46 protein-coding genes (1 of these 46 running past the window's edge) are annotated in these 57,671 nt (G+C 62.7%); 21 read left to right on the forward strand and 25 right to left on the reverse strand.

Annotation, left to right across the window (positions count from 1 at the left end; translation table 11 throughout):
- Nucleotides 1-180 precede the first annotated feature (180 nt).
- The 7 genes from V7787_RS28275 to bioB form a co-directional block, all read right to left on the reverse strand.
- Nucleotides 181-1,986, reverse strand: coding sequence for a phenylacyl-CoA dehydrogenase (locus V7787_RS28275; protein ID WP_010951720.1), 1,806 nt, complete (start codon nt 1,984-1,986; stop codon nt 181-183).
- A gap of 287 nt (nt 1,987-2,273) precedes the next feature.
- Nucleotides 2,274-2,570 (reverse strand): hypothetical protein, encoded by a 297-nt coding sequence (locus V7787_RS28280; protein ID WP_003255603.1) that lies wholly within the window; start codon nt 2,568-2,570, stop codon nt 2,274-2,276.
- A 212-nt stretch (nt 2,571-2,782) separates the two neighbouring features.
- Nucleotides 2,783-3,463: a dethiobiotin synthase gene (bioD, locus tag V7787_RS28285; protein WP_003255605.1), complete on the reverse strand. Its 681-nt coding sequence runs from the start codon at nt 3,461-3,463 to the stop codon at nt 2,783-2,785.
- Between the two features lie 10 nt (nt 3,464-3,473).
- Nucleotides 3,474-4,292, reverse strand: coding sequence for a malonyl-ACP O-methyltransferase BioC (gene bioC / locus V7787_RS28290; RefSeq protein WP_064490770.1), 819 nt, complete (start codon nt 4,290-4,292; stop codon nt 3,474-3,476).
- Nucleotides 4,285-5,016 (reverse strand): alpha/beta fold hydrolase, encoded by a 732-nt coding sequence (locus tag V7787_RS28295; RefSeq protein ID WP_020192749.1) that lies wholly within the window; start codon nt 5,014-5,016, stop codon nt 4,285-4,287. The genes bioC and V7787_RS28295 overlap by 8 nt, the downstream gene beginning before the upstream one ends.
- A complete protein-coding gene (bioF, locus tag V7787_RS28300; protein WP_104886790.1) occupies nt 5,009-6,181 on the reverse strand; it encodes an 8-amino-7-oxononanoate synthase in 1,173 nt (390 codons plus the stop codon). The genes V7787_RS28295 and bioF overlap by 8 nt, the downstream gene beginning before the upstream one ends.
- Before the next feature lies 1 nt (nt 6,182).
- Nucleotides 6,183-7,241, reverse strand: a complete 1,059-nt coding sequence (bioB, locus tag V7787_RS28305; protein WP_014589423.1) for a biotin synthase BioB — start codon at nt 7,239-7,241, stop codon at nt 6,183-6,185.
- Between the two features lie 89 nt (nt 7,242-7,330).
- On the opposite strand from bioB, the gene V7787_RS28310 reads away from it, so the two are divergent.
- The 4 genes from V7787_RS28310 to rarD all read left to right on the forward strand — a co-directional run bounded on the left by V7787_RS28310 (nt 7,331) and on the right by rarD (nt 10,961).
- On the forward strand, nt 7,331-8,062 hold the full coding sequence (locus V7787_RS28310) for a ComF family protein (RefSeq protein WP_336090718.1): 732 nt from the start codon (nt 7,331-7,333) through the stop codon (nt 8,060-8,062).
- 49 nt (nt 8,063-8,111) lie between these two features.
- Nucleotides 8,112-8,876, forward strand: a complete 765-nt coding sequence (locus tag V7787_RS28315; protein WP_104886792.1) for a TOBE domain-containing protein — start codon at nt 8,112-8,114, stop codon at nt 8,874-8,876.
- Between the two features lie 158 nt (nt 8,877-9,034).
- Nucleotides 9,035-10,009: a serine/threonine protein kinase gene (locus V7787_RS28320; protein ID WP_020192753.1), complete on the forward strand. Its 975-nt coding sequence runs from the start codon at nt 9,035-9,037 to the stop codon at nt 10,007-10,009.
- 64 nt (nt 10,010-10,073) lie between these two features.
- Nucleotides 10,074-10,961: an EamA family transporter RarD gene (gene rarD / locus V7787_RS28325; protein ID WP_010951710.1), complete on the forward strand. Its 888-nt coding sequence runs from the start codon at nt 10,074-10,076 to the stop codon at nt 10,959-10,961.
- A 296-nt stretch (nt 10,962-11,257) separates the two neighbouring features.
- On the opposite strand, the gene V7787_RS28330 is transcribed toward rarD, so the two are convergent.
- Nucleotides 11,258-11,776 carry a glycine cleavage system protein R gene (locus V7787_RS28330; RefSeq protein WP_010951709.1) on the reverse strand — a complete coding sequence of 173 codons (519 nt, stop codon included), beginning with the start codon at nt 11,774-11,776 and terminating at the stop codon, nt 11,258-11,260.
- A 449-nt stretch (nt 11,777-12,225) separates the two neighbouring features.
- Here V7787_RS28330 and V7787_RS28335 point away from each other — a divergent pair, with 449 nt between their 5' ends.
- A complete protein-coding gene (locus V7787_RS28335; RefSeq protein ID WP_010951708.1) occupies nt 12,226-14,403 on the forward strand; it encodes a malate synthase G in 2,178 nt (725 codons plus the stop codon).
- 48 nt (nt 14,404-14,451) lie between these two features.
- On the opposite strand, the gene V7787_RS28340 is transcribed toward V7787_RS28335, so the two are convergent.
- On the reverse strand, nt 14,452-14,997 hold the full coding sequence (locus V7787_RS28340) for a response regulator (RefSeq protein WP_064490762.1): 546 nt from the start codon (nt 14,995-14,997) through the stop codon (nt 14,452-14,454).
- A gap of 116 nt (nt 14,998-15,113) precedes the next feature.
- On the opposite strand from V7787_RS28340, the gene V7787_RS28345 reads away from it, so the two are divergent.
- The 8 genes from V7787_RS28345 to V7787_RS28380 all read left to right on the forward strand — a co-directional run bounded on the left by V7787_RS28345 (nt 15,114) and on the right by V7787_RS28380 (nt 26,532).
- The gene (locus V7787_RS28345) at nt 15,114-17,051 is read left to right on the forward strand and encodes a putative nucleotidyltransferase substrate binding domain-containing protein (protein ID WP_020192756.1); all 1,938 of its coding nucleotides are present in this window, start codon (nt 15,114-15,116) and stop codon (nt 17,049-17,051) included.
- Nucleotides 17,048-17,758: a 3'-5' exonuclease gene (locus V7787_RS28350; RefSeq protein ID WP_010951705.1), complete on the forward strand. Its 711-nt coding sequence runs from the start codon at nt 17,048-17,050 to the stop codon at nt 17,756-17,758. Before V7787_RS28345 ends, V7787_RS28350 begins: the two co-directional genes overlap by 4 nt.
- Nucleotides 17,759-17,905: 147 nt before the next feature.
- The gene (locus tag V7787_RS28355) at nt 17,906-18,424 is read left to right on the forward strand and encodes an RNA polymerase sigma factor (protein WP_010951704.1); all 519 of its coding nucleotides are present in this window, start codon (nt 17,906-17,908) and stop codon (nt 18,422-18,424) included.
- A complete protein-coding gene (locus V7787_RS28360; RefSeq protein WP_020192758.1) occupies nt 18,421-19,377 on the forward strand; it encodes a FecR domain-containing protein in 957 nt (318 codons plus the stop codon). The genes V7787_RS28355 and V7787_RS28360 overlap by 4 nt, the downstream gene beginning before the upstream one ends.
- Before the next feature lie 517 nt (nt 19,378-19,894).
- Entirely contained in the window at nt 19,895-22,327 is a 2,433-nt protein-coding gene (locus V7787_RS28365; RefSeq protein WP_104886795.1) for a TonB-dependent siderophore receptor, read from the forward strand.
- A gap of 56 nt (nt 22,328-22,383) precedes the next feature.
- The gene (locus V7787_RS28370) at nt 22,384-23,496 is read left to right on the forward strand and encodes a PepSY-associated TM helix domain-containing protein (RefSeq protein ID WP_064492520.1); all 1,113 of its coding nucleotides are present in this window, start codon (nt 22,384-22,386) and stop codon (nt 23,494-23,496) included.
- A complete protein-coding gene (locus tag V7787_RS28375; RefSeq protein ID WP_019750253.1) occupies nt 23,493-23,678 on the forward strand; it encodes a hypothetical protein in 186 nt (61 codons plus the stop codon). The genes V7787_RS28370 and V7787_RS28375 overlap by 4 nt, the downstream gene beginning before the upstream one ends.
- 67 nt (nt 23,679-23,745) lie before the next feature.
- Nucleotides 23,746-26,532: a dermonecrotic toxin domain-containing protein gene (locus V7787_RS28380; protein ID WP_336090725.1), complete on the forward strand. Its 2,787-nt coding sequence runs from the start codon at nt 23,746-23,748 to the stop codon at nt 26,530-26,532.
- Nucleotides 26,533-26,550: 18 nt separating this feature from the next.
- On the opposite strand, the gene V7787_RS28385 is transcribed toward V7787_RS28380, so the two are convergent.
- The 8 genes from V7787_RS28385 to glnE all read right to left on the reverse strand — a co-directional run bounded on the left by V7787_RS28385 (nt 26,551) and on the right by glnE (nt 36,647).
- Nucleotides 26,551-27,993: a lipopolysaccharide kinase InaA family protein gene (locus V7787_RS28385; protein ID WP_064492518.1), complete on the reverse strand. Its 1,443-nt coding sequence runs from the start codon at nt 27,991-27,993 to the stop codon at nt 26,551-26,553.
- Nucleotides 27,993-28,745: a lipopolysaccharide kinase InaA family protein gene (locus tag V7787_RS28390; protein WP_064492517.1), complete on the reverse strand. Its 753-nt coding sequence runs from the start codon at nt 28,743-28,745 to the stop codon at nt 27,993-27,995. Before V7787_RS28390 ends, V7787_RS28385 begins: the two co-directional genes overlap by 1 nt.
- Entirely contained in the window at nt 28,742-29,476 is a 735-nt protein-coding gene (locus tag V7787_RS28395; RefSeq protein ID WP_010951698.1) for a lipopolysaccharide kinase InaA family protein, read from the reverse strand. Before V7787_RS28395 ends, V7787_RS28390 begins: the two co-directional genes overlap by 4 nt.
- Complete coding sequence (gene rfaP / locus V7787_RS28400) at nt 29,476-30,282, reverse strand: lipopolysaccharide core heptose(I) kinase RfaP (protein ID WP_336090726.1); 807 nt, start codon at nt 30,280-30,282, stop codon at nt 29,476-29,478. The genes V7787_RS28395 and rfaP overlap by 1 nt, the downstream gene beginning before the upstream one ends.
- A complete protein-coding gene (locus V7787_RS28405; RefSeq protein WP_003255647.1) occupies nt 30,279-31,403 on the reverse strand; it encodes a glycosyltransferase family 4 protein in 1,125 nt (374 codons plus the stop codon). The genes rfaP and V7787_RS28405 overlap by 4 nt, the downstream gene beginning before the upstream one ends.
- Nucleotides 31,403-32,461, reverse strand: a complete 1,059-nt coding sequence (gene waaC, locus V7787_RS28410) for a lipopolysaccharide heptosyltransferase I (RefSeq protein ID WP_020193129.1) — start codon at nt 32,459-32,461, stop codon at nt 31,403-31,405. The genes V7787_RS28405 and waaC overlap by 1 nt, the downstream gene beginning before the upstream one ends.
- Nucleotides 32,462-33,511 (reverse strand): lipopolysaccharide heptosyltransferase II, encoded by a 1,050-nt coding sequence (gene waaF / locus V7787_RS28415; RefSeq protein ID WP_064492516.1) that lies wholly within the window; start codon nt 33,509-33,511, stop codon nt 32,462-32,464.
- Nucleotides 33,512-33,713: 202 nt separating this feature from the next.
- Nucleotides 33,714-36,647: a bifunctional [glutamate--ammonia ligase]-adenylyl-L-tyrosine phosphorylase/[glutamate--ammonia-ligase] adenylyltransferase gene (gene glnE / locus V7787_RS28420; RefSeq protein WP_010951694.1), complete on the reverse strand. Its 2,934-nt coding sequence runs from the start codon at nt 36,645-36,647 to the stop codon at nt 33,714-33,716.
- A 383-nt stretch (nt 36,648-37,030) separates the two neighbouring features.
- On the opposite strand from glnE, the gene aceE reads away from it, so the two are divergent.
- The 5 genes from aceE to V7787_RS28445 all read left to right on the forward strand — a co-directional run bounded on the left by aceE (nt 37,031) and on the right by V7787_RS28445 (nt 45,794).
- Nucleotides 37,031-39,676 carry a pyruvate dehydrogenase (acetyl-transferring), homodimeric type gene (aceE, locus tag V7787_RS28425; protein ID WP_010951693.1) on the forward strand — a complete coding sequence of 882 codons (2,646 nt, stop codon included), beginning with the start codon at nt 37,031-37,033 and terminating at the stop codon, nt 39,674-39,676.
- Nucleotides 39,677-39,689: 13 nt separating this feature from the next.
- Nucleotides 39,690-41,333 carry a dihydrolipoyllysine-residue acetyltransferase gene (gene aceF / locus V7787_RS28430; protein WP_336090730.1) on the forward strand — a complete coding sequence of 548 codons (1,644 nt, stop codon included), beginning with the start codon at nt 39,690-39,692 and terminating at the stop codon, nt 41,331-41,333.
- 306 nt (nt 41,334-41,639) lie between these two features.
- Nucleotides 41,640-44,330: a putative bifunctional diguanylate cyclase/phosphodiesterase gene (locus V7787_RS28435; protein ID WP_014860927.1), complete on the forward strand. Its 2,691-nt coding sequence runs from the start codon at nt 41,640-41,642 to the stop codon at nt 44,328-44,330.
- Between the two features lie 168 nt (nt 44,331-44,498).
- Nucleotides 44,499-45,167 carry a peptide-methionine (S)-S-oxide reductase MsrA gene (gene msrA, locus V7787_RS28440; protein WP_010951691.1) on the forward strand — a complete coding sequence of 223 codons (669 nt, stop codon included), beginning with the start codon at nt 44,499-44,501 and terminating at the stop codon, nt 45,165-45,167.
- A gap of 3 nt (nt 45,168-45,170) precedes the next feature.
- Nucleotides 45,171-45,794, forward strand: coding sequence for a glutathione S-transferase (locus V7787_RS28445; protein ID WP_019437095.1), 624 nt, complete (start codon nt 45,171-45,173; stop codon nt 45,792-45,794).
- A gap of 165 nt (nt 45,795-45,959) precedes the next feature.
- Here the strand turns inward: V7787_RS28445 and creD are convergent, their stop codons facing one another.
- From creD to rloA2, 4 genes are all read right to left on the reverse strand, one after another.
- Entirely contained in the window at nt 45,960-47,288 is a 1,329-nt protein-coding gene (creD, locus tag V7787_RS28450; protein WP_064492513.1) for a cell envelope integrity protein CreD, read from the reverse strand.
- 106 nt (nt 47,289-47,394) lie between these two features.
- On the reverse strand, nt 47,395-48,831 hold the full coding sequence (gene creC / locus V7787_RS28455; RefSeq protein WP_064492512.1) for a two-component system sensor histidine kinase CreC: 1,437 nt from the start codon (nt 48,829-48,831) through the stop codon (nt 47,395-47,397).
- The gene (gene creB / locus V7787_RS28460) at nt 48,831-49,511 is read right to left on the reverse strand and encodes a two-component system response regulator CreB (RefSeq protein ID WP_019437093.1); all 681 of its coding nucleotides are present in this window, start codon (nt 49,509-49,511) and stop codon (nt 48,831-48,833) included. Before creB ends, creC begins: the two co-directional genes overlap by 1 nt.
- A 132-nt stretch (nt 49,512-49,643) precedes the next feature.
- The gene (gene rloA2, locus V7787_RS28465) at nt 49,644-50,144 is read right to left on the reverse strand and encodes a retropepsin-like aspartic peptidase RloA2 (protein ID WP_014589395.1); all 501 of its coding nucleotides are present in this window, start codon (nt 50,142-50,144) and stop codon (nt 49,644-49,646) included.
- A gap of 182 nt (nt 50,145-50,326) precedes the next feature.
- Here rloA2 and V7787_RS28470 point away from each other — a divergent pair, with 182 nt between their 5' ends.
- Together V7787_RS28470 and V7787_RS28475 are read left to right on the forward strand one after the other, a co-directional pair.
- Nucleotides 50,327-51,214, forward strand: a complete 888-nt coding sequence (locus V7787_RS28470; RefSeq protein ID WP_014589394.1) for an acyltransferase — start codon at nt 50,327-50,329, stop codon at nt 51,212-51,214.
- A gap of 240 nt (nt 51,215-51,454) precedes the next feature.
- Nucleotides 51,455-52,804, forward strand: coding sequence for an APC family permease (locus tag V7787_RS28475; RefSeq protein WP_104886798.1), 1,350 nt, complete (start codon nt 51,455-51,457; stop codon nt 52,802-52,804).
- Nucleotides 52,805-52,900: 96 nt separating this feature from the next.
- Here the strand turns inward: V7787_RS28475 and V7787_RS28480 are convergent, their stop codons facing one another.
- Nucleotides 52,901-53,476, reverse strand: a complete 576-nt coding sequence (locus V7787_RS28480) for a DUF2780 domain-containing protein (protein ID WP_064490905.1) — start codon at nt 53,474-53,476, stop codon at nt 52,901-52,903.
- A 164-nt stretch (nt 53,477-53,640) separates the two neighbouring features.
- Here V7787_RS28480 and V7787_RS28485 point away from each other — a divergent pair, with 164 nt between their 5' ends.
- A complete protein-coding gene (locus V7787_RS28485; protein ID WP_231114219.1) occupies nt 53,641-54,621 on the forward strand; it encodes an RHS repeat-associated core domain-containing protein in 981 nt (326 codons plus the stop codon).
- A gap of 195 nt (nt 54,622-54,816) precedes the next feature.
- Here the strand turns inward: V7787_RS28485 and fdhA are convergent, their stop codons facing one another.
- From fdhA to V7787_RS28500, 3 genes are all read right to left on the reverse strand, one after another.
- Nucleotides 54,817-56,016 (reverse strand): formaldehyde dehydrogenase, glutathione-independent, encoded by a 1,200-nt coding sequence (fdhA, locus tag V7787_RS28490; RefSeq protein ID WP_011953256.1) that lies wholly within the window; start codon nt 56,014-56,016, stop codon nt 54,817-54,819.
- Nucleotides 56,017-56,318: 302 nt separating this feature from the next.
- Complete coding sequence (purU, locus tag V7787_RS28495) at nt 56,319-57,176, reverse strand: formyltetrahydrofolate deformylase (protein ID WP_016714526.1); 858 nt, start codon at nt 57,174-57,176, stop codon at nt 56,319-56,321.
- An 11-nt stretch (nt 57,177-57,187) separates the two neighbouring features.
- On the reverse strand, nt 57,188-57,671 hold the 3' portion of the coding sequence (locus tag V7787_RS28500) for a sarcosine oxidase subunit gamma (protein ID WP_003255677.1). 149 nt of this gene lie beyond the right edge of the window; only the last 484 of its 633 coding nucleotides appear in the window; the start codon falls outside the window, past its right edge; its stop codon occupies nt 57,188-57,190.

Consider the following 57,671-nt stretch of genomic DNA (forward strand, 5'->3'; position numbering starts at 1 on the left):
AGGAGCGGGTTTACCCGCGAATACGGTGGTGGCGGCAACGGTGAACGGCTGATGGAGATTGGCCAGCAGGCCCGGCCCTTTCGCGGGTAAACCCGCTCCTACGAGGGACCACGCTGAACCTGAAGACAAAAAAACCCGCCTGCCGGTCAGGGCAGGCGGGTTTTGGCTACAGCTCCAGTATCAGTACGACAGGCCGAAGTGCTCTTCGTCCATCGCCATCAGGTTGTTGGCGCCCGACAGCATGGTCGCCACATGGGTACGGGTACGCGGCAGGATGCGCTGGAAGTAGAAGCGGGCAGTCTGCAGCTTGGCGGTGTAGAACGCCTCCTCGCTGGTACCGGCTGCCAGTTTCTCGGCGGCCAGGCGGGCGATGTCGGCCCAGAAGTAGGCCAGGCAGGCATAGCCGGAGTACATCAGGTAATCGACCGAAGCCGCACCCACTTCTTCACGGTCCTTCATGGCAGCCATGCCCACTTTCATGGTCAGCTCGCCCCACTCCTTGTTGATGGCCGCCAGCGGTTCGACGAACTCCTTGACCGCTTCGTTACCTTCCTGCGCCTGGCAGAACTTGTGCACGATCTTGGTGAAGCCCTTCAGTGCTTCGCCCTGAGTCATCAGCACTTTACGACCGAGCAGGTCGAGGGCCTGAATACCGGTAGTGCCTTCGTACAGCATGGAGATACGGCTGTCGCGCACGTTCTGCTCCATGCCCCATTCGGCGATGAAGCCATGGCCGCCGTAGATCTGTACGCCGTGGTTGGCGGCTTCGAAACCGACTTCGGTCATGAATGCCTTGGCGATCGGGGTCAGGAATGCCAGCAGGGCGTCAGCCTTCTTGCGCTCTTCTTCGTCCTGGCTGTACTTGACGATGTCCACCTGCTTGGCGGTGAAGTAAACCATCGCGCGGTTGCCTTCGGCGAAGGCCTTCATGGTCAGCAGCATGCGACGCACGTCCGGGTGGACGATGATCGGGTCCGCGGCCTTGTCCGGTGCTTTCGGGCCGGTCAGGGAACGCATCTGCAGGCGCTCACGGGCGTACTTCAGGCCACCCTGGAACGCCACCTCGGCGTGGGCCAGGCCTTGCAGCGCGGTCCCCAGACGAGCAGTGTTCATGAAGGTGAACATGCAGTTCAGGCCTTTGTTGGCTGGGCCGATCAGGTAGCCGGTGGCAGCATCGAAGTTCATGACGCAGGTAGCGTTACCGTGGATGCCCATCTTGTGTTCGATCGAGCCGCAGCTCACGCCGTTGCGCTCGCCCACGCCGCCCTCGGCGTTGGGCAGGAACTTCGGCACGATGAACAGCGAAATCCCCTTGGTACCGGCCGGTGCGTCCGGCAGGCGGGCCAGGACGATATGGACGATGTTGTCGGCCATGTCGTGCTCACCGGCCGAAATGAAGATCTTGGTGCCCGACACTTTGTAGCTGCCGTCGGCCTGTGGCTCGGCCTTGGTGCGTAGCATGCCCAGGTCGGTGCCGCAGTGCGGTTCGGTCAGGCACATGGTGCCGGTCCACTCGCCGGACACCAGCTTGGTCAGGTAGGTGTGCTGCTGCTCGGCAGTGCCATGCGCAGAAATAGTGTTCATCGCGCCATGCGACAGGCCTGGGTACATACCCCACGACCAGTTCGAGCCACCGACCATTTCGCTCAGGGCCAGGCCCAGCGACTCTGGCAGGCCTTGGCCGCCATGCTCGACGTCATGTGCCAGGCTCGGCCAGCCGCCTTCGACGAACTGCTGGTAGGCTTCCTTGAAGCCGGTTGGGGTTTTCACCCCCGATTCGCTCCAGGTGCAGCCTTCCTGGTCACCCACGCGGTTCAGCGGCGACAACACCTGCTCACAGAACTTCGCGCCTTCTTCAAGGATCGCGTCGACCATGTCGGGCGTGGCGTCCTGGCAGCCCGGCAGGCTCTGATAGTGCGCCTCATAGCCAAGCAGCTCGTCGCGAACGAAGCGGATATCACGCAAGGGGGCTTTGTAGTCAGGCATTGCGATGAACCTCTAGGTGAGTTCTGTGGGGTGACCCGCGCTTGGCGGAAGCCGATCAAACAGTTGTTTGAAACTTACGTTTAGCTCAGCTTTCTGTCAAGGATGGACTATGGTGCCATTTACGCCACGAAAAATGGCAAATACGCCAACGCTCGGCAAAACGCCTGTAGGAGCGGGCTCGCCCGCGGATGCGTCCAACCAAACCAGACTGCTGTCTGATCGGACGCATTCGCGGGCAAGCCCGCTCCTACAAGGGCAGGCGCTGAAATAGGGGATGACGCAAGTGTTCAGGCGTAGGTGTCGATGATCCGGCCAAGCATTTCGTCGGATGCCTTGGCGACCTTTGCGCCGAGTTCGACTTCGGTCTTGCCCACCGCCTGTTGCACGACACTGGTGGCCAAGTCCATCTGCTGGCTGCGGTCGACCGCGCGCAGGCGTTCGGCCTGAAAATCGCTGGACTGGCTAGTGGCGGTACGTTCGGCAGTGGTGTTGGCGATCTGGCTGGCGGCCTGATCGACGCGGTTCTGGCCGGTCTGGATTGCGCTCAGGCCCGCGTAGTAGGCGGAGCTACCGGTGATTTCCATGTCAGGACTCCATTGACGCTGGATGACGAACAGCCCCAATTAAAACAGGCTGGGGGCAAAAAGGCCCGTTTAAATCCCTAATGGCTCAATGCCAGTTGATAGGCCTTGGGTATTCCTGCTCTGGCCACTTCGCGGTTAAACCCGCGCCCACAACGGTATGCGTTCTCTCGTAGGAGCGGGTTTACCCGCGAAGAGGCCGGGCCTGCATCACACTAATCCAGCAGATCCAGCTGCAGATGCTCCGCCACCATGTCGGCACTGGCCTGCTTGAGCTTGGGCACCCGCCCCAGGCAAGGCGCCGGCAAGCGCTCTGCCAGGCTGGCCAGGTTCTCTTCCAGGCGTGAGGTGCGCGGCTCGATGATGTTTGCCACCCAACCCGCCAACTGCAGCCCATCACGCTCGATCGCTTCGGCGCTGAGCAAGGCATGGCTGATGCAACCCAAGCGCACGCCTACCACCAGAATCACCGGCAACCGCAGGGCAACGGCAAGGTCGGACAGGTTCTCCAGGCCCGACAGCGGTACGCGCCAGCCGCCGGCCCCCTCTATCAAGGTGAAGTCGGCATTTTGTTGCAGCACATTGCGCATCGCCGCGAGCAGTTCTGGTACAGCCAGCGTCACCCCTGCCTCGCGCGCCGCCACATGCGGGGCTATAGCAGGCTCGAAGGCAAACGGATTGACCTGCTCATAGGGCAGCTTGACCGTGCTTTCGTCGATCAGCGCCAGGGCATCGCTATTGCGCAAGCCTTTCGGCGTCATCGTGCAGCCCGAGGCCACCGGCTTGGCACCCAGCGTGCTCATGCCCTGCAAACGCGCCGCATGCAGCAGGCCGGCAGCGATGGTGGTCTTGCCGACATCGGTATCGGTACCCGCAATGAAAAAGGCCTGGCTCATCGTGCTCCCCTTACACCTGTGGCTTGCGCAACACACCATAGACCACTTGATAGGTGGCTGGCAGCCCCGCAGGCTGGCGAAATGCCTCATAGGCCTGCAACAGGCCCTGCATTCGCGCCCGGCCGGTGAGGCCGGAAGGTCGCCCAGGGTTCAGATTGTGCGCCCCCAACGCCTTCAGTTCGTGGGTCAGGCTGCGCACATCCGGGTAGTGCAGCACATGCGGGCACCGCTCCAGCTCAAGCTGTTCAAAACCGCTGGCTGCGCACAGGCGCTGATAGTCTTCGAAACGGCGGAAGCGGTTTACATGCACCAGGCCATCCACCGCCTGCCAGCTGGCGCGCAGTTCGTCGAGAGTGCCCACGCACAGGCTGCTGAAGGCCAGTACTCCACCTGGGCGCAGCACCCGCTGCGCCTCGGCCAGCACACTGGCGAACTGATCGCACCACTGCACCGCCAGGCTGGAAAACACCAGGTCGACACTGGCATCGCGCAGCGGCAGACGCTCGGCGTCGCCAACCACGTGATACTGCGCACCACCCTTTACATGACGGGCATGAAGCAACATGCCTTCGGCTATATCCACCGCCACGCCGCTGGCCTGGACGAAACGCTCGGCCAGCATGCGGCTGAAATGGCCGGTGCCACTGCCCAGGTCCAGCCATTGTGACGGCTGCAGGCCTGCCGGCAACTGCTCCAGCAGGCTCAGGCCTACAGCGCGCTGAAGGGCCGCCACGCTGTCGTAACTGGCCGCGGCGCGGGAGAACGAGGCCGCCACCTGGCGCTTGTCGGGCAATGCGCCGGGCAGGGTCGGACGGGAAAGGTCAGTCATCGCCACTCTCATGCAGAAAACTCTTGATGCCCGCCGCCAGCTCCTGCGGGTACTCCAGCAGGAACGCGTGGGAACTGTCTTCGACCAGGCCCACTTCTACATCGGGCAACAGCTCGCTCAACGCCTTTGCCGCCTCTGCCGGCACTAGCGCGTCGCTGCCGGCGAACAGGTGCAGCTGCGGGCCACCATAGGCCTGCAAGGCTTCACGGGTGTCCAGCTTGGCCAGCACTTCAAGGCCAGTGGCCAGGTACAACGGGTCGGTATCCGGCACACCGACACCCAGTTGGCGCAACAGGGTGCGCGGCTGCAGGGCGCCATCGCTGCACAAGGTACGGAAGCGCTTGAGGGTGACCTGGGTGTGGTTGCGGCAGCCGTCGAGGAAGGTGCCGAAGGTGTCTTCGGCCATGCCATGGGGCCAATCTGGCCGGGCCAGGAAGCTGGGGTTGCTGGCCAAGGTCAGCAGCCCGCAGCAGTGGTCGCCACGCTTGTGCGCCAGCGCGCTGGCCAACATGCCACCCAGTGACCAGCCACCCAGCCAGACATCGTTGGGCAGCTTGCGGTCCAAATGATCGATCCAGGCCTGCACATCGCTGTGGGCCAGTTCTGGCAGGGGCATCAGCTCTACCTGCAGGCGGGCGTCCTGGGCTCGCAGGCTAGCGGCCAGCGGCTCCAGCGCAGCAGTTCCCAAGCCCCAGCCGGGCAATAGAACAAGTCGATTACGCATCGGCGTTCTCCAACTGTGGATAACACTCGGCCAATGCATTCAACAATAGCTGCACCTGCGCCTCGCTGTGTGCGGCGCTCAGGGTTACCCGCAGGCGTGCGCTGCCAGCCGGCACGGTGGGTGGGCGGATGGCCGTCACCAGCAAGCCGCGCTCACGCAGCAGGCGTGACAGGCGCAACGCCTGCGCACTGTCACCGATCACGATAGGCTGGATCGGCGTCGGGCTGTCCATCAACTGCAGCCCCAGCTGCTGCGCGCCTTCTCGGAACTGGCGAATCAAGGCTACCAGGTGCTCACGACGCCAGGTTTCGCGGCGCAGCAGCTCCAGGCTCTTGAGTGTGGCGCAGGCCAGCGCCGGTGGCTGGCTGGTGGTGTAGATGTAGGGGCGGGCGAACTGCACCAGCGCCTCGATCAGCTCTTCGCTGCCAGCAACAAAGGCGCCCGCAGTGCCGCAAGCCTTGCCCAGCGTGCCGATCAGCACCGGTACGTCATCCACGCCCAGGCCAAAGTGCTCGACGATGCCGCCGCCCTGTGCGCCCAAGGTACCCAGGCCATGGGCATCGTCAACCATCAGCCAGGCTCCGCGGGCACGGGCGACATCAGCCAGCGCCGGCAGATCGGCGAGGTCACCGTCCATGCTGAATACGCCATCGGTCACCACCAGGGTATTGCCGACTGCCTTGTCCAGGCGGCTGGCCAGGCTGGCCGGGTCGTTATGCAGGTAGCGGTTGAAGCGGGCACCACTGAGCAGCCCGCCATCCAGCAACGAGGCATGGTTAAGGCGGTCTTGCAGTACCGTGTCGCCCTGCCCCACCAGCGCGGTGATGGCGCCCAGATTGGCCATATAGCCGGTGGAGAACAACAGGGCGCGCGGGCGGCCGGTGAGTTCAGCCAGTGCCTCTTCAACCTGATGGTGCGGGGTGCTGTGGCCAACCACCAGGTGCGAGGCACCACCACCCACACCCCAGCGCTCGGCGCCGGCCTGCCAGGCGGCGATCACCTCGGGGTGGTTGGCCAGGCCCAGGTAGTCATTGCTGCAGAAGGCCAGCAACCGCTGGCCGTCGACCACCACTTCCGGCCCTTGCGGGCTTTCCAGCAATGGCCGCTGCCGATACAGGTCTGCGGCGCGCCGTTCGGCCAGGCGCGCTGCCAGGTCGAAAGCCATATCAGGCTGTCGCGGCGTCGTAGAACATCTCGCTGCTGCGCTGCTCGACCAGCGCTTGCTCGATGGCTGCCTGGTGCACTTCGTCGGCGTGCTCTTCACGCGCTTCGGGCTTGATGCCCAGGCGTGCGAACAGCTGCATGTCCTTGTCGGCCTGGGGGTTGGCAGTGGTCAGCAGCTTTTCGCCGTAGAAGATCGAGTTGGCGCCCGCCATGAACGCCAGGGCCTGCATCTGCTCGTTCATCTGCTCGCGGCCGGCGGACAGGCGCACGTGAGACTTGGGCATGAGGATACGGGCCACGGCCAGCATACGGATAAAGTCGAACGGGTCGACGTCCTCTTCCTCAGCCAGCGGCGTGCCGGCCACCTTGACCAGCATGTTGATCGGCACCGACTCCGGGTGTTCCGGCAGGTTGGCCAGCTGGATCAGCAGGCCGGCGCGGTCATCCAGCGATTCACCCATGCCCAGAATGCCACCAGAGCAGATTTTCATCCCGGCGTCGCGCACGTAGGCCAGGGTCTGCAGGCGCTCGCTGTAGGTACGCGTGGTGATGATGCTGCCGTAGAACTCCGGCGAGGTGTCGAGGTTGTGGTTGTAGTAGTCCAGACCAGCCTGGGCCAGGGCTTTGGTCTGCTCCTGGTCGAGTTTGCCGAGGGTCATGCAGGTTTCCAGGCCCATGGCCTTAACGCCTTTGACCATCTCCAGCACGTAGGGCATGTCTTTGGCCGACGGGTGCTTCCACGCCGCCCCCATGCAGAAACGGGTAGAACCGATGGCTTTGGCGCGGGCAGCTTCTTCCAGCACCTTCTGCACTTCCATCAGCTTCTGTTTCTCCAGCCCGGTGTTGTAGTGACCGGACTGCGGACAATATTTGCAATCCTCCGGACAGGCGCCGGTCTTGATCGACAGCAAGGTCGAAACCTGCACGCGGTTGGGGTCGAAATGCGCGCGGTGCACGGTCTGCGCCTGGAACAGCAAGTCATTGAACGGTTGCTGGAACAGCGCCTTGACCTCGGCCAGGGACCAGTCGTGACGTGTTGTTGCAGTTGTGCTGGCGCTCATCGGCGTTTCCTTGTTTAGGCTGTAGCTGGCGCCGGGACAGGAAAGCCCGCCAGCGCATCACGGATAGCTCGCATAGTCATGGAAGGCCTATGAACTGTCAACTGCACTGGAAGCGACTGGTTTACAAGTGCTCACTTATTAATCAGAAGTGCTTGTTATGCGATGAACCTGCCGAGCAGCATTACCCGCTGTGCATCACCTGCGAACAGGCGCTGCCCTGGCTGGGTGATCAGTGCCGGCATTGCGCCCTGCCCTTGCCCATGGCCGGCTTGACCTGCGCCCCGTGTGGCCGCTGCTTGCCGGCCTTCGATCAGGTCATTGCCCTGTGGCATTTCGGCTTTCCGGTGGACACGTTGATCAGCCGTTTCAAGCACAATCGCCAATGGCCTTTGGGGCGCCTGATGGCTGAGCTGCTGGGGCAGGGGCTGCAGTATCGCTATGCCGAAGGGTTGCCTCGCCCTGACCTGCTGTTGCCTGTGCCTTTGGCCAGGCGTCGACTGCGCGAGCGGAGGTTCAACCAGGCAGGGATGCTTGGGCGGTGGTTGTCGTCGCACGTCGGGGTAACCTGCAACGAGCGTTTGCTGGCCCGCACCCGCGATACACCGGCACAGCAACATCTGGGCGCCAAGGCACGGCGGCGCAATTTGCGCCAGGCGTTCGCGGTAAAGGGCGAACTGGAAGGCAAGCATGTCGCCATCGTCGATGATGTGTTGACCACCGGTGCCACTGCGCAGGCTATCGCCCAGGCACTGCGCAAGGCAGGTGCGCGGCGGGTGGATGTGTATTGCCTGGCACGTACGCCCAAACCGGGGTATGTATGACCAGGCGCGACCTGCCCATTTGTAAAGCACCTTTGTATACGGAATACCCATGTCCCTACCCCCCGTTCTCACCCAGCACATCGCCCGCCGCCCACAGCGCATCGCGCTGCTGCAGCACATTGCCGAACAAGGCTCGATCACCCGCGCCGCCAAGGCCGCGGGTATCAGCTACAAGGCGGCCTGGGATGCCATTGACGAGCTCAACAACCTGGCCAGCCAGCCCTTGGTCAAGCGCAGCACCGGTGGCCGCGGCGGTGGCGGTGCGCACTTGTCGGCGGAAGGCGAGCGGGTGTTGCGCCTGTACCAAAGGCTGCAGGCCCTACAGGCACAAATCCTTGAAGCCGCCGAAGAATCCGGCGACCTCGACCTGCTCGGGCGCCTGATGCTGCGCACCAGTGCGCGCAACCAGTTGCAGGGCCAGGTCAGCGGTCTGCGCCCTGAAGGCCGGTATGACCGCGTCAGCCTGGCATTGGGTGGCGGGCTGGAGATCGATGCGCTGATCACCCACGACAGCACGGCGCGCCTGGAGCTGACAGTGGGAACAACGGTGGTGGCGCTGCTCAAGGCCGGGTGGGTGCGCTTGTTGGCGGAGGGGGAAGAGGCCGAAGCGGGGAGCAATTGCCTTTGCACGAAGGTGGAGGAAGTGCTGGCAGAGGTCGATGGGCCCAGTGAAGTCAGGCTGGCGTTAGGCAACGGGCAGACCCTGTGTGCAATGGCTGATGCGCACTGGTTGGCTGCCCAGCAGGTCGTGGATGGCAGTGTGGTACGGGTGCAGTTTCACCCGTCTTATGTGTTGATCGGGGTTCCCGCATAGTCTGGCCGCGCGGTGCGCGGTTCGCGGGCTTGCCCGCTCCCACAGGGACCGCACCACCCGATGCATCTGGGCCGTAATGTGCGGGCACGCCCGCGAAGGGGCCGGCACCGATATAAAGCGGTACCATGTCCCCACGCCGCTTACCCTCCGGAGCCACCATGTCCCACCCCTTCGACACCCTCACCCCCGACCTGGTCCTGGACGCAGTGGAAAGCCTGGGCTTTCTCAGCGACGCTCGGGTGCTGGCGCTGAACAGCTACGAGAACCGCGTGTACCAGGTGGGCATCGAAGACGCGCAGCCGTTGATTGCCAAGTTCTACCGCCCAGGCCGCTGGAGCGATGCAGCCATCCTCGAAGAACACGCTTTCACGGCCGAACTCGCCGACTGCGAAGTCCCGGTGGTTGCGCCCATGCAGCACGATGACCGCACCTTGTTCGAACACAAGGGCTTCCGCTTCACGCTGTTCCCCCGTCGCGGCGGCCACGCCCCCGAACCTGGCAACCTCGACCAGTTGTATCGCCTGGGCCAGTTACTTGGCCGCCTGCATGCCGTGGGCGCCAGCAAGCCGTTCAAGCACCGTGAGGCACTGGCTGTGGACAACTTTGGCCACGCCTCGCTGAACACCTTGCTGGAGGGTAATTTTGTCCCACGTGAACTGCTGCCGGCGTTCGAGTCCGTGGCCCGCGATCTGCTCAAGCGGGTGGAGGACATCTACGCTCGCACACCACACCAGCTCATCCGCCTGCACGGCGACCTGCACCCCGGCAACCTGATGCACCGCGACGAGGTGTACCACGTGGTCGACCTCGACGATTGCCGCATGGGCCCAGCGGTGCAAGACCTGTGGATGATGCTGGCCGGCAACCGCGAGGAGCGCCTGGGGCAACTGGCCGAGCTGATCGACGGCTACAACGAGTTCCACGACTTCGACCCGCGCGAACTGGCCCTGATCGAGCCTCTGCGTGCCCTGCGCCAGCTGCACTATAGCGCCTGGCTGGCAAGGCGCTGGGACGACCCGGCATTCCCGCCCAGCTTCCCTTGGTTCGGCCAGCCACGCTACTGGGGCGACCAGATTCTCGCCTTGCGCGAACAGATGGCTGCGCTGGATGAAGCTCCGCTGAAATTGTTCTAGAAGCACGCCCGCCTCTGTCTACAATAGGCGTCGCTTTATTTAGCAACCTAAGCAAGGATTCTGCATGCACGCCGCAAACCCGCGTCGCGGGTACATACTGGGCTTGAGCGCCTACATCATCTGGGGCCTTTTCCCCCTCTACTTCAAGGCAATCCAGAGCGTCCCGGCGGTGGAGATCATTGTCCACCGGGTGCTCTGGTCAGCACTGTTCGGCTCGCTGCTGCTACTGGTGTGGAAACACCCCGGCTGGTGGCGTGAGCTGCGCAACAACCCGCGCCGGCTGGGCATCCTGGCACTGAGCGGGGCACTGATCGCCGGTAACTGGCTGACCTACGTGTGGTCGGTGAACAACGGCCGTATGCTCGAGGCCAGCCTGGGCTATTACATCAACCCGCTGATCAACGTACTGCTGGGCATGCTGATTCTTGGCGAGCGCCTGCGCCGCCTGCAATGGCTGGCGGTGGGCATGGCTGCCGTGGGTGTGGCGCAGCAGGTGTGGCAAGTGGGCAGCCTGCCGTGGGTGTCGCTGGTGCTGGCGTTGAGCTTCGGCTTCTATGGGCTGATCCGTAAGCAGGCGCCGGTGGCTGCGCTGCCCGGCCTGGTGGTGGAAACCTGGATGCTGGTACCGCTGGCCCTTGGCTGGCTGCTACTGCACCCGACAGCGATGAGTGCCCAGGGCGCGTTCTATACCAGCAGCGAGGCGCTGTGGCTGATGGCGGCCGGGCCGGTGACGCTGGTGCCGCTGGTATGCTTCAACGCCGCCGCACGGCACCTGCCGTACACCACGCTGGGCTTCCTGCAGTACCTGGCGCCGACCTTGGTGCTGTTGCAGGCCGTAGTGCTGTTCGATGAGCATTTGTCGTCGAGCACCCTGGCGGCCTTCATGTTCATCTGGGCAGGTTTGGCGATATACAGCGTCGATGCATGGCTGAACTTGCGCAAACGTAGCTGATCAGAAAACGATCAAAACTCTGCAGGTCATGTAGCGCATGGCCTGCAGAGACATCTCCATAGGTTATCCACACCCTCGTCCCCGCGCTTTGTGCACAAGCTGCTGATAATTGGGCATTTTTTGAGCAAAACAGTACAAGGCACGTGATACCTGGGCTGGAGAGGTACACCCCCAGGTTATCCACAGGGCCTTCCCCGTGATATCGGGATAACCGCAGGTGGCCGCTTCGCACCCCATCAAGACACAAGCGGCCGTGTGTCGCGATTGGGCCGCAAAGCGGCCCCGGCAATCTCTGATCAATCCTCTGCCCGCAGCTTCAACTCCACCATCAAGTCATCCGCCAGGCTCTCCAGCCGCTGCTGCAGTTCTTCCAGCGGCAAGGTCAACGGCAACGCCAGCAATGCGTCGGCGTGGAACAACGGCTCGCTGCTCATCGGCGCCGGCCGCACTTCTGTGGAAAACCGCTCGACGTTTACCTGCAGCTCAGCCAGCAAGCGGGTAATGTCCCGCACGATCCCCGGCCGGTCGTTACCCACCAGCTCCATGGCAATTGGCTTCCAGGTGCACGACGGCTCAATCCCGCTCTCGGCGATCAGCACGCGAATGTCATACCTAGCCAGCCCCTGCAGCGAGGCCACAAGCTCGGCGTAATTCTCTGCCGGCACCGCCACCCGCAGAATGCCAGCAAACTGCCCGGCCATACGCGACATGCGGCTTTCCAGCCAGTTACCACTGTGGTCGGCGATGCACTGGGCAATACGTTCGACCTGGCCGGCCTTGTCAGGGGCAATTACAGTCAGTACAAGATGATCCACAAGCCCTTCCTCGTGTCGGACCGCGCCGGGCGGCAGAAAATCGGGGGATCGAGTCAGTATAGGCAAGGCGCGGCAACCTGCCGCAGGGCAATCTGCACAGCCAATCGTGTACTGTTTCAAGATTTATCTGGAACAATCCACCTGTTTTTTGCGAACATACCTACTCCCAGCGTGACCATACGCGACCAACGGGTCGCACAACGGCGCTTTTAGTCTGATTTTGCCCCGCCTACTGCTTCATGTAGTATCCCGTGGCGCGGACTACAAAACGTCGTTTGGATGTCTGCCAAGGCGCCTGTGAAAATACGCACACTGCCCGCCAGCCTGTCTGGCAGGCCGCACCCAGCCGCCCCCAAGCAACCCCGGGGGCATGCACTGGTGCCGTGTTTAGAGAAGCGCTACAGGCTTAATACAGAAGAGCGAAATAGCTGAGCAGAGTGAGGCAAGCAATGACTGGATACGTTCAAGTCGGTGGCCTTCAGGTCGCCAAGGTCCTGTACGACTTCGTGAACAACGAAGCCATCCCCGGGACCGGCATCGTCGCCGAGCAGTTCTGGGCGGGTGCAGAGAAGATCATCAATGACCTCGCTCCAAAGAACAAAGCCCTGCTCGCCAAGCGCGACGAGCTGCAAGCCAAGATCGACGCCTGGCACCAGGCACGCAAAGGCCAGGCCCACGACGCCGCAGCCTACAAAGCATTCCTCCAGGAAATCGGCTACCTGCTGCCACAAGCCGACGATTTCCAGGCCACCACCCAGAACGTGGACGAAGAAATCGCCCACATGGCCGGCCCACAACTGGTAGTGCCGGTGATGAACGCCCGTTTCGCCCTGAACGCCGCCAACGCCCGTTGGGGTTCGCTGTACGACGCCCTGTACGGCACCGATGCCATCAGCGATGAAGGCGGCGCCGAAAAAGGCCAGGGTTACAACAAGGTGCGCGGCGACAAGGTCATCGCCTTCGCCCGCGCCTTCCTCGACGAAGCCGCGCCACTGGCCGCCGGCTCGCACGTCGACTCCACGGGCTACCGCATCGAAGGCGGCAAGCTGGTTGTTGCCCTGAAAGGCGGCAGCAACACTGGCCTGCGCGACGATGCGCAACTGATCGGCTTCCACGGCGACGCCGCCGCTCCCACTGCCGTGCTGCTCAAGCACAACGGCCTGCACTTCGAAATCCAGGTCGATGCCAGCACCCCCGTCGGCAGCACCGACGCCGCTGGCGTCAAAGACATCCTGATGGAGTCGGCACTGACCACCATCATGGACTGCGAAGACTCGGTTGCAGCCGTAGACGCTGACGACAAAGTCATCGTCTACCGCAACTGGCTGGGCTTGATGAAAGGCGACCTGGCCGAAAGCGTGAGCAAGGGTGGCAAAACCTTTACCCGCACCATGAACCCGGACCGCGAGTACGCGGCGCCTAACGGCGGCAGCGTGACCCTGCACGGTCGTTCGTTGCTGTTCGTGCGCAACGTTGGCCACCTGATGACCAACCCGGCGATCCTCGATGCCCAAGGCAACGAAATCCCCGAAGGTATCCAGGACGGGCTGTTCACCAACCTGATCGCCCTGCACAACCTCAACGGCAACACCAGCCGCAAGAATACCCGCAGCGGCAGCGTGTATATCGTCAAGCCGAAGATGCACGGCCCTGAGGAAGTGGCCTTCGCCACCGAGATCTTCAGCCAGGTCGAAGACCTGCTGGGCATGCCGCGCAATACCGTCAAGGTCGGCATCATGGACGAGGAACGCCGTACCACGGTCAACCTCAAGTCCTGCATCAAGGCAGCCGCCGAGCGCGTGGTGTTCATCAACACCGGCTTCCTTGACCGCACTGGCGATGAAATCCACACCTCGATGGAAGCCGGCGCCGTGGTGCGCAAAGGTGCCATGAAGAACGAGAAGTGGATCGGCGCCTACGAAAACAACAACGTCGACGTTGGCCTGGCCACCGGCCTGCAAGGCCGTGCGCAGATCGGCAAAGGCATGTGGGCCATGCCTGACCTGATGGCCGCCATGCTCGAGCAGAAGATCGCCCACCCACTGGCCGGTGCCAACACCGCCTGGGTACCGTCGCCAACTGCCGCCACCCTGCACGCCCTGCACTACCACAAGGTGGACGTACAGGCGCGCCAGCGTGAACTGGCTTCACGTACCCCGGCGTCGGTGGACGACATTCTGGCCATCCCGCTGGCTGCCGACACCAACTGGTCGGCCGAAGAGATCCGCAACGAGCTGGACAACAACGCCCAAGGCATTCTCGGCTACGTGGTGCGCTGGATCGACCAGGGCGTGGGTTGCTCGAAGGTGCCGGACATCAACAACGTCGGCTTGATGGAAGACCGTGCCACCCTGCGCATCTCTGCCCAGCTGCTGGCCAACTGGCTGCGCCACGGCGTGGTCAGCCAGGAACAGGTGCTGGAAAGCCTCAAGCGCATGGCCGTGGTGGTCGATCAGCAGAACGCTGGCGACCCCCTGTACCGCCCGATGGCGCCGAACTTCGACGACAACGTGGCGTTCCAGGCGGCTGTGGAACTGGTAGTGGAAGGTGGCAAGCAACCGAACGGTTATACCGAGCCGGTACTGCACCGCCGTCGCCGCGAGTTCAAGGCGCGTAACGGGTTGTAAGCAGCATCTGCGCCAGGGGTGGGCCGTTTTACGGCCCCCCCCTGCGCATCATCCAATTTTCAGTTCTTTGTTCACCAGCTCCAACAGCTTGCCAAGATCCACCGGCTTGAGCAGGAAGTCCACCACCCCCAGGTGCATCACATCCACTGCCTCTTCCACATCGGTGTCGCCCGACACCACAATGATCGACAATGCCGCCCGCTCCGACGCACGAATCGTCCTGATCAAGTCCAATCCACTTTCAGGCTGCATGCGCAAATCGGTAATCATCAAGCCGATACGCTTCTGGTAGTGCAGGTACAACCTGGCTTCCTCGGCCCCATCCGCCCCCACCGCATCGATGCCCCGGCTTTTCAGGTACAGGATCAGCGCCTCCCGGTTAACCGCGTTGTCATCCACCACCAGCACCAACGGTTTGGCTGCCACAGGCGCACTTTGGTTTATCACGGCCAAGGCCTCGCGCTCGGCGTCGCTCAGGATGTCGGTGTGCTCAGGCATGCTCATCTCGTCAAAAAAATTCCGCTTCAGCATTAGGACCGCATTACTCGCGTAACCCGTTTCGCCTTTCGTCGGGTCTTTGACAAGGGCGCTCATAGACTTACGTCCAATGGGCACCACCCCGCCGCAAGCCGACCATGGAGGCAGAGAACAACATGGCCGGTACCTATATATAGATATATATAGTTCGGCATAGCGATACGGTCAGTTTCATGAGCAAAAAGGACGCCTACAGCCAGGCGGGCAAGACAGCGGTACTGCAAAACATCCAAGGCACATTGCAGTTCCTGCAGCGCTTTCCGCCGTTCAATCAGATGGAGCACAGCCACCTGGCCTTCTTGGTCGAGCAGTGCCAGCTGCGCTTCTACGCCTGCGGTGAAAGCATCGTCAAACCTGCCGACGGGCCGGTCGAGCACTTCTACATCGTCAAGCAGGGCCGCGTGGTTGGCGAGCGCCAGCACCTGGCCAAACCAGGCGTCGAGACCACGTTCGAGATCACCAGCGGCGAGTGCTTCCCGCTGGCAGCCCTGCTGGGTGAGCGGGCAACCCGCACCGAGCACCTGGCCGGGGAAGACACCTTCTGCCTGCAACTGAACAAGGCCGCATTCATCCGTGTGTTCTCGATGTCTGATGTGTTTCGGGATTTTGCCCTGCGCGGTGTCAGCAGCCTGCTTGATCAGGTCAATCAGCAAGTACGCCAGCGCGCTGTGGAAACCCTCGGCACCCAGTACTCGCTGAACACCCCCCTGGGTGAACTGGCCATGCGTCACCCGGTGGTGTGCAGCGCCAATACCCCCCTGCGCGAAGCCGTGCGGCTGATGCACGAGCAACAGGTAGGCAGCATCGTGGTGGTCGACCCGCAGCGCTACCCCATCGGTATCTTCACCTTGCGCGACCTGCGCCAGGTGGTGGCGACAATAGATGCAGACCTGGGCGCCACCATCGACCGGCACATGACCGCAAAACCGTTCTACCTCCCACCCCAGGCCAGCGCCTTCGATGCCGCCATGGCAATGACCGAGCGGCATATTGCCCATGTATGCCTGGTGGAAAACCGGCGCCTGTGCGGCGTGGTTTCCGAGCGCGACCTGTTTTCCCTGCAACGGGTCGATCTGGTTCACCTGGCGCGCACCATACGCCATGCGCCACGCCTGGATACGCTGGTTTCACTGCGCGGCGAAATCAGCCAGCTTGTGGAACGCATGCTGGCCCATGGCGCATCGTCGACGCAGATCACCCAGATCATTACCTTGCTCAACGACCATACCGTGTGCCGGGTCATCGAACTGGCCTTGGCCGAACGTGGCGACCCAGGCGTGCCGTTCAGCTGGCTGTGCTTTGGCAGCGAAGGGCGACGCGAGCAGACCCTGCACACCGACCAGGACAACGGCATCCTCTTCGAAGCGGTCGACAGCGCCGAGGCCGACGCCATCCGCGCTCGCCTGCTGCCGCTGGCGCAATACATCAACCAGTGTCTGGCCCAGTGCGGTTTCACCCTGTGCATGGGTAACGTCATGGCCGGCAACCCCGAACTGTGCCTGTCGCGCAGCGAGTGGGCGCGGCGCTTTGCCGGGTTTGTTCGCGAAGCCAGCCCGGAGAACCTGCTGGGCTCGAGCATCTACTTCGACCTGCGTGTGGTGTGGGGCGACGAGCAAGGCTGCGAGCAGCTGCGCCAAGGCCTGCTGGCACAGGTAGCCGACAACCGCATCTTCCAGCGCATGATGGCTGACAACGCCCTGCGCCAACGCCCGCCGGTGGGCCGGTTGCGCGAGTTCGTGCTGACACGCCAGGGCAACGACAAGGCGGCGACCCTCGACCTCAAGGTCCAGGGCCTGACGCCCTTCGTGGATGGTGCCCGTTTGCTGGCCCTGGCCAATGGCATAGCTGCCTGCAATACCCTGGAGCGCCTGCGCCAACTGGTAGCCAAGGGCGTGATCGAACCGTTGGACGGCGCCGCCTATGAAGAGGCCTACCACTTCATCCAGCAAACCCGCATGCAGCAGCACCAGCGCCAGATACGCGACAACCTGCCTTACTCCAACCGGCTCGACCCGGACAGCCTCAACCACCTGGACCGGCGCATCCTGCGCGAGTCCCTGCGCCAGGCCCAGCGCCTGCAAAGCAGTCTGGCCTTGAGGTACCAGTTGTGAGCCTGTTCGCCTGGCTGCGCCCCAGCGCGCCCGAGCTGGACCACACCACACGCCAGCGCCTGGCCCGGTTGCCCAAGCCCGTACCGCTGGGGGTATGTACCCTGCGTGAGCAGCGCTGGGTGGTGCTGGACCTGGAAACCAGCGGGCTCAACCCCAACCGTGATCAGGTACTGTCGATCGGGGCGGTGGCCATCGAAGACGGTGCCATCGACTTTGCCCAGCAGTTCGAACGCACATTGCACCGGCCTTTGCAGAAGACCAACGCCAGCGTACTGATCCACGGTTTGGGCCCCAGCGCCCTGGCTGCCGGTTGCGACCCGGCCGAGGCCCTGCTGGATTTGCTCGATTTCATTGGCAACAGCCCGGTGCTGGCGTTTCACGCGCCATTCGACCAACGCATGCTGGCGCGTGCGCTGAAAGAGAGCCTGGGGTACCGCTTGCAGTCGCCGTTCCTCGATATCGCCGAGCTGGCGCCGATGCTCAACCCCGACACCGTGCTGCGCGAGGCCGGGCTGGATGACTGGGTAGCGCGGTTTGGCTTGCAGGTTGAAGAACGCCATCATGCCAGTGCCGATGCCCAGGTGACCGCAGAACTGGCGCTGATCCTGTTCAGCCAGGCCCGGCGCCAGCAGCTGGACAGCCCGCTGCAGCTGGAGCAACGGTTGCGCGGATGGCGACGGCGCAAGATGCAGAGTCATGGTTTGTAGGGATAGGCACTGAAAATTCCAAGGCATACCCTTCAGCCTTTTCCATGATGGCGATCCGATAAGCGTCCATTGCACCCACCCCCTCCCCTCTGCAACAATCGCGAATAATTATCGTTAGTTAATGCATTCGTTCCGGGGGGACGCTGCTTGTCTTCTGCACAAAGCCCACACGCCGATCTGGTCGGTGCGCTGTACCGCGACCACCGCGGCTGGCTGCTCGCCTGGCTGCAACGCAGCATGGCCTGCCGCCAACGTGCTGAAGACCTGAGCCAGGACACCTTCGTGCGCCTGCTTGGTCGTGAGCAACTGGACACACCCCGCGAACCCCGCGCGTTTCTGGCCGCCGTGGCCAAGGGGCTGATGTTCGACCACTTCCGCCGCGCCGCGCTGGAACAGGCCTACCTGGCCGAGCTGGCACTGATCCCTGAAGCCGAACAGCCCTCGCCAGAAATGCAGCACCTGATCCTTGAAGACCTCAAAGCCATCGACCGCCTGCTCGGCAAGCTGTCGAGCAAGGCTCGCGCGGCGTTTCTGCACAGCCGTCTGGACGGCATGGGCCATGCCGAAATTGCCGAGCGCCTTGGCGTTTCGGTATCGCGGGTGCGCCAGTACATCGCCCAAGGCATGCGCCAGTGCTACGTGGCCTTGTACGGGGAGCCGACGTGAGCAACCTCCCGGTTTCGTCCCGGGTCCTGGAAGCCGCGATTGCCTGGAAACTCAGCCTTGGCGACAGCAGCGGCACGCCTGATGAACGCAATGAATTCATGCGCTGGCATGCCGCCAGCGAAGAGCACGCACGTGCCTGGCGCCAGCTCGGCGCCATGGACCAACGCGTTAGCGCGGCGGCTGGCCCGGCACGCCAGGCGCTGCTGCAATCGCGCGCCAGCCTGCGGCGACGCATTGGCAAGGTTGGCGGCGGGCTGGCCGGCACATTTCTGCTCGGCGCGCTGCTGGCATGGGTCGGCGCCCCGTCGCTGGCACCCAGCTACTGGCTGGCCGACCAGCGCACCGCCACGGGTGAATTGCGCACCTTGCGCCTGGAAGACGGCACACTGCTGAGCCTGAACACCCACACCGCCGTGGACATCGACTACGCCGGCGCGCAACGGGTGATCGTGCTGCACCAGGGCGAAATCTCGGTCGAAACCGGCCACCAGGACCCGCGCCCGCTGCTGGTACGCACTGAAGACGGTCGCTTGCGGCCACTGGGCACGCGCTTCCTGGTGCGCCGCGAAGCCGGCGGTACGCGCCTGGAAGTGCTGCAAGCCTCGGTCGCCGCCATGCCGCATGACAGCGGCGACGAACAGGTGCTGCGCGAAGGCCAGCAGGTGTTGATGAACGCCAATGGCCTCGGCGAGGTTGGCACGGTGCCTGCCGGTGCCGATGCCTGGACCCGCGGCATGCTGGTGGTCGACAACGTACGCCTGGGCGACCTGCTCGCCACATTGGGCCAGTACCGCAGCGGCTACCTCGGGGTGGATGCCAAGGTCGCCGACCTGCGCGTGACCGGCAGCTTCCCGCTGACCAACACCGACCTGGCGCTGGCCTCGCTGGTGCCGGCGTTGCCGGTGAAGATCGAGCGGCATACCCAGTGGTGGGTAAACGTCACTTCCAAATAGGCCGGGCCTGCTGGCCAATCTCCACTAGCCGTTCAGCGTTGCTGCCACCACCGTATTCGCGGGTAAACCCGCTCCTACCACGGCGGTGGGCACACATCGCGGTCGTCGTAGGAGCGGGTTCACCCGCGAAGAGGCCGGGCCTGCTGGCCAATTTCCACCTGCCGTTCACCGTTGCCGCCACCACCGTATTCGCGGGTAAACCCGCTCCTACCACGGTGGTGGGCACACATCGGGGTCGTCGTAGGAGCGGGTTCACCCGCGAAGAGGCCGGGCCTGCTGGCCAATTTCCACTAGCCGTTCACCGTTGCCGCCGCCACCGTATTCGCGGGTAAACCCGCTCCTACCACGGTGGTGGACACACATCGCGGTCGTCGTAGGAGCGGGTTCACCCGCGAAGAGGCCGGTGCTGGCAAAATCCCATTAAATAATTCTCAATATTTTTCAGATTCACCCTGTCACTTTTCAGATCTCGCTCGGCAAGGAAGCAGCAAGCACTTACCCGTCGAGGAACCGCCGCATGTCCCGTGCCGTTGATCATATCCTGCGCCCCAGCCTGATGGCCCTGGCCATCGGCCTGGCTGCCCCGCTGACCAGCCCTGTCTTGTTCGCCGCCGAGCAATCCACGTCGCGCGCCTACAACCTGCCCAGCGCGCCACTGGCCACCACCCTCAACCAGATCGCCAGCCAGGCCGGCATTGCCTTGGCCATCGACCCGACACTGGTCAGCGGCCGCACCTCGGCCCCGGTCAGCGGCCAATACGACGGCCTGGGCGCCCTGCAAGCCGCCCTGAGCGGTACCGGCCTGCAGTTGCAGCAGAGCAGTGCGGGCAGCTACAGCCTGGTGGCCGTGCCGGATGGCACACTGGCCTTGCCGGAAACCACCGTGAATGCCACCAGCGCCAGCGAAAGCGCCTGGGGCCCGGTTGAAGGCTACGTGGCCAAGCGCACCGCTGCTGGCACCAAGACTGACACGGCACTTGTGGAAGTCCCCCGCTCCATCTCTGTCGCCACCCGCGAGCAAATGAAAGACCGCGGTGTACACAGCCTGGATGATGCAGTGCGCTACATGCCAGGCATCGTCTCCGCCAGCTTCGGCAGCGACACCCGTTATGACTGGATGCGCGTGCGCGGCTTCGAGCCAACGCAGTTCCTCGATGGCCTGCCGCTGCCCCGCGGCGTGTACGCCAACCCGAAAGCCGAAACCTGGAACCTCGACCGCCTCGCCCTGCTACGCGGCCCGGCCTCTTCGCTCTACGGCCAGACCCCACCTGGCGGCCTGCTGGACATGGTCAGCCGCCGCCCGCAAGCGGAAAGCGCTCACGAAATCGAGCTTCAATACGGCAGCGACAACCATCGCCAGATCAACTTCGCCAGCACCGGCAAGATCGACGATGAAGGTCGCTTTCTCTATGGCGTCAGTGGCGTTATCCGTGACAGTGGCACGCAAATTGACCACATTGACAACAAGCGCTACAACATTGCCCCAAGCCTGACCTGGAACATCGACGAAGACACGACGCTGACCTTCCTCACCCAGTTCACCCGTGACGATACCGGTGCCACCAGCCAGTTCCGGCCCATCCAGGGCACCAAGATCGACATGCCGTTCGGCAAGATCTCGCACCACAAGAACCTGGGTGACCCGGATTACGAGTTCTACGACCGTACTTACTACGCGCTGGGTTACGCCTTCGAACACCGCATCAACGACGTCTGGCAGTTCCGCCAGAACCTGCGCTACACCAAGTCAGACCTGTCGTTCCAGACCATCACCCCTGGCAGTTACTACGAGCCCGGCGGCCCGGTCAAAGACGATGGCACTGTCAGCCGCATGTCCACCAACACCGATGAAGACATCAGCCAGTTCGCGGTGGACAACAACTTCCAGGCGGACTTCGCTACCGGGGACATCAACCACACGCTGTTGATCGGCCTGGACCACCAGCGCATCAACACCAACTACCTGTCGATCTTCGACTTCAACGTGCCGGACAGCAACGTCAACAACCCGGTCTACGGGCTGCCGATCACTCGCCCGGATCGCTCGACCGCGTTTTACGACTACAACCAGAAAACCCGTCAGACCGGCCTGTATGTGCAGGACCAGATGGCGCTTGGTAACTGGCGCCTGACCCTGGGCGGTCGTGAAGACTGGGTGCACACCGGCACCAAGTTCTTCAACCAGGGCGATGCCACCAATACCCAGCGGGACAAGAAGTTCAGCGGCAACGCAGCCATCAGCTACGTGTTCGATTCGGGCTTCGTGCCGTACCTGTCCTATGCCGAGTCGTTCCAGCCGTCCAGCAATGCCAGTGTGTCGGCCTCGGACTCGTTCAAGCCCACCGAAGGCAAGCAGTGGGAGCTGGGCGTGAAGTATCAGCCGCCGGGGTCCAATACCCTGTTGTCGGCAGCCGTGTACGACCTGACTCAGAAAAACGTCTCGGTCACCAACACGGTCGGTGGTGTGACCATCACCAGCCAGACCGGTGAAGTGAAAGTCCGCGGCCTTGAGCTGGAAGCGGTTTCCGATGTGACCGACAACCTGAAGGTCATTGCCGCCTACACCCTGGCCAAGTCCGAGGTGCAGGACGGCGATTTCAAAGGTAACCGCCTGCAACTGATGCCTAACCAGCAAGCGTCCATCTGGGGCGACTACACCTGGCACTCGGGCGTACTCGACGGCTTCGGCATCGGCCTGGGCGCGCGTTATACCGGCAATACCTACGGCGACCAAGGCAATACCTACCTGGGCAAGGCCAAGGCCTACACCGTCTTCGATGGGTCGGTGCATTACGACCTGGGTCGCCTGAACGGCAGCCTGAAGGGCGCGTCGGTCGCGGTCACCGCCACCAACCTGCTGAACAAGGATTACCTCTCTACTTGTGACGCGTACTACTGCTACTACGGCGATGAGCGCAGCGTCGTCGCCAGCGCCACTTACAAGTTCTGAGTGAGCTGGGGCCGCCTTGCGGCCCCGGGTTCCAACCGACAACAATCGGTACCGTGATGAAGAGCCCCACCATTCGCCGCTGGTCCTTGATCCACACCTGGAGCAGCCTGGTCTGTACCCTGTTCCTGCTGTTGCTGGCAGTCACCGGCCTGCCGCTGATCTTCCACCACGAACTCGAACACCTGCTAGGCGACGCCCCTGAACTGCGTGAAATGCCGCCAGGCACCCCGCACCTCGACCTGCAGCAACTGGTGCTCAAGGCCGAACAACATCGCCCCGGCGAGGTCATGCAGTACTTCGGCTACGATGAAGACGAGCCCAACGGCGTGGTCGCCATTACCGCCGCCACCGCCGGCACCGACCCCAACCTGTCGCACACCTTCATGCTCGATGCACGCACCGGCGAGGCGGTGGCCATGCCGGCCGCCAATGGTGGATTCATGATGGTGATGCTGCGCCTGCATGTGGACATGTTCGCAGGCCTGCCGGGCAAGCTGCTGCTGGCCTTAATGGGCGTATTGTTCATTGTCGCGATTGTCTCCGGCACCGTGCTCTATGCGCCGTTCATGCGCCGCCTGGAATTCGGCACCGTACGCCACAAGAAATCCCGCCGCCTTCGCTGGCTCGACCTGCACAACCTGATTGGCGTGGTCACCCTGGCCTGGGCATTGACGGTGAGCGTGACCGGGGTAATCAGTGCCCTGTCCGACCTGGTCATCGCGGCCTGGCGCAACGACAGCCTGGCTGCGATGGTTGCCCCCTACCGCGACGCCCCGCCGCTCGTCGAGCGCGCCCCAGCCACTCGCCTGCTGGAAATTGCCGAGCAGGCCGCGCCCGGCATGCGCCCGGATTTCATTGCGTTTCCAGGCACGCGTTTCTCCAGCGAGCACCACTATGCGGTGTTCTTGAACGGTGCCACCCACCTGAGTTCGCACCTGTTCACGCCGGTACTGATCGATGCTCGCACCCTTGCAGTGACTGCCGTCGGCAACCGTCCCTGGTACATGGATGCCATGGGCCTGTCGCAGCCACTGCATTTCGGCGATTACGGCGGGCGACCGATGCAGATCCTCTGGGCGTTACTCGACGTGCTGACAATCATCGTGCTCGGCAGCGGCCTCTACCTGTGGTGGAGCAAACAGAGTAAACCCAGGGAGGCGCGCGCATGAGCCACAGGTCGCAACCCACTGCGCGCCTCTTCGCCTGGCCAGTGTTGATTGCCCTGCTTGGCTTCCTGGGCCTGTTCGCTGCGCTGCTCGGCGACGGTGGCTGGGACGTTCTGGCATGGGCCGGCCTGGGCCTGCCGGCCCTGCTGAGCCTGCGCGGGCTGCTCTGGCGTCGGGGGCGCTAGCCCGCTACCACCCCGCAACCGCAGGTATTGCCAAGCATGGGGTTTTCCTCAACCAAGGACCCGCCCCATGCGCCCCCTCGAACAACTGGAGCAGGTCGACCGACAGATCGGTGACCTGCTCGACGGCCTTCCGACCCTCGACCTTCAACAATCCATCAACCCCGACACACGCACCTGGCTGCACGGCGAACTGGCCAGCTTCTGGACCACGGCCGATGAGCATGGTGAAACCCCCAGACAAAAGCTGCTGGCACTGCGCAAGGCGCTGATGCTGGCCGAGGTTGAGCTGCGCCTGGGCGACCAGACCTTGGCCAACGGGTCAGCCGAGCAGCTGCGGGCCTGCCTGGAACAACCGCTACCCTCGCAGCGCAGGCATCTTCCACTGGCCAGCAGGCCACAGGTCTACCGCGTGCTGCTGGAAGGCATACGGCCCAACTGGCGCAGCTACCTGCCAGGCGCACTGATCATCGTTGCCGGTACCGCCGAAGGCCCTATGCTCACGCCTCAGGATGCCGCAGGCGCTGCCTTGCTGTGCAGCCTGTCACAAGGCATAGAGGCCTTCGACTCCCTTGCCGCACTGCATTTGGAGCTTTGTGAACGCCTGGAAGCCCCCCTCCAGAGCAGACCTCTGCTGCAGCTGTACTCTGACGCGCAGGCAGACCGCGCTCGCCGGTCACAGCGTCTGCGCTATGACTGGTACGCCGATAACCTGCTGGAGGCCCAGATCGACAGTGCGATAGAAGCCCAACGCCAACGCTTGAGTGACACCGGCTTGTGGAGCAACGCCTCACCCGACCAGCACACCCAAATACATAAAGCCTTGGCGCTATGGCACGAAGTCGGCGCCAAACCCATCCTGCAAACACGCTACTCCCAATTGCTTGAGAAGCACCTGCCCAACTGGCTGCGCAATACATCTGCGCAAGGCCTGAGCCATATGATGCAGGCCATGCAAACGCTGGTGGCAATCGCCGAGCAGGCTGCTGCCCCGGGAGTGCTGAGCCTTGACGACTTCAAGCAACGCAATAGCCTGCTGGCCTGGGCCAACGCACGCCTTCGCGAGCGCCTGAGCCATGACCTGGGGTACGACACAGATCCTCGCGAGATCAAGATCGTGGTCGTACGCGCCCGCCGCACGGGCGCCATCATGCATCCCTTCGCCCTCTCATCCTATGTCACCTATGTAGGCATGCGACGCGTGGGCCACGAGATGGTGGAGATGGTCGAGGAAATCAACACCCTCGAAGAGATCGCCCTCAAGAACTTGCCGTGGTTCGATACCGACTACTGGCTGACTGCCCGGGTGATCCATGCCCACGGCAAAGCCATGCCCGCCGGGCTCACGCCGCAGTATGTCAAGCACATGGTCCGGGAACTGAACGTGGGTGACAGCTACGCAAAGTACCTGCACACCCAACTGATCAGTTCCAGAGCAGGCAAATGGCGCCTGACTGCGCACAGCAAGGTCAACCGTGCACGCATGCACGCTGAAGCCGTGAAGGCGCGCTACGCCGGACACTTTGGCGAAGACCCTTTCGAACATGGCTACAACTGGGTGCGCGCAGTGCTGGACCAACCACACAATGCCTTGCGTGCGCCAGTAGCAGGCTACCCGGTCACTGTTCGGCAGTTGAACATCATGGGCCATACCCTGCAGGGCGTGCTTCTGCTCAACAGCCTCCCCTACAAGTCTCCGGCATGCGTGCTGTACACCCCGGATGCCCCGGACCGCAGGGCCTGGCGCCGTTTTCGCACGACCCGCGAACTGCTTCGCACATTGCGCCAACAGCCCACGTTGAGAGCATACGTAGCCCAGCGCCTGCCATTGCTGCCTGCCGCCACGGTGCAGCGGCTGCTGGAGAAGGGTCGCATGAGCACACATTTGACGACACCCGAGATCCAGGACGACCTGTTCTTCGTCTACTACATGGCCGAGGCCCGGGCACTGATTGCCCAGGCCGACGCCGACAGCATGACGACCAGGGAAGTGAATACGGAATCGGTCATGGCGTTGAGCTGGCGCTTGCTGGACTTCATCAGCCTGCTGCTGCCGAACCGGGCGCTGCTGGTGCTGTCGATCGGCCGCATGGCAATCGATATCTGGGACGGCGCCGAGGCCTTCAAGCAAGAGGATGTCGAGGGGGTGATGCGGCATGCCTATCAGGCGCTTAGCCACCTCAACGATGCGGGTACCAGTTTCATGGGTTCCAGAGTGCTACGCCGATCCCTGCGCGGGATCCCCAAACCACCGCCACTGCCGCTGCCCGCACGCCTCCAGGTACAACCGGGCAGCGGCAGCCTGCGCTATCGCATAGACGGTATCTACGGTGAAGGTGTCTACGAGCAAAGCTCGGCGTTTGGCGGGCAATCGCTGTACTTCGTCAAGGACAACGACAACCGCTATTACCGGGTCAGCTTCGACGGCTACCGCTGGCGAGCCATCGACCCTGACCAGCCAGATGCCTATCTGCAGCAACCGCTCAAGCGCAAAGCCGACGGGCAGTGGGTCATCGACTCACCGGTGCTCTGGTACGACGGGCTGCCCGACCTGAAGCAATTACTGCAGGACTGCTATCTACAAACGCCTGTGGCCGGCCTGCCGGTAAACATCGAACAAGGGCTTTTTCAGGCTGACGATCAGCTGTACCTGGCGCTCGAGAACGGGCAGTTGCCTGTGCGCCGCCACCTGCTGCCGGATCATTACCACTTGCAGATTGCCATCGCCAGCGACGCCGGCGTGGTGCCGTGGGCGGTGCTGCGCCACGAAAACGGCCAGTGGCTGATACGCGTTCGCCAGGCAGGGCGCAGCAGTGACTGGCTGACACTGCCAGATCAACCACCGCCGGCCCACTGACAGCCGGAACCGGCGGCCTCAGTCGACCAGTTTTGGCAACAGCCGGTCCAGCCGCTGATGCAAGGCACTGCCAGTGGGCCAGTTGCGCAGCAGCCGTGCCCGGTCACGGGCATAGGCCGGGGCGAAGCTGAGCTGGGTGGCGTGCTGGCACATGGCATCGAGGTCGATCAGCGACCACTGGCCGTTGTGCCAGAACAGGTTATGGCCTTTGAAGTCGCCGTGGCTGATGCGCTCTCGAATCAGCTGCTGCATCACGTGCACCAAGGCATCCACCTGCTCCTCGGGCGCATCGCCGCTTTCGACGTAGGGCGCGAAGCATGCCGTCAGGTCCGGGCCGTCGACATACTCGGTGACCAGGTAAGCACGGCTGCGCAGGCCCAGCACCCGCTGTTCCAGCACCGCGAGGGGGCGTGGCGTGGCGATGTCGAGGAATTCCAGGCGGTGGCCTTCAATCCAGGAATGCCAGGCCCGGCTCGGGCGCCAGAAGCGCTTGAACCAATGTGCGGTGTTCTTGATGTTGTAGCGCTTGATCACCAACTGGCGACCATTGACCTCGATGCGCGCCACACTGGCAGCGCCACCGGTCTTGTACAAATGGCCCTTGTCGATCAGCGCATCGGCCTGCTCCAGTACAGGCTGCATGGCCTCGACCTCACTGCGGCGGATCGCCTGCAAGCCCGAGAGGGTGCGCTGGACGCTGAACAGGCTGCACTCGCGGCCAGCCTTGTCCAGATAGTCCTTCTGGCGCCAGTTGCGTACCTTGTCCACCTGTTTCTGCAGCGCTTCCAGCGGCAAGGCATGCTCGGCATTGGCCAGCAGGTAATGCACCAGCAGCTCTTCGATGAACGGCTCCAGGCGCTTGGGCAACTGGGCGAAGAACACCCCGAGGTTTTCCAGCACGCGTGGACGCGACAACTGCTGACCGGGTGTTTCCGCCCTGATGCCCGCACCGTCGATCAGGTACAGCTTGCCGGCATGGCGCAGCAGGTTGTCCAGGTGCAGGTCTTCCTGCCAAAGGCCTCGGGCGTGCATGTGCGCCACAGCCGTGAGCGCTTCGCCCAGTACCAGGTGCTGCTCGTCCGCCAGCACAGGCAGGTTTTCCACTGCGGCCCAGGCATCGGCCAGGCTTTGGGCACCGTCAAGGAACTCGAACAGCAGCCAGCCGCCCTCGCCTTCCTTGAGGCCGTCGGCCACTAGCGTCGGTGTGGTCAGGCCTTGTTCGGCCAACAACTTCACACCCTGCAGTTCGCGCTGGAAATGCCGCGCGGCGTTACCCCCGACCAGCAACTTCGCCAGCACCGGTGTGCCACGCCAGACACCAGCGCCCACATAACGCTGGCCCGGTAGTACGCGCAGCAGGCTGAGCAATTGCAAGTCGGCGCTGCCGGCGGCATCAACCAACGTGATACTCAGGGGCAGCGCCGGGCTGCGCCCGGCATCCTTCAGTTCAGACAAACGCATCAGCGGGCCTCTTTTTGACGACGGCGTTGCGTCAGCCGTTGCAGCCAGGTGTCGACCAGCGCGCCGTCAGCCGGCTGCCCCAGGTAGGTAGCCAGCAAAGTACGTACATCCTGCACGCGCCAGGCCTGCGCGCGGCGCAGCAGCGGTTCCAGGTCCTTGAGGCGGTCACGCATGCCGAACAGCAGCGGCCGGGTCTTTTCCAGGTCGATCAATTGCGCGTCCCAACCCTCGCGGCGTTGACGCAGGAAAATGTGCTTGGGGTAGAAGCAGCCATGCACCTGGCCGGCGCTGTGCAGGGTACGCGCCAGCTGACCGCAGGCCTGCAGGATGCCAGTGCGCTCGGCTTCACCCAACCGCGGCCACTGCGCCAGCAGGCTGTCGAGGTCGGCCCACTCGTCCAGAGCGCGGGTCATCAGGATGGCCCGGTGCTTGCCGCCCTGCTTGCGCTCGCCGTAGAACACCGCCTGCAATGCCGGAATGCGCAGCTTCTGGTAGCGACTGATGTTGCGGAATTCGCGGGCGAAGGTGGGCTCGCCGAACGGCCGGTGCAAGGTACGGGTCAGGTAGTCGCTCTGGCGCTTGAGGTAGTAGCCTTTGCCTTCGAGTTCCAGACGGAAGACGCTGCTCCAGCCACCACGGCCGGTGTTGGGTTCGTCCACAGCATCAAGCTGCAGTGCCCACAGCGCCTCGAAGTTGTCCAGGCCATGGCGCTTGAGCAGCGCGAGGTCCGCGCTGGCCAGGTAATCGGTCATTCCCTTCCCTCGAAAAAGCCCAGTACCCGATGAATGCGCTTCTTGTCACGCACATTCAGGCGGTCGCGGCCACGGTATTGCAGGTAGAAGCGCAAGCGCTGGGTAGCTGACAGGTGGTATTTGGCCACTTTGTCCAGGCATGCCAGGTCCTTGATCATCCGGTGGCGCCACATGAAACCGCGCCAGAAGTCGCCGGTGGGGCAGTCGATGAAGAATAGCGTGCCTTGGTCATCGACCAGCAGGTTGCGCCACTTCAGGTCGTTATGGGCAAAGCGGTGTTCGTGCATGACCCGGGTATGGCGCGCCAGCTGACGGCTGACATGGTCGACCCAGGCGCGGTCGGCCAAGCGCGCATCGTTGTGTTCGGCCAGGGCCGACAGGTCTTCGGTGTGCGGCAGTTCACGGGTGATCATCGCGCCACGGCCAAAGGCCAGGCCGTTGCGCTCCAGGCCCCAGGCCACGACTTCGGCAGTGGGGATACCCCATTTGGCGAACTGCTTGAGGTTTTGCCATTCGGCCTTGATGCGTGGCCGCCCCAGGTACCGGCGCATGTGCTTGCCGGCCCCGGTGTAGCGCTTGACGTAGTAGTTGATCCCGTCACGCTCGATGCGTACCACTTCACTGAGCGGGTCGCGGGTCAGCCGTTCGCCCTGGAGGGCGAACACCGCGTCGAGGCTGCCGAAGTCCGCCGCCAGGTGTTCGTACCCCGGCGCCAGTGTCCAACTCGCCATCAGAGTGCATCCCCATAGCGTTGCTTGCGATCGTAGAGTTTCTGGGCCTTGCGCTCCAGCCAGGCGAGCAGCGCGGCTTCGTCCTTCAGCACCTGCCGCAGCGGACGCTGGAAGTAACCACGCAGGAAGCGCAGCTTGTCGCGTTGGGTCAGGCCGATGTCCAGGGCCGAAAAGTACAGCGCAGCCAGGTCCTTGTCGCGCCAGCGGCGGCTGATTCTGGCACGGGTTTGCGCGCGGTGCAGGTCGATCACCGACAGCTTGAAGTCATCCGCCGTCACCGGGCGGTCGGTGTGCAGCAGGAAATGGCAGATGTAGCAATCGCGGTGGTTGACCCCGGCGCGGTGCATCCCGCCGGTCATCTTCGCCACCTCGGCGATAAGTGCACGCTTCAGGCGCGGCTCGGGCGGCTGTTTGACCCAGTCGATGCTGAAGTCTTCCAGGCTGATGGTCGGCGCCAGCTCTTCGGTGATGATGAACGAGTGCTGTGCGGCCGGGTTGGTGCCACGCTCGCCGTAGGCGACTGCGGTCATGGTCGGCACGCCCACTTCATGCAGGCGTTGGATCGCCCGCCATTCCTGGCCGGCCCCGAGCACCGGCAACTTGGCGGTGAACAGGTTCTTGAAGATCTCGCCCCAGCCGATGCCACGGTGGATCTTGACGAAAAAGCCCTCGCCAGCCACTTCGGTGCGCAGCGTGCGGCGCCCTTCCAGCTCGCGATAGACCTCGCCTTGCAGCGCCTCCACGGCGTCGAAGGCATCACGCCCGGCCCACAGGCGTTTGAAGGGTTCGGCCAATATCAGCTTCATGCGGTCTTCTGCCCCAGGATCACGTCGGCAGCATGCTGCGGCATGCTGTACAGATCGGCGCTATCAGCAAATGCCAGGCCATTGCGCGACCAGCTGGCACGCGCCTGCGGGTCTTCGAGCATGCGCTGCAGATAGCCGTTGAGCTGGTCTTGTTCGAACGGCTCGTCCAGCACCAGGCCGCTGTCGGCCTCGGCAATGTAGTGGGCATAACCGCACACCTTGGACACCAGCACCGGCAAGCCGGCGACCAACGCTTCGAGCAGCACCGTACCGGTATTCTCGTTGTACGCCGGGTGAATCAGCAGGTCGGCGCCCAGCAGGAAGCGCGGGATGTCGCTGCGGCCCTTGAGGAACTGCACCTGGTCGCCCAGGCCCAGGGTAGCGCTTTGCAGCTGGAATACCTTGGGGTCGTCCTGGCCGATCACCATCAGCCTGGTGCGTTTGCGCAGGGCTGACGGCAGCGCGGCCAGTGCCTTGAGGCTGCGGTCCACGCCTTTGGTCTTGAAGCCTGAGCCAATCTGCACCAGCAGCAGGTCGTCATCCCCCAGGTTGAATTCCTTGCGGAACTCGGCGCGGATCTCGGCGGCATTGGCCGGCGCACGGCGATCCTGGGAAATGCCTGGCGGCAGCAGGTGGAAGCGTTCTACCGGGGTGCCGTAATGCTTGATGAACAGCGGCTGCTGCACTTCGGAAATCATCAGCACTTCGGTATGGGCGTCCTTGGCGAACACCGCACGCTCGTACTCGGCAAAGTGCCGGTAGCGGCCCCAGCGGCGGTACAGCCCACCGCGCAGGGTCTGTGCCTTGTCCTCGAAGCAGCCGTCGGCGGCGTAGTACACGTCCAGCCCTGGCATCTTGTTGAAGCCGATCAGGCGGTCGACCGGGCGCTTGGCCAGGTCGGCGGCCATCCAGGCGCTGAGCTTCTCGTTGCGGCGGTGGTTGAAGATCGCCTTCACCGGCGCCACCAACACCTCGAAGCCCGGCGGAATGTCACCCTCCCAGATCAGCGTATACACACGGATCTGGTGACCCCGCTTCTGGCATTCCAGGGCAATGCGCATGAAGTCGCGCTGCAGCCCGCCGAAGGGGAAATATTTGTAAAGCACGAAAGCCAGTTGCATCAACGGACATCCTCAGCCAGCAGCAACGCGCTCAAGCGGCTCGCCACATGCTCGGGATTCAGGCGAGTGAAGCACAGCGGCCACTCGCGTTTCAGATCGAACCGGCGCAGGTCATCGGCGCTCGGTTTGTAGGTGCACTTCTTCTGCAGGCAGGGAGCGCAAGGCCAGTCACTGGCCTGGTGAATCTGGGTCCGTCCGTAGGCGCCAGTCAGGCCCGGATTGGTAGGGCCAAACAGCGAAAGGGTGGGCACATCGAGTGCCGCCGCCAGGTGGCCAAGGCCGGTATCGACCGCCACGCAGGCCTTTGCCGCCGCCAGAACACGAGCGACGCCGGCAAGGTTCAATTTGGGGAGCACCTGGCAGTTGTTCAAGCCTTGGGCAATTCGCTCGGCCCGCGCCTTCTCAGCCGGATTACCCCAGGGCAGGCGCACTTCCAGCTTGCGCCGGCCCATGCGCTCGGCCAGTTCGCGCCAGTAGGCTTCGGGCCAGTGCTTGGTCGCCCAGGTGGTGCCATGCAGGAATACCACATAGGGCGCAGCCGGCGGCAGTTGCAGGCGATCGAGGTCCAGGCCGTAGTTGCCGATGCCTTCCGGCAGATCGTAGGCCAGGGCCATGGCAAACAGCTGGCGTACCCGCTCCACCGCGTGCTGGCCGGTGGCAACCGACAGAGGCCGGTCGTAGAAGCGGCTGGCCCAGCCTTCGCGCGCCGAGTAGCGGTCCAGGCCGGCTACGGGTGCCTTCACGTAACGGGTCAACCAGGCCGACTTGACCAGGCCCTGGGCGTCGATCACAAGGTCATACTTGCGCTCGCGCACGCGCTGCTTGAACGCCTTCCACTCGCCACTCTTGATGGTTTGCCAGAGGTTCTTGCGCCAGCGACGGATCGCCACGGGGATGACCTGGTCGACCGCGGGGTGCCAACCGGGGATTTCGGCGAAGCCTTCTTCCACCACCCAATCGAAACGGATGCCGGGAATGGCATGGGCGGCATCGGTAAGCGCCGGCAGGGTGTGGATTACATCCCCCAGCGACGAGGTCTTGATGATCAGTACCCGCACTTAGTCGACCTCGGCCACGGTATCGATCAGGTCCGGTCCGCTGAGGCTGTGCAGGGCGGCGATCACTTTGCCCGGCTCCAGCAGACGCAGGCAATTGTAATGGCCAAAGCGACAGGTGCGGTCAAAGCACGGGCTGCACTCGATACCGGTGCGCACCACTTCCACCTGTTCGGCCAGCGGCGGGGTGAAGCCGGGTGAAGTAGAGCCATACACCGCCACCAGCGGACGGTTCAGCGCAGCGGCCACGTGCATCAGGCCGGAGTCGTTGGACACCACGGCATGGGCGCAGGACATCAGGTCGATGGCCTCGGCGAGCGAGGTCTCACCGGCCAGGTTGGACGACTCTTCACGGAGCCCCGGAATCAGCCGGTCGCGGATCTGCTCACCGACCGGGTGATCGTTCTTCGAGCCAAACAGCCACACTTGCCAGCCTTGGCGAATCATCGCATCGGCCACAGCGGCATAGTGCTCTGCCGGCCAGCGCTTGGCTTCGCCAAACTCGGCGCCAGGGCACAGCGCCAGTACCGGACGGTCCAGTTCCAGGCCGAACTTGGCCAGGGCGGCGTCACGGCTTTGCGCTTCGATCTGCAGGTTGGGGCGCGGGTATGGCTGCGGCAGCTCGGTGTCGGGCGCGTAAGCCAGGGCCATGAAGCGCTCGATCATCAGCGGGTAGCGGGCCTTGTCCAGCTTGCGCACATCGTTCAGCAGGCCGAAGCGCATTTCACCACGCCAGCCGGTGCGTTTTGGAATGCCGGCAAAAAAGGGCACCAGCGCCGACTTGAGCGAATTGGGCAGCAGGATGGCCTGGTCGTACTGGCCGGCCAGGGACTTGCCGATGCGCCGCCGCGTGGCCAGCTCCAGCGCGCCGTGGCCGAGCGGGAAGCTCAAGGCCTGACGCACTTCAGGCATGCGTTCGAGGATCGGCCGGCTCCATTCAGGGGCCAGCACGTCGATCACGCAGTCGGGGTGCTGCTGTTTCAGGCACTGGAACAGGGTCTGCGCCATCACCATGTCGCCGACCCAGCTGGGGCCAATGATCAGTATTCTCATGCTTAGTCCAGAAACGCTCGGGGAGGCTACAGGCTGCGGTACAGCCTGGCCTCCCCTCTTTATATTCAGGCTATGTGGCGGACAGTGTAACACTCACATGGCCTATTCGCGGGCAAGCCCGCTCCCACAGGGATTGCACACTGCTCAGGGCCTGTGCAGTACCTGTGGGAGCGGGCTTGCCCGCGAACAAGCCAACACGGTATCAGCTTAAACCCAACTCACCCCAGATCCGCCGCACTTCACGGCGTTCATCGGCAAACTGCGCCGCATCGATCACCCCGGCCTCCTTCTGCAGGGCCTGGCGGTGGGAGGCCGAGCGGAACGCCTTGTACACTTCACGCAACAGCACCGCGTCACTGGCCGGCATCAAGTTCGCCTGCTCCAGCTCTTCCAGAATGCGGATGTTATCGGTCCATCGAAGTATGGCCGGATGGTCATGGGACCAGGCCAAAGCGGCGTATTGCACCATAAATTCGATATCGACGATACCGCCGGCATCCTGCTTGATATCGAAGGGTACGCCGGCGTCGAAAGCGTTCGCCGCAGTACCGGCAGCCGTAGCCTTGGTACCGAGGTTGTCACGCATCTTGGCGCGCATTTCACTCACCTCGCCGCGCAGTTTTTCCAGGTCGCGGGCCTGGCCCAGTACCTTGGCGCGCACTCCTTCGAATGCCGCACCCACCTGCTTGCAACCCACCAGCACGCGGGCCCGCACCAGCGCCTGGTGCTCCCAGGTCCAGGCTTCGTTCTGCTGGTAGCGCTCGAAGGCGCCCAGCGAGCTGACCAGCAGGCCCGAGGCGCCGGACGGGCGCAGGCGCATATCCACGTCGTACAGTTGGCCCGAGTTGGTCTGGGTGGTCAGCAAGTGGATGATGCGCTGCCCCAGACGCGTGAAGAACTGCGCACTGTCGATAGGCTTCGCACCGTCGGTTTCCGCCTGCGGATCGCCGTCATGGATGAAGACCAGGTCCAGGTCCGAACCGTGGCCTAGCTCCAGGCCGCCCATCTTGCCGTAACCGATGATGATGAAACCCGGGTCGCACAGGCTGCCGTCGCTGCGCTTGGGTTGGCCGTGGCGGGCCACGGTCTGGCGCCAGGCCAGGGCCAGCACCTGGTCGAGGATGGCTTCAGCCAGCCAGGTCAGGTAGTCGCTGACTTTCATCAACGGCAGGTTGCCGCTGATTTCCGAGGCGGCCACGCGCAGGCTGTGGGCCAGCTTGAAATGGCGCAGCGCCTCCATCTGCTGCTCCAGGTCGTCCTCGGGGATGCGCGTCAGGCGCTCGCGCAGCTCGCTGGCCAATTCTGGCGCCAAGGGCGGGCTGAACAAGCGGCCCTCATTGAGCAGTTCGTCGAGCAGCAGCGGGTAAAGGGCAATCTGCTCGGCAATCCACGGGCTGGCGGCGCACAGCGTCAGCAAACGGCGCAAGGCACCGGGGTTTTCGGTCAGCAGTACCAGGTAGGCAGAACGCCTTGCCACAGCCTCGACCAATGGCAGCACCCGCTCAAGCACCAGGTCAGGGTTGTCATGCTCCACCGCCTGGGCCAACAGCCGTGGGATGAATGCGTCAAGTCGCTCACGGCCGATGCGCTGCATCGAGCGCAACTGCGGGCTGGAACGCAGCCCGGCCAGGCGCCTCAAGGCTTCGGCGGGTTGCTTGAAGCCAGCCTCTTGCAATTGCCGGCCAGCGGCTTCTTCATCCTGCGCCTGCTCCCACAACGGCGACCACTCGCCACCCACCACCAGTTCGCCTTCGCCGTCTTCATCATCCGGGTCGGCAATGACCTGGCGGAAATGCCAGTCGATACGGCCACGCCAGTACATCAACTGGTCGTGGAAGCTCTGCCAGTCGGCAAAACCGAGCACGTAGGCCACGCGTGCCTGATCGGTCTCACCTTCCGGCAACATTTGCGTCTGGCGGTCGGCAATGGCCTGGATCGCGTGCTCGGTATAGCGCAGGAACTCATAACCCTCGCGCAACTCGGCCACCACTGCTGGCGGCAGGTAGCCTTGGCCTTCCAGGGTGGCCAGCACCTTGAGCAACGGCCGCTGCTGCAGGCTGAGGTCACGCCCGCCGTGGATCAGCTGGAAGGCTTGGGCGATGAACTCTACTTCGCGAATACCACCGGCACCCAGCTTGATGTTCTCGGCCATGCCCTTGCGCCGCACTTCCTGCTGGATCAGCTGCTTCATGGTGCGCAGCGCTTCGATTGCGGAAAAGTCCAAGTAGCGGCGGTAAACGAACGGGCGCAGCATCTCCTGCAACTGCGCGCCGGCCGCCTGGTCGCCGGCCACCACTCGCGCCTTGATCATCGCGTAACGTTCCCAGTCACGGCCCTGGTCCTGGTAGTACTGCTCCAGTGCATTGAAGCTGAGCACCAGGGCACCCGCCGAACCATAGGGACGCAGGCGCATGTCAACGCGGAACACAAAGCCGTCGACGGTAACCGGGTCCAGTGCCTTGATCAGCCTTTGGCCCAGGCGCGTGAAGAACTCCTGGTTATCCAGCGAGCGCTTCACCCCTTCGGTTTCACCGCCCTCGGGGAAACCGAAGATCAGGTCGATGTCCGACGACAGGTTAAGCTCTACCGCTCCCAGCTTGCCCATGCCCAGCACCACCATGTGCTGCGGCTGGCCGCTGCGGTTGCCGATGGGCGTGCCGAATTGCTGGCAATGGCGCGGGTACAGCCATTGGTAGGCTTCGTCGATGGCCGCATCGGCAAGGTCCGACAGGTCACGGCAGGTTTCGCCAAGTTCCGCCTGACGGGTAATGTCGCGCCAGATAATGCGCAGCTGCTGGCGGTTGCGCGCGCGGCGCAGATTGCGCGCCAGCTCGTCCTCGCTCTGTGCCGCCTGGGCTGTTGCGGCGATTTGCCCGCGCAGCTCACCCGGGGCGTAACGCCGCTCCAGCTCGCCGCTGGCCAGCAGGGCGAACAGCATGGCGGGCTCGCGCTGGGCCAAACTGAGCACGAATTCACTGGCAGCAGCCACCTGATCGAACTGCTGCCGGTGCAGCGGGCTCCAGGCCTGCAGGTCGAGTTCGGGGTGGCCGGCCACGGCATCGCTGATGAACTGCTGGTTGCGAGTGACCAGCGGCTGCAAGGTGGCAGGCAGATCGGAGGGCAAAGGTAGGCGCATGGTCTATCCTTGATCGGCGTGAAATAGAGGGGAAAAAGCGGCCAAGGGGAAGCCGGACCACGGTTGGACTGTCGTACAAAAGTTGGAAATAGCTGAAAAAAACGAAAACTTGGCAACAAACATCAAGAACCACCCGTTCGCGACACAATGCCAACCAACATGAACGTTTTTCCTCACAAGCCAAGGTGCGACCAAACGTCGCACAAATGTAGTTTTACTACTACTCGTGTCGTGTAAAAGCATGAAATGCGAAAGCAAATGTAGTAAAACTACAACGCGCCGGAAGACACCCCGGTAATCCAAGAATTCACGACGTCTGCCCATAAGGCCAGTCGCAATCTCAGGCAATCGATTCTGGTTGCCTTTCCGCCCTGGAGCAAGCCATGCAAGACCTCGATCCAATCGAAACCCAGGAATGGCTGGATGCCCTGGAGTCGGTCCTCGACAAAGAAGGCGAAGACCGCGCTCATTACCTGATGACCCGTATGGGCGAGCTGGCCACCCGTAGTGGCTCCCAGCTGCCATATGCGATCACCACGCCATACCGCAACACCATCCCTGTCACCCACGAAGCACGCATGCCTGGCGACCTGTTCATGGAACGCCGCATTCGCTCGATGGTGCGTTGGAACGCGCTGGCCATGGTCATGCGTACCAACCTGAAAGACTCGGACCTGGGCGGACACATCTCTAGCTTCGCCTCCAGTGCCACCCTGTACGACATCGGCTTCAACTACTTCTTCCAGGCCCCTACCGAAGAACACGGCGGCGACCTGATCTTCTTCCAGGGCCACGCATCGCCAGGCGTCTACGCCCGTGCCTTCATGGAAGGCCGTATCAGCGAAGACCAGATGAACAACTTCCGCCAGGAAGTGGACGGCAACGGCCTGTCTTCGTACCCGCACCCATGGCTGATGCCTGACTTCTGGCAGTTCCCGACCGTTTCGATGGGTCTGGGCCCGATCCAGGCGATCTACCAGGCACGCTTCATGAAGTACCTGGAAGCCCGTGGCTTCATCCCGGCCGGCAAGCAGAAGGTCTGGTGCTTCATGGGCGACGGTGAGTGCGACGAGCCGGAATCCCTGGGTGCAATCGCCCTGGCCGGCCGCGAGAAGCTGGACAACCTGATCTTCGTCATCAACTGCAACCTGCAGCGCCTCGACGGCCCGGTTCGCGGCAACGGCAAGATCATCCAGGAACTCGAAGGCGTGTTCCGTGGCGGTGGCTGGAACGTCAACAAAGTCGTCTGGGGCCGTTTCTGGGACCCACTGCTGGCCAAGGACACCAACGGTGCCCTGCAGCGCCGCATGGACGAAGTCATCGACGGCGAATACCAGAACTACAAAGCCAAAGACGGCGCGTACGTTCGCGAGCACTTCTTCAACACCCCGGAACTCAAGGCCATGGTCGAAGACCTGTCCGACGAAGAGATCTGGAAGCTCAACCGTGGCGGTCACGACCCGTACAAGGTCTACGCGGCGTATCACCAGGCTGTTAACCACAAAGAGCAGCCGACCGTCATCCTGGCCAAGACCATCAAGGGTTACGGCACCGGTGCTGGCGAAGCCAAGAACACCGCGCACAACACCAAGAAGGTCGACGTCGACAGCCTGCGTCACTTCCGTGACCGCTTCGACATCCCGGTCAAGGATGCCGACCTGGAGAACCTGCCGTTCTTCAAGCCGGAAGAAGGTTCTGCCGAAGCCAAGTACCTGGCCGAGCGCCGTGCTGCCCTGGGCGGTTTCGTGCCACAGCGCCGTGCCAAGAGCTTCAGCGTGCCGACCCCGCCACTGGAAACGCTGAAAGCGATCCTGGACGGCTCGGGCGACCGCGAAATCTCCACCACCATGGCCTTCGTGCGTATTCTGGCGCAACTGGTCAAGGACAAGGACATTGGCCAGCGCATCGTTCCGATCATCCCGGACGAAGCCCGTACCTTCGGTATGGAAGGCATGTTCCGCCAGTTGGGCATCTACTCCTCGGTCGGCCAGCTCTACGAGCCAGTCGATAAAGACCAGGTGATGTTCTACCGCGAAGACAAGAAGGGCCAGATCCTCGAGGAAGGCATCAACGAAGCCGGCGCCATGTCGTCGTTCATCGCTGCCGGTACCTCGTACAGCTGCCACAACCAGCCGATGCTGCCGTTCTACATCTTCTACTCGATGTTCGGTTTCCAGCGTATTGGCGACCTGGCCTGGGCCGCTGGCGACAGCCGCACCCGTGGCTTCCTGATCGGCGGTACCGCCGGCCGTACCACCCTCAACGGTGAAGGCCTGCAGCACGAAGACGGTCACAGCCACATGATGGCGGGCACCATCCCGAACTGCCGCACCTACGATCCGACCTACGGCTACGAGCTGGCGGTGATCATTCAGGACGGCATGAAGAAGATGACCGAAGAGCAACAGGACATCTTCTACTACATCACCGTGATGAACGAATCCTACCAGCAGCCAGCCATGCCGGCCGGTGTCGAGGAAGGCATCATCAAGGGCATGTACCTGCTGGAAGAGGACACCCGCGAAGCTGCACACCACGTACAGCTGATGGGCTCCGGCACCATCCTGCGCGAAGTCCGCGAAGCCGCGAAGATCCTGCGTGAAGAGTTCAACGTCGGTGCCGACGTGTGGAGCGTCACCAGCTTCAACGAACTGCGCCGCGACGGCCTGGCCGTGGAACGCGCCAACCGCCTGAAGCCTGGCCAGAAGCCACAGCAGACCTACGTCGAGCAGTGCCTGAACGGCCGCAAAGGCCCGGTCATCGCCTCTACCGACTACATGAAGCTGTTCGCCGAGCAGATTCGTCAGTGGGTACCGAGCAAAGAGTTCAAAGTCCTGGGTACCGACGGTTACGGTCGCAGCGACAGCCGCAAGAAGCTGCGTCACTTCTTCGAAGTCGACCGCCACTTCGTGGTGCTGGCTGCCCTGGAAGCCCTGGCTGACCGTGGCGAGATCGAACCCAAGGTTGTCGCAGACGCTATCGTCAAGTTCGGTATCGACCCGGACAAGCGCAACCCACTGGACTGCTGAGGAGTATTTTTAAGTGAGCGAACTCATTCGCGTACCTGACATCGGCAGCGGTGAAGGTGAAATCATCGAGCTGTTCGTCAAGGTCGGTGATCGTATCGAGGCTGACCAGAGCCTGCTGACCCTGGAGTCCGACAAGGCCTCCATGGAAATTCCGGCGCCCAAGGCTGGCGTCATCAAGGAACTGAAGGTCAAGCTGGGCGACCGCCTGAAAGAAGGCGACGAACTGCTGGTCCTGGAAGCCGAGGGCGCCGCTGCTGCGGCCCCTGAGGCTCCGGCTGCTGCCGCTGCTCCAGCTCAGGCTGCTGCGCCGGCTCCGGCCGCCGAAGCTGCCCCTGCTCCGGCAGCAGCCCCGGCTGCCGCCAGCGTGCAGGACATCTACGTGCCGGACATCGGTTCGTCGGGCAAGGCCAAGATCATCGAAGTGCTGGTCAAAGTCGGCGACACCGTCGAAGCCGACCAGTCGCTGATTACCCTGGAGTCCGACAAGGCTTCCATGGAAATCCCGTCGCCGGCCGCCGGCGTGGTCGAAGAAGTGCTTTGCAAGCTGGAAGACGAAGTCGGCACTGGCGACCTGATCTTCAAGCTGAAAGTGGCGGGTGCCGCCCCGGCTGCCGCGCCGGCACCGGCTGCTGCTCCTGCACCAGCCAAGGCTGAGGCTGCTCCGGCTGCCGCACCTGCCGCTGCAGCCCCGGCTGCTGCCCCTGCACCGGCTGCTACCGCACCGGCCGCTGGCAGCAATGCCAAGGTTCACGCAGGCCCTGCTGTTCGTCAGCTGGCCCGTGAATTCGGTGTCGAGCTGGGTGCAGTTGCTGCCACCGGCCCGCACGGTCGCATCCTGAAAGAAGACGTGCAGGTCTACGTCAAGGCCATGATGCAGAAGGCCAAGGAAGCGCCGGCAGCCGCCGGTGCGACCGGTGGTGCTGGCATCCCGCCGATCCCTGCCGTGGACTTCAGCAAGTTCGGTGAAGTGGAAGAAGTGGCCCTGACCCGCCTGATGCAGGTCGGTGCTGCCAACCTGCACCGCAGCTGGCTCAACGTGCCGCACGTGACCCAGTTCGACTCTGCCGACATCACCGAGCTGGAAGCCTTCCGCGTTGCGCAGAAGGCCGTGGCCGAGAAGGCTGGGGTGAAGCTGACCGTGCTGCCACTGCTGCTCAAGGCCTGCGCCTTCCTGCTCAAGGAACTGCCGGACTTCAACAGCTCGCTGGCGCCAAGCGGCAAGGCCATCATCCGCAAGAAGTACGTGCACATCGGCTTCGCCGTGGACACCCCGGACGGCCTGCTGGTCCCTGTGATCAAGAACGTCGACCAGAAGAGCCTGCTGCAACTGGCTGCCGAAGCCGCTGCACTGGCCGAGAAGGCGCGCACCAAGAAGCTGTCGGCTGACGAGATGCAAGGCGCTTGCTTCACCATCTCCAGCCTCGGCCACATTGGCGGCACCGGCTTCACGCCGATCGTCAATGCGCCGGAAGTGGCTATCCTGGGCGTCTCCAAGGCGACCATGCAGCCAGTCTGGGATGGCAAGGCCTTCCAGCCAAAGCTGATGCTGCCGCTGTCGCTGTCCTACGATCACCGTGTGATCAACGGCGCCGCCGCCGCGCGCTTCACCAAGCGCCTGGGCGACGTGCTGGGCGATATCCGCACCATGCTGCTGTAAGCCAGCACACTGCCCCTCCTTGCGAGGGGCAGTACCCTTTTCGAGCTGCCACGCTCGTACCTCAACCCCGTCGATTGGCGGGGCTTTTTTTGCCTGGGAAAAGCTGGGAGGGCTTCGCCCTCTTTTCGCGACACAAGGCCGCAAAGCGGCCCCAAAATCTCCAGCCAAACTACAGAATCGGCCACGTCAGCCGATAACCTGTCCACAGCATCAAGCATGGCCGCTTGCCAGCCCTCGGGACATGATGCAACCTTGCCAAATCCGCCGCAGCCACAAGGCAGCGTTCCCTCTTCAAGCGAGTCTTCGATGAAAAGCCAACCCGATGCCGCCAGCCGTGTGGCGGCCGAGGTCGTGACACAGTTACCCGTGCCCTCGCGGCTCGGCATGCTGCGTTTCGAAAGGCTCAACGAAGCCACCTGGGCCATGCTCTACCTTGACCCAGCCTGTGAGCGCCAGTTCGGCCTGAAAACCGGCGAGCTGTGTGCCCTGATTGACGCGCCCTACGCCAGCCTGATGGAACCCGAAGCACGCTACCGGCTGCACGACGAAATCCAGTTGCAACTGGCCCAGCGCGGCTACTATCGCGTGCGCTACACCCTGCACACGCCGAGCACCTCGCTGCGCCTGCTGGAAGCGGGTGAAGCCTACAAGCAACACAACCGCCAGCTGTTGCGCGGCTACCTGAGCGTGCTCGATGACCAGCAGGAAGAGACCGGCGAACCCGGCGCCAGCGACCTAGAGTCACGCAACAACCGCCTGCAACTGGCCTTGCAGCTGAACCAGCGCACGCAGCAAGAACAACTGGAGCACCTGGAGCGGGTGCGCGGCCAGCAGGACCTTATCCTGCGCCTCGCCCGCCATCGCTACAGCGCGGGCAACTCGCTGCTCGAAGCGGCCCAGCTGATCACCCAAAGCGCCTGCGAAATCTACAAGGTCGACAGCGCCAGCATCTGGCACCTGGAAGACCAACGCCTGGAACCGATCATCGCCTGGTACCGCGATGCACAGGAGCACCGCCAGCCCGAAGCCATCGATGCCAGCCGCTTCCCCGACTACCTGGATGCACTGCACGCAAGCCGCGCCATCGACGCTCACAACGCCGGCCACGACCCGCGCACCCGCGCCCTGGCGCAAAGCATGCGCCCGGAAAACAAGGCCATGCTCGACGCCAGCATCCGTGTCGATGGCCAGGTGATTGGCGTGCTGTGCCTGGAGCAAACCGGCCAGCCACGGGCCTGGCAGTCGGACGAAATTGCCTTTGCCGGCGAGCTGGCCGACCAGTTCGCCCAAGTGATCACAAACCACAAACGACGGGCTGCGGCCAGCGCCCTGCACCTGTTCCAGCGCGCGGTCGAGCAGAGCGCCAGCGCCTTTCTGCTGGTGAACCGCGACGGCCGGGTGGAGTACGTCAACCCCAGCTTCACCGCCATCACCCAGTACAGTACCGACGAAGTGCAGGGCCGCCAGCTGGGTGAGCTACCGGCACTGGAGAACCTCAGCGAACTGCTGTTCGACTCGCCGTCGAGCCTGGCCATGGGCAACAGTTGGCAGGGCGAGTTCAAGAGCCGGCGCAAAAACCTGGAGCCGTACTGGGGCCAGTTGTCGATTTCCAAGGTGTACGGTGACAACCGTGAGCTGACCCACTACATCGGCATCTACGAAGACGTCACCCAGACCAAGCTGGCCCAGCAACGCATCGAACGCCTGGCTTACACCGACAACCTCACCAACCTGGGTAACCGCCCGGCGTTCATCCGCAGCCTGGACGAGCGCTTCGCCCGCGATGGCGAAAGCTCGATGTGCCTGCTGCTGGTGGACATCGACAACTTCAAGCGCATCAACGACAGCCTTGGCCACCAGACCGGCGACAAGCTGCTGATCAGCCTGGCCAGGCGTCTGCGCAACAGCCTGCACAGCGGTGGCATCCTGGCGCGCTTTGCCAGTAACGAGTTCGCCGTGCTGCTCGACGACACCAGCCTTGAAGATGGCCAAGGCGTTGCCCAGCAGTTGTTGTGCACCCTCGACAAGCCGATGTTCGTCGACAACCAGCTGATCAACGTCACCGCCTCGGTAGGCCTGGCCTGTGCACCGTTGCACGGTGTCGACCCGGCCAGCCTGATGAAGAATGCCGGCCTTGCATTGCACAAGGCCAAGGCCAACGGTAAACACCAGGTACAGGTGTTTACCGAAGTGCTCAACGCCGAAGCCAGCTACAAGCTGTTCGTCGAGAACAACCTGCGTCGTGCCCTGACCCAGAATGAGCTGGACGTGTTCTACCAGCCCAAGCTGTGCCTGCGCAGCGGTCGCCTGCTGGGCCTGGAAGCGCTGCTGCGCTGGAACCACCCCGAACGCGGCATGATCCGCCCGGACCAGTTCATCAGCGTGGCCGAGGAAACCGGCCTGATCATCCCTATCGGCAAATGGGTGGTGCGCCAGGCGTGCTGCATGAGCCAGCAACTGCGCAAGGCCGGCCTGGGCAACCTGCATGTAGCCATCAACCTGTCGCCCAAACAGTTCTCCGACCCGGACCTGGTGGCGTCGATCAGCACCATCCTCAAGGAAGAAGCCCTGCCCCCGCACCTGCTGGAGCTGGAGCTGACCGAAGGCCTGCTGCTGGAAGCCAGCGAAGACACCCACCGCCAGCTGGACGAACTGAAGGCCCTGGGCCTGACCTTGGCCATGGACGACTTCGGCACCGGTTATTCGTCGCTGAGCTACCTGAAGAAGTTTCCGATCGACATCCTCAAGATCGATCGCAGCTTCATCAACGAAATCCCCGACAACCAGGACGACATGGAAATCACCTCGGCGGTGGTGGCCATGGCCCACAACCTGAAGCTGAAGGTGGTGGCCGAAGGGATCGAGACGCCAGAGCAGCTGGCGTTCCTGCGCCGTCACCGCTGCGACGTGGGCCAGGGTTACCTGTTCGACCGGCCGATTCCCGGGCGCGAGCTGGCCGAACGGCTGAAGCGCTATCCGCGTGGCCCGGTGGCCTGACAGCTGCGTAATCCTCGGGCACTATAGAAGCCATTCGGGTCCCTTCGCGGGCACGCCCGCTCCCACAGGAACACCACAACCTTTGAAACCTGTGCTGTACCTGTGGGAGCGGGCATGCCCGCGAAGGCCCAAACCCCTACCCCACTGAATAAACACAGAGGAACGGTCATGGTCCTGCGTTCGGAAATCCTGGTGAACAAAAACGTCATGCCCACTGCGGAACAGGCCCTGCCTGGCCGCGACACGCCAATGAGCCTGCCCGAGTTCCACTACGTCTTCAAAGACACCCCACTGCTCGGCCCGTTCTTCGAAGGCGCCATCGACTTCGCCATCTTCGGCCTGGGCTGCTTCTGGGGCGCGGAGCGCCGCTTCTGGCAGCGTGAAGGTGTGGTCAGCACCGTTGTCGGCTACGCCGGCGGCTTCACCCCGCACCCTACCTACGAAGAAGTCTGCTCGGGCCTGACCGGCCACACCGAAGTGGTGCTGGTGGTGTTCGACAAGGACAAGGTCAGCTACCGCGAACTGCTGGCAATGTTCTGGGAGCTGCACAACCCCACCCAAGGTATGCGCCAGGGCAACGACATCGGCACCCAGTACCGCTCGGCCATCTACTGCACCAGCCCGGAACAGCTGGAACAGGCCAAGGCCAGCCGCGACGCCTTCCAGGCCGAACTGAGCAAGGCCGGCTTCGGTGAGATCACCACCGAAATCGACCAGGCACCGACCGTCTATTTCGCCGAGGCCTACCACCAGCAGTACCTGGCCAAGAACCCGGACGGCTACTGCGGCATCGGCGGCACCGGCGTGTGCCTGCCACCCAGCCTGCAAGGTAACTGAAGCATGAGCACGATGACCCTGTTCCACTCGCCGTTGTCGCCTTTCGTGCGCAAGGTCATGGTGGTGTTACACGAGACCGGCCAGCTTGAGCGTGTGCAGCTGCAGCCGGTGAACATCAGCCCGGTGAGCGGCGACCCGCAGCTCAACCTGGACAACCCGATCGGCAAGATCCCGGCCCTGCGGCTGGAAGACGGCACCGTGCTGCATGACAGCCGGGTAATCTGCGAGTACCTCGACATGCAGCACGTAGGCCTGCCGCTGCTGCCACGAGAAGGCTCGGCGCGCTGGCGGCGCATGACCTTGGTATCACAGGCCGATGCGATCATGGATGCGGCGGTGTCGAGCCGTTATGAGAGCTTCCTGCGGCCAGAAGACAAGCGCTGGGATGGCTGGCTGCAGGCGCAGGGTGACAAGATCCGCCGTAGCCTGGCCAACCTTGAGCAGGAGCACTTGCCGGAGCTGATCTCCGGCTTCGACCTGGCGGCGATTGGCGTGGCCTGTGCGCTGGGCTATCTGGATCTGCGTCAGCCCGGGTTTGGCTGGCGTGAGCGCCAGCCTGGGTTGGCGGCGTGGTATGCCGAGGTGGTCAAGCGGCCATCGATGGTCGCTACGGCGCCAGTGGCCTGAGGGCCCCTTCGCGGGTAAACCCGCTCCTACAAGGTTTTCCACAGTGTGCGCTATCTGTGGTGGGCTTGTGGGAGCGGGCGTGCCCGCGAAGGCCTCACCTCGGTATCACAGGAAACAACAGCCCGATCCTGAGCGCCAACCAGCGCCCGATCTCTCTATCCTCCCTCATGCCACCCTCCCCACACGCGCCCAGTCCAGCCGCCGGGTCAGCACCATGAACACCCCAAGCAAACCGAAACACAGCAACGACCCCATCAGCAGCGCATAGTCTTCGGCACTCAGCAGCCCGTAGAGCAGCGCGTACAACGCCGCCAACCCCGCTGCAAAACCCACTCCTCGCCCCAGGCTGCGCAACACATGGCTCAGGTAGAAACCGATCAGCAGCACACAGGCTGAAGCCGACAGCCCATACGCCAAACCAAAGCCAATGTGCTCGGACAACGACAGCAGCAACAGATAGAAGAACGCCAGCGCCACGCCCACCAAGATGTACTGCACCGGGTGCACACTCAGATTCTTCATTACCTCGAACAGGAAGAAACCGGCAAAGGTCAGGGCAATGAACAACAACGCGTATTTGATCGCCCGCTCGCTTTTCAGGTACTGGTCCACCGGGTCTATAAAACTCACGCCAAAGCTGCGCTCACTGAAATCCGTACACTGCCCGGCGTTAGCGCACTGGCGTATGGCATCCTCAAGGTTGGTGGCAAAGAACGAGGTTTGCCAATGGGCACTGAAGCCTTGAGCATCGATTTCGCGGCGGTTGGGCAAGTAATTGCCGACGAAGCTCGGGTGTGGCCAGTTGGCGCGCATGTCCACGCTGCTGGTACGGCCCACGGGTACCACGTGCAACTGGCCGGTACCTTGCAGCGCCAGGTCAAAGCCATAGCTGAACGTTCGCGCCTGTAACCCGTCCAGCCCCGGCAGGCTGGCGTGCACGCCGCCGCGCATCCAGTCGAGCTGGGTGCCGGGCTCGAACGGCACTTTTTGCTCGTCCATGCTCAGCTCCAGAGCACTTTCGATACCGCGGATATCACTGATGCCCACCACCAGGAACGGCTTGTCGAAGCGGTAGTCGTCAAAGTCCTTGTCGATGCCCCAATGCGCCGGGAGCTTGAAGCGGCCGCTGATACGGCCTTTGGTGTGAAACAACCGGGCCTGGTAGATGCCGCGGGCGCGCAGTTCGGTGTCCACACCCAGGTCGGCGTCGAAGGTTTCCGGCAGGAAGTACAGGTGGCCGGTGATGGTGCTGGTTTCCTGGGTACGCTCACCGTCCTTTTCGATCCAGCGGCGCTGGTACTTGCGGTACGGCACCACCAGCAGCGGGCCGCTGAGTTGCTGATCGAAGCTGGTGCTCTGGGCGATATCGCGCAGCACACCGTCGCGCATGGCCTGGCGCTCGTCGATCAGGCCGTTGATCAGCAGCAGCGGGATGAGCAACAGCAACATCAGCATGGCGATCATGCCGAGTTTGAAACCGAGGGTCTTGTTCATGTGGCCTCCTGTGGCAGTGGGCGCAGTGTCTGCGCCTTGCGTGGAGGCTTTGTGGAGCGTGTGTGTGATTTATGTGTAATTGAGACTGCTGAGCAGCCCGGCTATCTCAGCTAATGCGCCGCAGCGGCAGCCACAACCGCACCCGTACCCCGCCATCGACGTTGTCCACCGCCAAGGCCCCGCCGTGCAGTTGCATCACCTCGGCCACGAAGTTCAGCCCCAGCCCGGTGCTCTTGCGCCCGCTACCGGGCCGCGGCAGCGAGTAGAACCGCTCGCTGACCCGCCCGATGGCATAGGCCGGTATCGCTTGCCCCTGGTTGAACACACTCAACGCCACGCGTTCGCCAGCGCGCTCCAGGTCGAACAGCAGCGTGCCCCCTTCCGGGGTGAAGTCCAGTGCGTTGTCGAGCAGGTTGGCCAACGCCTGGCGCATCAGGAACGGATCGCAAAGCAAGCGCAAAGTGGCAGGCACCCGCTGACGTACCTGCAAACGGGCGCCTTCGATACGCGCCGCATGGGCCAGCAGCAACTCATCGACCAACGCCGCCAGCGCCACCTGCTGCTCGTCCTCCAGCGCCTGCATCTGCTCGACCCTGGCCAGGTTGAGCAGCCGCTCGATCATCTGCTGCAAACGCTCGCTCTCGCGCTCGATATTGCCGGCAAAGCGCGCCCGCTGATCAGCGGGCATGTCCTCGCCCTGCAACAGCTCGGAAGCACCGCGGATGGCCGCCAGCGGGCTTTTCAGCTCGTGAGTCAGGGTGTGCACGTAGCGCTCGACATAGGCCTTGCCTTCCAGCTGGGTGCGCATGCGCTCCACTGCCTGTGCCAGGTTCGCCAGCTCGCCGCCCTTGTAATGCGGAAGCTCCGCACGCTCACCTTCGCTGACCGCCTGCGCATAACCTGCCAACTTGCGCAGCGAGCGCGCAAGCCACCACGACAGAGCCGCGCCGATCAGCAAGCCCAGGCCGATCAGCCCTAGCCCCAGGGTGAGCAGGCGCCGCTCGGAGCGGTCGATGTAGGGTTGCAATGAGCTATTGGGCTTGGCGACGGTGACAACGCCGATGATCTTGCCGTTGTCGATGATCGGCGCGCCAACGTGCATCACCGAGGTGCTTTCGTCGTTGGGGTCGCTGCGGGTAGAGCGGGCGCCATACTGGCCACGCAGGGTCAGCAGCACGTCATTCCACTGCGAGTAGTCCTTGCCCAGGGCCTCGCCGCTGGAGTCCAGCAACACGATGCCCTTGGCGTCAGTGACGTAGATGCGGTGGCTGACCTGGTTCTTGGCCAGCCCCCAGATCTGTGCGCCCGGGCTGCGCGAGCCGTAGGCCTCGAGCACCTCGGGCAGGCGGCCCTGGTTCAGGGTGCCGGCCTTGACGTCATCCCGCAGGATTTCTGCCAGCAGGTTGGCAGTGTCTACCAATGTTTCTTCGGAAGATTGGCGCACTACCGGGCGAATCTGTTCGCGTACGGTATTGAGCAAGAAGTAACCGGCCAAACCGACGAACAGGAAGTACACCAGGAAGATGCGAATACCCAAGCGCATCAGGCGTGCTCCGGGCTATAGCTGTAACCGAGGCCGCGATGGGTCTGGATCGGCTCGGCATCACCCGCTACCTGGCGCAGTTTGGCGCGCAGGCTCTTGATATGGCTGTCGATGGTGCGCTCATAGCCCACGTCGGAGGCCACGCCCAAAGCGTCGAGCAGCTGTTCGCGGCTGAACACCCGCTGCGGTTGTTCGAGCAGGCATTGCAGCAAGCGGAACTCATGCCGGGTCAGCGTGAGCGGCTGGCTGCGGTAGGTAATCTGCATGCGTAGGGTGTCGAGCTGGAACAAGGTGGTTCCGCCGGCAGCCTCGGCCCTCGGAGCCATGCGTTTGAGGATCGCCCGAACGCGCGCTGCCACTTCACGAGGACTGAAAGGTTTTACCACGTAATCATCGGCGCCGATTTCCAGGCCTACTACGCGGTCGATTTCACCGTCCCGGGCGCTGAGAAACATCACCGGCACCTCGGTGAACCGGCGCAGCTGGCGACAGGTTTCGAAGCCACTGATGTCGGGCAGGCCGATGTCGAGGATGACCAGGTCGGCCGGGCGCTGGCGCTGCTGGTCGAGGGCGGCACTGCCCAGGGTTACCCACTCGGTGCTGTGACCGTCGGCCTGCAGGGCGTAGACCAGGGTGTCGGCGATGGCGGCTTCGTCTTCGACGATGAGGATATGGGGCATGGCGTCCGGCCTTGCGGTTTTGAAGGTTGGCACATCTCAGTGTAGGAGCGGGCTTGCCCGCGAACACCGGCGAAGCCGGTGCCTGACACCACATTATGTGTGTTCGCTACATTGTATTGCGCCCGCTTCAAATCAACAGCCTGGCTTGCCAGCAGTGAACTTCTTCGCCGGGTTTACCGCCGCCTTGAACTCGCGCAGCGCCTTGGAACCCACCAGCAGCGGGTAGTTGAAGTTGCTGCGGTCCACCAGATTCACCTCGACGGTGCGCTTCACATCCCCCAGGCACAACTCCAGGTCGACCACCGGGCGCTTGGAGACCTCTGGCGCATCCCCTTCGTCCTCTTCATCGGCACGGCCCTTGATCTTGCTGATGCGCGAGACCTTGTGCTCGTACACCTTGCCGTCCGAGTCCTTGGTCGCCAGGCGGAAGCGCACCCACTCGTCGCCATCGCGGGTGAACAGCTCGATATCCTTGGCCGACAGCGACGCGGTGAAGGCGCCGGTGTCCATCTTGGCTTTCAGGGTTTCGCCCAGCTCGGGCAGGGCGATGTTCTCGTAACGGCCGTAGAGGGTGGGCTCGGCGGCCATTACCGGCAGCGCCAACAATGACAACAGGGCTAGCAGTGGTTTCACAGGCAGGCTTCCTTGAAAAGGGTCAGTGCTTAGACTGCACTGGCAAGATAGGTTCGCTTTCACAAGACTAAACAACATAACGTGAAACATTTGTTCCCGCCGCCGGGCATTGGACATTTGGCGTAGACGACCGCCCTGCTTATCATTGCCAACCGTTTATCTCCCACAACAAGAGTCTTTTTATGCGTCGCCTGCTGACCGGCATTCTCACTACCACCCTGCTGCTGCTCAATACTGTGGTATTGATCTGCCCGCTGCTGGTCTTCGCCCTGCTCAAGCTGGTGTTGCCAGGCCGTGGCCGCGACTACGCGTCGTGGGCGGTGATGTGGGTGGCCGAAACCTGGTCGGAAATCGACAAAGCCATCTTCGCCCTGTGCATCCCTACTCAGTGGGACATCCGCGGTGTGGAAAACCTGCGCAAGGACACCTCGTACCTGGCCGTGAGCAATCATCAGACCTGGGTCGACATCCCGGCGTTGATCGAAAGCCTCAACCGCCGTACACCGTTCTTCAAGTTCTTCCTGAAAAAGGAACTGATCTGGGTGCCGTTGCTGGGCCTGGCCTGGTGGGGGCTGGATTACCCGTTCATGAAGCGCTACAGCAAGGCGTTTCTGGAAAAGCACCCGGAGCTCAAGGGCAAGGACCTGGAAATCACCAAGGCGGCTTGCGAGCTGTTCAAGCGCCAGCCGGTGACCGTGGTCAATTACCTGGAGGGCACCCGGTTTACCGAAGCCAAGCGCCAGGAGCAGCAGTCGCCGTATCGCTACCTGCTCAAGCCCAAGGCGGGTGGTGTGGCGTTTGTGCTCGCGGCATTGGGCGAACAGCTGGATGCCCTGCTGGATGTGACCATCGTGTACCCCGGTAATAAGGCGCCGGGGTTCTGGGACCTGCTCAATGGCAGCATTAGCCGGGTGATTATCGACATTCAGGTGCGGGAGCTGGACCCGGCGTTGTGGGCGGGGGATTACGAGAATGATCCTGAGTTCAGGCAGACGGTACAGGCCTGGGTGAACCAGTTGTGGGTGGCGAAGGACCAGCGGATCGAGCAGCTGCGGGCGGAGATGGGCTGAGACCTTCTGCCGCCTGAACTGGCCCATTCGCGGGTGAACCCGCTCCTACAACCGCTTCATTCAGGCATGCGCTGCCCCTTGTAGGAGCGGGTTCACCCGCGAAGAGGCCGGACCTGCCATAGCCAGAATCCGATCAAAACCCAGGCTAATAATCAGCATAAGGATTACTTTTTTGTCTTCCCCCACCTAAGTGGATAAAAATCGACCACAGCACAACTACAAAAATGCCTGGATCGATCAATGGCCAACCCACCCAGCTCTAACCCCGCCCAGCTTCGCCGTGTTCTCGGCCTCCCCGCCCTGGTGTTCTTCGGCCTGGTGTACATGGTCCCGCTGACCATTTTCACCACCTACGGCATCGTCACCGAACTTACCGGTGGCCGCACCGCCGGCGCCTACCTGGTCACCCTGGTGGCCATGCTGTTCACCGCCGCGTCCTACAGCTTCATGGTCAAGCGCTTCCCGGTCGCGGGCTCGGCCTATTCCTACACCAACATGGCCTTCGGCCCCAATGTCGGCTTCCTGGCCGGCTGGTCGCTGTTGCTGGATTACCTGTTCCTGCCGATGATCAACTACCTGCTGATCGGCCTGTTTCTCAACATTGCGTTCCCCGCAGTGCCTGCCTGGGCCTTCGTGCTCGCATGCATCGCTTTGGTGACAGTGCTGAACGTGGTCGGTATCAACTCGGTGGCCAAGACCAGCAACCTGATCGTCGGCGCGCAGATCGTGTTCATTGGCGTGTTTGTCGCGCTGTCCTGCCAGACATTGGCTGGCCAGCCGCTCGACCTGCTGTCGCCGCTAATCGGCGATGGCAGCAAACCTGGCTTTGGCCACCTGATGGCTGGCGCAGCGGTGTTGTGCTTGTCGTTCCTGGGCTTCGACGCCGTATCGACCCTGGCCGAAGAATGCCGCGACGCACGCCGCGACGTGCCACGGGCGATCATCCTCACCACCCTGTTCGCCGGGTTGCTGTTCACCGTGCTGGCTTACGTCAGCCAGTTGGTGCTGCCAGGCAGCAGCTTCGCCAATGCCGATGCAGCGGCCAACGAAGTGATGTTCAAGGCTGGCGGGCAGTTTCTCACCAACTTCTTCACCGCTGCTTATGTGGCGGGCAGCCTGGGTTCGGCGCTGGCCTCGCAGGCCGCGGTGTCGCGTATCCTGTTCACCATGGGGCGTGACAACGTGCTGCCACGGCGCAGCTTTGGTTACCTGTCGCCGCGCTTTGGTACGCCGGTTTTCGCCATTGCGCTGGTGTCGGCGTTCTCGCTGCTGGCGTTGGTCATCGACCTGTCTACCCTCGCCTCGCTGATCAGCTTTGGTGCGCTGGTGGCGTTTTCGGCGGTGAACCTGGCGGTGGTGAAAACGCACCTGATGGATGATGCCTCGCAGCGCAACTTCATAGGCCTGCTGAGCTATGGTCTGGTGCCGCTGGTAGGGCTGGGGTTGACCTTGTGGCTGTGGACCAGCCTGTCGGCGCTGACGCTGGTGATTGGCCTGTGCTGGTTTGCCTTGGGCCTTGCGTACCTGGCAGTTCTGACAGCAGGCTTCCGCCGCCCCGTCCGCCTGGTGGATTTCTCCGAAGCTGTCTGACCTGATGCAATTTCGCTTTTGTGGGGGCAGCCCTTTCGCGACGCAAGCCGCCCCTACAGCACTCAGCCCATGGCTTGAGGGCTGTCGCTAGAATCCTCAGACCGAAGGCTGGGCCAATGGCGCTGGGGTAGTCCACAAACTCCCCAGATTCTGCAACAACGACCCGGCAATGCCCTGCTGCCCCAGATACTGCAGAATCAGTGGCGCAAACTGCCCGATCATCCCGGTATCCATCCCCAGCGCCTTGAACGCATTGTCCAGGTCGCTACGGTTTTCCACGTTGTTGCCCAGTGCGTTGCTCAGCGCTGACTGGCTCTCGCTGTTCTTGCCGAGCAAATCCCCCAAACCACTCAACCCGCCCAGCGCATTTGCACCGGCCAGCAGGTCCAGGCCCGGCACCGCCTTGGTCAGTTGCCCATAGTCATCGCTGCTAAGGTTGTTGCGCGCCAGCCCCAGCATGGCTCCTGCTCCGCCTACCGCCTGTTCGGGGGTGATGTTCAGCTGGCTGCCCAGGGTGTTGAGCAGATTGGCCTGCGCTTCGGGTGCCTGTACCTGGCCCTGCTGTTGCTGGTTCTGCATGGCGGACACGGCGTTGGCGGCGTCGCTGAGGTTGAAGGCGAACACCGGGCTTGCAGCCAGGGTCATCAGGGTTGCCAGGGTGATTGCTTTCATCGGAAGGGACCTCGTTGGCCGGGATGGCCGGGAAACGAGGGGTTTGACTCGTGGTTTGGGGTTTTGTTCCGACCGCTTACTACCTAGCAAAAATGCTAGTTGTACCATCCGGCAGCGGAGTGCAACGTAAACACTCAGTGCAAAGTCTGAGGCTGGACCAAATCATGGCTGAAAACGTAGACAGGAATAGTAAAAAAAATCGATCAACTACAATGCAGCCGGGAAAGGCGGCTAATCGATCCTCCATGTATTTTTACCAAACCGGTCAATTATCTAATGAGGTTTCTGTCCAAGGCAACTACAAGGCACTGCGGGCTCTGGGATTACCAATTGCCCAAATAGAGCAGACGCAACCGACTAAATTAGTACAGGTCGACCGTTCTAATTCAATTATAGGTTTATCTCAAGACACCATAGTTTATTCGCCTTACGGCTATTCTGACGCCCATGTCATGAAATCGTTGCTCGCCTTCAACGGGCATCGGTGTGACCCGGTATCTATGCTGTATCCTCTGGGAAATGGATTTAGGTCGTTTAGCCCCTCCCTGATGCGCTTCTGCAGTCAGGACACAATGAGCCCATTCGGCAGGGGCGGATTAAATTCTTATGCTTATTGCATGGCCGACCCTGTTAACAACACTGACCCTACTGGGCATTCCTTAGTAGCGCTTTTTAAGCGAAGTCCGATTTCAGCTCTCAAACACTATTCTAAGAAAATTTGGCTACTGGACAACAAAATAATCAAGGCCAACGATAGGATTTCTCATTATACCGATAAGCTCGGCGAGCTAAAAGCTGAGTTGAGATATTGGAAGACTGAAAGATGGAACAACAATAACCCTGACAAATACGGAAACCAGCCATCACATGAGGTAAAAACCCTAAGAAACAAGATACAGAACAACGTATTGAAGCGTGACGCTGAGATAACCAAGCGGGATGATCTGGTTGCTAAGCGCCAAACCAACATGGATAAGCTCATGCAGGCTCGTCATACAGTCTCAGCTTCAGTCCCCGCCACAGACAACAGCCTACCCGGATACCAGGCAGAGTCCTCGCCACCTAATGATGAAATGGCGAGAGTTCGGCGAACCAATCAGACTCCAACTTCCCGCGATTTCATGTTTCTTGGAAGCGGTTTCTGAAATGTAATCACAAGGCTCTTAAGCCACTGCGATCATCAGGGCTGCGTACTAGTCTCGGCCAGTCGCATCGAAGTCGGCGACCGGCCTTGACAGGTCGACCAGAAAATCTCGCGGCTTTAGCCTTCGATGGCCGTCATACCGTATGACGAGATGAAAAAACCCCTCGAAAGAGGGGTTTCATCTGACTCCAAGCCGTTATGCTGCACCCCACATCTTGTGCGGGTCGATCACAAACTTCTTAGGCACACCCGCATCGAACTCGCCATACCCTTCCGGCGCCTGATCCAGGTTGATCACCTGCACCCCCACCACTTCAGCAATGTTGATGCGGTCCCACATGATCGCCTGCATCAGTTGGCGGTTGTATTTCATGGTCGGGGTCTGGCCGGTGTGGAAGCTGTGCGATTTCGCCCAGCCCAGGCCGAAGCGGATGCTCAGCGCGCCGATCTTGGCAGCGGCATCCACCGCGCCTGGGTCTTCGGTTACGTACAGGCCCGGGATACCGATGTTGCCGGCCACGCGGGTCACTTGCATCAGCGAGTTCAGCACGGTGGCCGGGGCCTCGTGCTTGGCACCTTCGTGGCCATGGCCACGGGCCTCGAAGCCGACGGCGTCGACGGCGCAGTCCACTTCCGGCTCGCCGAGGATGTCGACGATCTGCTCGTGCAGCGGGGTGTCCTTGGACAGGTCGACCACTTCGAAGCCTTGCGACTTGGCATGGGCCAGACGGGCCGGGTTGAGGTCACCGACGATCACGCAGGCGGCGCCCAGCAGGCGCGCCGAGGCCGCGGCGGCCAGGCCGACCGGGCCGGCACCAGCAACGTAGACAGTGCTGCCTGGGCCCACGCCAGCGGTTACGGCGCCGTGGTAGCCGGTGGGCAGGATGTCGGACAGGCAGGTCAGGTCACGGATCTTTTCCATGGCCTTGTCGCGCTCAGGCAGCTTCAGCAGGTTGAAGTCGGCGTATGGCACCAGCACGTATTCGGCCTGGCCGCCGGTCCAGTCGCCCATGTCGACGTAGCCGTAGGCACCGCCGGCACGGGCAGGGTTTACAGTGAGGCAGACACCGGTGTGCATCTCTTTGCAGGAGCGGCAGCGACCGCAGGCGACGTTGAACGGGACCGATACCAGGTCGCCGATCTGCATGCGCTCGACGTCGCGGCCCTTCTCGACGATTTCACCGGTGATTTCGTGGCCCAGGACCAGGCCGACCTGGGCAGTAGTGCGGCCACGGACCATGTGCTGGTCAGAACCGCAGATGTTGGTGGAGACCACCTTCAGGATGACGCCGTGTTCGATTTTCTTGCCGCGCGGGTCCTGCATTTTCGGGTAGTCGATGTGTTGCACTTCGACCTTGCCGGCGCCGAGATATACCACTCCACGATTGCCAGACATTGCTTGTACCTCGCTTGATTATTATTTATGCAGCGTTGGTTGAAGCACCGCCATCCGTGGGCGGCATGTACTACTGGAATGCAGGGAATTGTGGGCCGGATGGCGCCGGACGCACTGACTGGAAGCGACAGGGAGATGCCTTTTAGCGGCAGGGGTGTCGCTGGGGAGTATGGGCAAACAGAGAGGCGGCCTGTGCGGGCCTCTTCGCGGCTAAAGCCGCTCCTACGGGGGACCGCACCAACCCGAGGGCTGTGCTGTACCTGTAGGAGCGGCTTTAGCCGCGAAGAGGCCGGTACCGGTTACTACAGAACGACAGTCCGGTTGGCGTTCAGGAACACCCGCCGCTCGATGTGATAACCCACCGCCCGCGCCAATGTCAGGCATTCGATATCCCGCCCTTTGGCAATCAGGTCTTCGGGATAGTGACTGTGATCCACCACCTCGACACCCTGGGCAATGATCGGCCCTTCGTCCAGGTCGTTGTTGATGTAGTGCGCCGTGGCACCAACCATTTTCACGCCCTTGTTGTACGCCTGGTGATAAGGCTTGGCGCCTTTGAAACCCGGCAACAGCGAGTGATGAATATTGATCGCCCAACCATCCAGACGACGGCAAAGCTCGGGCGACAGTACCTGCATATAGCGGGCAAGAATGACCAGTTCAGCACCAGTCTCCTCGATCACCTGCAGCACCTTGCGCTCTTGCCCAGGCTTGTCCTTGGGGTCGAGGGCGAAGTGGTAGTAAGGGATCTTGTGCCACTGCGCCAGCGGTTCGAGATCAGGGTGGTTGGACACCACCGCGACCACATCCATGCCCAGTTGCCCAATACGCTGGCGATACAGCAGGTCATTCAGGCAATGGTCAGCCTTGGACACCATGATCACCACCTTGGGGCGGTGGTTGGGCGCGGTCAGCTCGAAAGCCATGCCGAACGCTTCGCTGCGCTCGGCGAGGCCGGCCCGGAAGCCTGCCTCGTCGAAATCGTCCGGCTGGCGGAACTCGACGCGAATGAAGAAGCGTCCCGACTGCCGGTCATCGAAGGAGTGGTGCTCCGTCACGTAGCAGCGCTGCTCGAAGAGGTAACGCGTCACCACGTCGACGGTGCCGAGCATGCTCGGGCAGTCGGCGGTGAGAATCCAGGTATCCGGTGCCCGACTCATGTTCTTGCTCCTTAGGCTTCGATGCTCAGGCCGTATTCGGCAGAAGCGTCCTGCAGCCACAGCCACCAGTAATCGGCGAAGCTGCGGCGAATCACCAGCTCCCAGGTGTCTTCTGCAGTGCGGCGGATCACCAGTTGCGACTTGGCGAACACGGTGCCCACAGCCTTGCCCACCGGGAAGTTGTTCGGGTGAACATCATAGCTGGTGGACTTCATCAGCACGTCGCGCACGTTCGGGCCGCGCAGTTCCAGCAGGCTTTGCCCGCCACTGACATTGACGACCTGAATGTGCTGGCCTTCAAGGGCCGCACGCAGCTTTTGCTCCGCTGCCAGCTCCTGGCCGCCGGGCACGATCAGCAGCCACTCATCTGGGCCGACCCATTGCAGCGACATGTCCTTGTTGGCGACCACAGTCAACGCCACGGGCAGCTCCAGGCCAAGGGCCTTGTGCACGCCGGCGGCGAATTCCGGGTTGTGGCCATCACCACGCAGGGTG

Source organism: Pseudomonas sp. CGJS7, from assembly GCF_036961695.1.

Excerpts from the sequence above, each read along its gene's own strand:
- V7787_RS28375 (WP_019750253.1), top strand. The coding sequence starts at position 23,493 with ATGAGCCACAGGTCGCAACCCACTGCGCGCCTCTTCGCCTGGCCAGTG.
- V7787_RS28445 (WP_019437095.1), top strand. The coding sequence starts at position 45,171 with ATGAGCACGATGACCCTGTTCCACTCGCCGTTGTCGCCTTTCGTGCGC.
- V7787_RS28435 (WP_014860927.1), top strand. The coding sequence starts at position 41,640 with ATGAAAAGCCAACCCGATGCCGCCAGCCGTGTGGCGGCCGAGGTCGTG.
- V7787_RS28320 (WP_020192753.1), top strand. The coding sequence starts at position 9,035 with ATGTCCCACCCCTTCGACACCCTCACCCCCGACCTGGTCCTGGACGCA.
- aceE (WP_010951693.1), top strand. The coding sequence starts at position 37,031 with ATGCAAGACCTCGATCCAATCGAAACCCAGGAATGGCTGGATGCCCTG.
- V7787_RS28365 (WP_104886795.1), top strand. The coding sequence starts at position 19,895 with ATGTCCCGTGCCGTTGATCATATCCTGCGCCCCAGCCTGATGGCCCTG.
- glnE (WP_010951694.1), bottom strand. The coding sequence starts at position 36,647 with ATGCGCCTACCTTTGCCCTCCGATCTGCCTGCCACCTTGCAGCCGCTG.
- V7787_RS28370 (WP_064492520.1), top strand. The coding sequence starts at position 22,384 with ATGAAGAGCCCCACCATTCGCCGCTGGTCCTTGATCCACACCTGGAGC.
- creB (WP_019437093.1), bottom strand. The coding sequence starts at position 49,511 with ATGCCCCATATCCTCATCGTCGAAGACGAAGCCGCCATCGCCGACACC.
- V7787_RS28395 (WP_010951698.1), bottom strand. The coding sequence starts at position 29,476 with ATGGCGAGTTGGACACTGGCGCCGGGGTACGAACACCTGGCGGCGGAC.
- bioD (WP_003255605.1), bottom strand. The coding sequence starts at position 3,463 with ATGAGCCAGGCCTTTTTCATTGCGGGTACCGATACCGATGTCGGCAAG.
- V7787_RS28390 (WP_064492517.1), bottom strand. The coding sequence starts at position 28,745 with ATGACCGATTACCTGGCCAGCGCGGACCTCGCGCTGCTCAAGCGCCAT.
- V7787_RS28310 (WP_336090718.1), top strand. The coding sequence starts at position 7,331 with ATGAACTGTCAACTGCACTGGAAGCGACTGGTTTACAAGTGCTCACTT.
- rarD (WP_010951710.1), top strand. The coding sequence starts at position 10,074 with ATGCACGCCGCAAACCCGCGTCGCGGGTACATACTGGGCTTGAGCGCC.
- V7787_RS28470 (WP_014589394.1), top strand. The coding sequence starts at position 50,327 with ATGCGTCGCCTGCTGACCGGCATTCTCACTACCACCCTGCTGCTGCTC.
- V7787_RS28385 (WP_064492518.1), bottom strand. The coding sequence starts at position 27,993 with ATGCGTTTGTCTGAACTGAAGGATGCCGGGCGCAGCCCGGCGCTGCCC.
- V7787_RS28345 (WP_020192756.1), top strand. The coding sequence starts at position 15,114 with ATGAGCAAAAAGGACGCCTACAGCCAGGCGGGCAAGACAGCGGTACTG.
- creC (WP_064492512.1), bottom strand. The coding sequence starts at position 48,831 with ATGCGCTTGGGTATTCGCATCTTCCTGGTGTACTTCCTGTTCGTCGGT.
- V7787_RS28485 (WP_231114219.1), top strand. The coding sequence starts at position 53,641 with ATGGCTGAAAACGTAGACAGGAATAGTAAAAAAAATCGATCAACTACA.
- bioB (WP_014589423.1), bottom strand. The coding sequence starts at position 7,241 with ATGAGCGCCAGCACAACTGCAACAACACGTCACGACTGGTCCCTGGCC.
- creD (WP_064492513.1), bottom strand. The coding sequence starts at position 47,288 with ATGAACAAGACCCTCGGTTTCAAACTCGGCATGATCGCCATGCTGATG.
- fdhA (WP_011953256.1), bottom strand. The coding sequence starts at position 56,016 with ATGTCTGGCAATCGTGGAGTGGTATATCTCGGCGCCGGCAAGGTCGAA.
- V7787_RS28335 (WP_010951708.1), top strand. The coding sequence starts at position 12,226 with ATGACTGGATACGTTCAAGTCGGTGGCCTTCAGGTCGCCAAGGTCCTG.
- rfaP (WP_336090726.1), bottom strand. The coding sequence starts at position 30,282 with ATGAAGCTGATATTGGCCGAACCCTTCAAACGCCTGTGGGCCGGGCGT.
- purU (WP_016714526.1), bottom strand. The coding sequence starts at position 57,176 with ATGAGTCGGGCACCGGATACCTGGATTCTCACCGCCGACTGCCCGAGC.
- V7787_RS28275 (WP_010951720.1), bottom strand. The coding sequence starts at position 1,986 with ATGCCTGACTACAAAGCCCCCTTGCGTGATATCCGCTTCGTTCGCGAC.
- V7787_RS28295 (WP_020192749.1), bottom strand. The coding sequence starts at position 5,016 with ATGCGTAATCGACTTGTTCTATTGCCCGGCTGGGGCTTGGGAACTGCT.
- V7787_RS28380 (WP_336090725.1), top strand. The coding sequence starts at position 23,746 with ATGCGCCCCCTCGAACAACTGGAGCAGGTCGACCGACAGATCGGTGAC.
- V7787_RS28280 (WP_003255603.1), bottom strand. The coding sequence starts at position 2,570 with ATGGAAATCACCGGTAGCTCCGCCTACTACGCGGGCCTGAGCGCAATC.
- bioF (WP_104886790.1), bottom strand. The coding sequence starts at position 6,181 with ATGGCTTTCGACCTGGCAGCGCGCCTGGCCGAACGGCGCGCCGCAGAC.
- V7787_RS28340 (WP_064490762.1), bottom strand. The coding sequence starts at position 14,997 with ATGAGCGCCCTTGTCAAAGACCCGACGAAAGGCGAAACGGGTTACGCG.
- bioC (WP_064490770.1), bottom strand. The coding sequence starts at position 4,292 with ATGACTGACCTTTCCCGTCCGACCCTGCCCGGCGCATTGCCCGACAAG.
- waaF (WP_064492516.1), bottom strand. The coding sequence starts at position 33,511 with ATGAGAATACTGATCATTGGCCCCAGCTGGGTCGGCGACATGGTGATG.
- msrA (WP_010951691.1), top strand. The coding sequence starts at position 44,499 with ATGGTCCTGCGTTCGGAAATCCTGGTGAACAAAAACGTCATGCCCACT.
- V7787_RS28315 (WP_104886792.1), top strand. The coding sequence starts at position 8,112 with ATGTCCCTACCCCCCGTTCTCACCCAGCACATCGCCCGCCGCCCACAG.
- V7787_RS28475 (WP_104886798.1), top strand. The coding sequence starts at position 51,455 with ATGGCCAACCCACCCAGCTCTAACCCCGCCCAGCTTCGCCGTGTTCTC.
- V7787_RS28405 (WP_003255647.1), bottom strand. The coding sequence starts at position 31,403 with ATGCAACTGGCTTTCGTGCTTTACAAATATTTCCCCTTCGGCGGGCTG.
- V7787_RS28480 (WP_064490905.1), bottom strand. The coding sequence starts at position 53,476 with ATGAAAGCAATCACCCTGGCAACCCTGATGACCCTGGCTGCAAGCCCG.